The sequence below is a fragment of the Gemmatimonadaceae bacterium genome, assembly GCA_036504815.1.
Lineage (GTDB): Bacteria > Gemmatimonadota > Gemmatimonadetes > Gemmatimonadales > Gemmatimonadaceae > PNKL01.
The window spans coordinates 575,882-633,242 of sequence record DASXUN010000021.1 but is presented as its reverse complement, the minus strand read 5'-3'; the positions used below and the strand labels follow the sequence as shown (position 1 = coordinate 633,242).

The window sequence follows — 57,361 nt, the reverse complement described above, 5'->3', positions numbered from 1 at the left end:
TCCGCGTCCTGCTGGCGAACCTGGACGGTGTCGTCCGGCCCCTGCGGAATCGCCGCCCAACGGTCCCTTCCACGGCTTCCCGCCCCGGGACTCGCCCCGCGAATCGCCCCGCGACTCGCCGCGCGACTCGCCGCGCTGCTCGCCACCGCGGAAACCGCCCGGGCGACTGCCATCACCGCGTCCGCGTTCACCGCCCCCGCGCGACCCGCCACGCCCCCGCCCGGCACGATCTGACCTCCCGCTGCGGTCCGCCTGGCGACCGGCGTTCCGTGATCGCTCGTCGTCGGTAAATGGATCGTCCAGCCGTTCCTGCAGCTCATCGAGCGTCGCCGCCTTCACCGCCCCGCGCGCGCCGCGTATCACGGTGAAACGCACCGGGCGATCGAGCGCCGGCAGTTCCTCCGCCACCAGGTTGCGCGCGACCTTCTCCGGCAGGCGCAGCCGCGCCACGCCCAGCACGCCATCCGCCGTCTCCTCGACCTCATAGTCGATCGGCACCGCGCGGTCGCGAACCTCCACCGCGCCCGGCAGCCGCTTCAGGCGCTCACGCTCGGCGTGCGGCACGAAATCATCAGGGTCGAGCAGCGCGCGCGCCGCGCGCCACTCCGGCACATCGCGAACACCGGCGATGGCGCGCTCATACCAGGCGGTGAGTTCGGCGAGCCCCAACTTGGGCGTCCGGCCGCCGCTGCGCCGATAGGCCTCGCGCACTTCCTCGATCCCCTGCCGGTTCTTCTGCACCGACGCATGGTGCGCCTCGCCGCGCGCCATCGCCTCGGCCAGCACGCGGCGCGACTCCACTTCGAGCCCCGGCGGAAACGCCTGCACGGGCTCGCGCTCGCGCGACAGCTCGAACCCGAAGAATGTCACCCGCCGTTCGAGCGCAAGCGGCGATTGCTTGTGCCGGCTGTCAAAGGTCAGCGCCGGCGCGTGAGCCGTCGCGTGGCGCCGCACGAGATCCTTGGAGAGCTGCGTCCCTTCCACCGCGGCGCGCGGCACGCCCCAGCGGTCCGCGAAATAGCGCAGCGTCCCGGCAATGGCTCCCCACGTCCCGCACACGCTCGTCTTCGAGACGCGCGCTTCGTCACCCCACGCGGTCTGTTCGTCGATCACCAGGTCGAACGGCATCACCTCGGCCAGCAGTGCGCGGAATCTGCGGTCGATCTCCGGCGAGACCGGCGGCATCTTCGTCGGCAGGGAAAGTCCCGTCGCGCGATAGATGCTTGCCATCGCCAACGCCGCGTCCTCGAGCGCCTTCACCAGCACGCCCCGCCGCTCGGCCCACGTGCTCACGCTCTCGTCGAAGAGCTGCCGCGGCAGTCCATACACCTCGCCCAGGAAGCCGCACCGCGTGAACGCCTCGGCGTACACGTTGTACGACGTCAGGTGATCGCTGCCGGCGACGATGAGCCCCGACAAGTCGCGATCCTCGCGCGTCATCCGGTGCAGGCTCTCGATGCTCGCCATCACCGCGACGTACGGCAGCAGGTCGTCGTCGCAGTGCACGAGCAGCTCGGCCCACGGACGGTCCACCGGCATCGCCTCGACCTTCGCGCCGTACGTCGTGAGCTTGCCGTTCTCGACGATCCCTCGCTCCTCGAGGAACTCGAGCGCGCACCGGTAGCTCACGCGATCGAGCGGCACCGGCAGTTCCAATTCGTCGGCGCGCACGCCGAGGGCGGCGCAGGTGAGCGCCACCCGCTCGCTGTCGCCGGCCAGCTGGAACTCCGGAGCCGTCGGCTGCAGCGCCTCGAACTGGATGTCGCGGTCGCTGAGGATGAAGACGCGCCCGCCCTTCACGCGGCCGTGGACGCGCCCGGCCATCTGCAGGATCTCGTTGGCGCCGAGGTGCAGGCGGGTGAGCACGTTCTTGCCGCGCTCCACGAGATTCGTGAAGCGCGTGTCGTCAATGATCACCGTGTCGAGCCCCTGCACGTTGAGGGCGCTCTGCCCGGCCGCGGTCATCGCCAGCAGGAATGGCTTGGGTTCCTGCCCCTCGAGGAACGGGCGAATCACGCGAATGGGTTCGCCGCCGTGGTAGAACGCGACGTTCATCCGGGGGAAGCGGCCCTGCACCATCGCCGCCGCCTGCTCCACGCCGGCGCGCGTCGGCAGGAAGACGCCGACGCCGCGCCGTTCCTTGAAGACCCGATTCAGGAACCGGTCGTCGAGGAAGTCGAGCGGCGCCTGGCGAATCACCTCGACGTCGGCCGCCTTGGACGGGTCGAAGGCGCTGCTCTCGATGACTTCGTCCGCGACCAGATAGCGTGCGTAGAACGCCGGATCCACCGTTGCCGACAGCCAGATGAAGCGGCATCCGACGCGCTTGCCAAGGGCGAGGCAGAGTTCGAGTTCCGCCGACGTCTGGTGGATTTCGTCCACCACCAACGTGTCCTGCGGCCGGATGTCGCCGTCCTGGAACCACCGACGGGCAATGCCAGTGGTGACGATGATGACATTCCAGGTGGGCGTCTCGGGGGTCGCCTCGCGCTCGCGGTTGATGACGCCCACCCGCAGGTCGTCGGTGGCAAGCATCACCTGCGCGATGGGCTTGATGCTGAGGGTCTTGCCGGTGCCGGTTCCCGCGACAATGCCGAAGCCCGGACGTTGTCCCGCCCGCACGCCTTCTCGCGTCAGGCGATCGGCCAGCGCCCGCAGGCGTTCACCGTGGCTCTTCCAGAGGACGGTCTCGATGTCGAGCGTGAATCCCAGCTCGATCGTCTCGCACGCCGCGCGGGTCGGTGCGATGACAATGATGCGTCCGCCGGTCCCGCTGCGAACGAAGGTGTCGCGATCGCGCGGGAGATACGGGTCCGTGACGGGGCGCAGGGGCTGGTTTACTGCGGCATCTCCGGTTTGCGTCGCACGGGCTTTGCCGTGGTGTCCGACGTGCGCGCGCGCGGTCCCTCGCGCGCACGGGGCTCGTCGCGCACGCTGTCGTCGCGGTTGCCGCGCGCCCGGGTGTCGGGGGCGAGCTGCCGGACGGGCACCTTGCCCGACCGCCGGGCGAACGGTTCCATCTCCATGGGCTCGCTGCGCCGCGGCGGACCGAAGACCACGGCGGCATTGGACGGCCGGTTCCGGATGGCGTTCGCACAGTCGGTGGGCGCCGGCTGTTGCGACGCCGGGACGCCGTCAATCCACAGGCGGCAGAGGCCGGCCGGAGGCGTGAACGATCCCGGCACGCGTGGCGGCGAGGGCCGCTCGCGTGCCTCCTGCGCCGCCACGGCGGACGACAGGAGCAGAGCCGGGATGATCCAGATGAAACCCTTCAGAACTGCCTCCCCAGACGGGCGTTGTCTCGCCCAGTGGACGATCGAGCGCCTCGCGGCGCCACCTTCGTCAATTCGTACCCGGCGCTCGTGGTGCGGATCCACGGACGTCCTGTCCTACACCGCTAATCCCCGAACGAAATCCCGATCCGCCGCGCCGTGCGCACCACGTCGTGCGTGGGATCCACGCGCTTGTGCGACGTGATGGCGTCGACAATGGGGATCGGCACGATGTGCGGCGTCTGCAATGCCACCATGTGCCCCCACTTGCCGTTCGCCACGGCCTCGGTGGCCGCCCCGCCAAAACGGGTCGCCAGCAGGCGGTCGTATCCGGTAGGCATGCCGCCCCGTTGCAGGTGTCCGAGCACCAGCGAACGGCACTCCTTGCCGGTGCGGGCCTGGATCGCATTGGCGATCCGTTCCGCCACGCCTCCCACCCGCTTGGCCTGTCCCGGGAGCGACTCGCCGAGGCTCCCCTGCTCGCCCTCGAATTGCACGCCTTCCGCGACGACGACGATCGCGAACTTCTTGCCCTGCGCGTCCCGCGTCATGATGTGCGCACAGACCTTGTCGAGATCCCACGCAATCTCGGGAATGAGGATCACGTGCGCCTGGCCGGAGACGCCCGAATGCAGCGCAATGAAGCCGCAGTCGCGCCCCATCACCTCGAGCACGAGCACGCGATCGTGGCTGGACGCCGTGGTATGCAGCTTGTCGATGGCTTCCATCGCGGTCGTCACGGCCGTGTCGAAGCCGAAGGTCGTGATGGTCCCGCTCACGTCGTTGTCGATGGTCTTCGGCACGCCGACAATGCGCACGCCCTTCTCGAACAGCTTCTGGGCGATGGCCAGCGAACCGTCCCCGCCGATGGTGATGAACGCCTCGATGCCGAGATTGCGCGCGTTGTCGATCAGTTCGTCGGAGCGGTCCACCTCGAGGTACGTGCCGTCGGGCTGGCGCACGGGATAACTGAACGGATTGCCGTGATTCGTGGTCCGCAGGATCGTGCCGCCGAGGTGGGCGATGCCGCGCACGGTGTCGGCGGTGAGCGGAATCACCTCATCCTCGCCGAGCAGTCCCATGTAGCCGCGCTTGATGCCAAGCACGTGCCAGCCGCGATCGAGGGCGGACATGACGGCGGCGCGGATCACCGCATTCAGGCCGGGGGCGTCGCCGCCGCCGGTGGAAATGGCGATTCTCATGTGGTCACTGAGTGAGCGCGAAGAAGGCCCAGCACCTCGCCCGGCTGCGCATGCCGGCCAAGGACAGACTTCTCAAACACGGCCGTGCCGTCGACGGATACCTCGAACCGTCCGCCGCTGCTGGGCTGCAGCGAGACGTCGGCGTCCGGAAACTGTTCGCGAATCGCGGCCGCCAGACTGACGGCCCGGGGTTCGTAGTTTCAAACGACGCAGAACTCGATGTTGACGTGCATCGTTCCTCCTGTGGCGCTGAAATCTAGGGGGGCGCGGCGGGGCGCGCGAAGCCGCCCGAAGCTGCGCGGCTGCCGCACGGCTGCCGCATGGCTGGCCCGACTAGGGTGTCGGCACGCCGTTCACGGCGGCCAGCCGCCTGATCAGCGTGTCCTGTTTCGCCGTGACCGTCACCAGCGAGTCGACCGTGGTGGACATGACCGACATCTGGTCCTGCATCGCCACGATGGCATCGGACATCTGCTGCAGATGTTCCGCCACGGCGGCGTCGGCTTCTGGCGAGCGGCAGCCGGCGGCCAGGGCCAGGACGGCCAGCGCCGCGCAGCGGCGCAGTGCGGCAGGAAGCATGGGGAGTCTCCGGTGTGACACGTGGATGCGATGCGTGGCGCGCAATATCGGGCGGTGCGTGGCGCTCGATTGGTGACGCCCGCCGGCGCGTTGGCTCCAAAATGTGCTCGGGGCGCGCGCCGCGCACGTGCGGCGGCGGTCCCTTCGGAGAATCTCAATGCGCCGCGCCCACACCCTCCCGGAACTCGCCCTCACGCTGGCCTTGCTCGCGATCATCGCGGCGACCGCCGTCCCCCGGGTCTTCGACCTTGCTGCCCGCTGGCGGGTGCGGGCCGCCGTCGGCGACGTCGTGAACGCGCTCGTGCTGGCGCGTGAGGCGGCGCTCGCCCGTGGCACCGTGGCATCGTTCGTGATCAACGCGGCGCGCGGCGAAGTCGTCGTCACCTGTGCCGGCGACACCATCGTGCACCGGGCCGTGGGCGCGGTGCACGGCGTCACGTTCGCCGCGAGCGGCGACTCCGTCCGCTACGCCCCCGACGGTCTCGCCACCGGGGTCTCCAACACCACCGTGCTCGTGGCGCTCGGAGCGCACGTCGATTCGGTGGTCGTGTCGAGGCTGGGGCGGATCAGGTGGACGGAGTAGGAGAGAGACAACAGAGAGACAACAGACAAACAACAGAAAGACAACAGAGGCCCGGCGTCTCCTCGACACCCCGACCTCTGTTGTCTCTCTGTTGTCTGTCTGTTGTTTGTCTGTTGTCTCTCTTCGGAACCTTTAGGTTCCGAAATCGTACCCCGGCACCGACCGCCGCGGGATTTCCTGGTTGATCGTGCGCTCGATGGTCTTCACCATCGCAATCTCGTCGGCGCACATGAACGTGTACGCATCACCGGTCTGCGCCGCGCGCCCGGTGCGCCCGATGCGGTGCACGTAGTCTTCGGCCTGTTGCGGCACGTCGTAGTTGATCACGTGCGAGATGCCCGAGATGTCGAGGCCGCGCTGCGCGATGTCGGTGGCCACCAGCACGCGCGTCTTCCCTTCCTTGAAGCGCAGCAGAGCCGACTCGCGCTGCGACTGCGACTTGTCGGCGTGCAGCGCGTCGGCCTCGATCCCCGCTCCTTCCAGGTGCCGCACGACGCGGTCGGCGCCCTGCTTGGTGCGCGTGAACACGAGGACGGAATCCATCTCGGACTGCTTGAGCAGTTCCGCCAGCAGCTCCGCCTTGCGCTGCTTCGGCACGGGGTAGACGTAGTGCTGCACCGTCGTCGCCGCGCTCGAGCGGCGCCCGACCTGCACGACCACCGGCTTGCGCAGATACTTGCGCGCCAGGGCCTCCACCTCGGGCGGCATCGTCGCGCTGAAGAGCAGCGTCTGCCGGTACGGATGAATGGTCGCGACGATGCGCTGGATCTGCGGCGCAAACCCCATGTCGAGCATGCGGTCGGCCTCGTCGAGCACCAGCACCTCGAGGTCGTCGAAGCTGACGTTCTGCTTCTCCAGGTGGTCGATGAGCCGCCCGGGCGTCGCCACGACCACATCCACTCCGCCGCGCAGCGCCGTGACCTGGATTTCGTACCCGACGCCGCCATACACCGACACGACCTCGAGCCCCGCATACTTGCCGTACTTGCGGAACGACTCTTCCACCTGCTGGCACAGCTCGCGCGTCGGCGTCAGGATGAGCGCGCGCGTCCGGTGCGGACCGTCGAGCAGGCGCTCGATGATCGGGATCGAGAAGCCGGCGGTCTTCCCGGTGCCGGTCTGCGCGAGTCCCATCAGGTCGCGTCCCTTGATCGCCAGCGGGATGGCCTGCCGCTGGATCGGCGTGGGGTGCGTGTACCCCGCGTCGACGATCGCGCGCAGGACCGTTGCGTGCAGCCCGAGATCGGCGAAGCTGCCGCCCTCATCGGCGATCGCCGCCGCTTCGGCCTGGGCGAGCGTGAGATGCTCGACGGCCGGCGGCTGCTTCGCCAGCTGCTTCGCGGGCTGCTTCACCGGCTGCTTCGCGGGCTGCTTCGGCTTCACGGCGGCGCGAACACCGGCCGCAACTCGCCCCGTCGCGCGCACGCCGGCCGGGCGCGCAGGCGTCTTCTTCTTCGGCTTGTCTGTGGTCACTCCCGCAAGCTAATCGGCGCCCGCGGCACCCGCCACGCGCGCGCCCCCAGCAAACGCCGTCAGCAGGCGGGCTACTTCGTCACTCGCCTCCACCTGCGGCAGGTGCCCGATGCGCGGCAGCATCACCAGGCGCCCCCCGGGAATGAGCGCGACGCGGCGCGCCACGTCGCACGGACGCACGACCGCATCGTGCGTGCCGAAGACCACCAGCGTGCCCACGGGGAGCCGCGCCACCTGCGCGTCGGTGTGCAGGCGGAAATCGAATTCCTTGACCGTGCGCAGCAACGCGCCGTAGATGTCGCGCTGGACGTACGGCGCGAGCAGCTCTTCCTCATCACGCGGGGTCCATGATCCGTCGGGCCCATAGACGTCGCCGAGAATCAGGTGCGCCGCGCGGCGCGACGCGAACGGACGTGCCAGCGGCGCCAGCACGTCCGGCACGCGCCGGAGCCAGCGCACGCGGTCGGGAACCTGGCCAAACCCGGCCGGCGACAGCAGGGCCAGCTGCGTCACGCGCGAGGGCTGCTGCCAGGCCATCTCCGCCACGATGCCGCCGCCCATCGAGTGACCGATCAGCTGCAGGCGCTCGATGCCGAGCGCATCCACGAGCCGCCACAGTCGGCGGGCGTACGCCGGCCGCGTGTACTCGCCGCGCGCGAAGGTCTGTTGGCTGAAGCCGTGTCCCGGCAGGTCCGGCGCGAGCGCGTGGTATCCGGCCGCGGCAAGCGCCGGAAGCGTGAAACGCCACTGATACGACGACGCGCCGAAGCCGTGCACGAGCAGCACCGGCGCCGCCGGCGCCTCGCCGCTTTCCACGAGCCGGAGCGTCGACCCGTCGGCGAGCGTGACCATGCGCGCGCGGCATCCGGCGTACCCTTCCGGAAAACACGAGGGCCGGGTCACCTGCACCGGCCCCCGAAGCGCATCATCCCGCGCCATCGCGTCACACGAGTTCGATTGGGCGCCCCGACAGACGGGCGATCAGGCCGATGCGGAACGTGACATCGGTCCAGCGCTCCTCACCGGCCGCCTGCGCGCCGAGCGGGAAGAACGGCCAGACGAACGGATTGGTCGTCTTGGGCGTCGCCATGCCCTTGTGCGGATGCCAGACCCCATCTCGGCCACAGTCATCCACGAACCGCTCGAACATCTTCGACCAGTTCTCGTTGCGGCGCAGGAAATTCAGCCGCGCCATCGTCTCGAGCCAGGCCAGCGCCATCGGGATGTCGGCGTCCACCGCGTTGCGATGCGGCAGCAGGTCGCCCAGCACGAAGAGCGGCACGGACAGCTGCTTGCGCCCAACCACCTGGATGCCTTCCTGCCGCGGCAGCGGCCGCGTCAGGTACTCATACAGCGTCTCCATCGCGGTGTAGTACTCGCTGCGGAAGAGCGGCATGTGCGCGAGCATCTGCAGCGCGTACAGCGACGGCGGCGACGCCTCGGCGGCCAGCACCTGCTGGTTGCCGACGCGGATCCACGGCTTCTGGGCGAGCGGCGAATCCAGGTAGTCGATGATGCGATCGAGCGTGCGTCGCGCGATGCCGCGCACCCGCGGGTCCGACTCGAACCCCGCCTGCGCCAGCGTGGCGCCCGCAGCCTCTCGCAGGAGCTGGCGATAATGCCCCGCCACCTCCGGCTCCAGCGACTTGCCCGACTTCGGCTGGAATTCGTACAGCTGCGCCTCGTCTTCGTCCTCGGCAAGCAACCGGAAGAGCGCGCGGCGCGCCTGATTCACCGCCGGTGAATCCTTGTCCCACCCGCTCTCCAGCAGCCGCCGGACCGCATTGATGCTGCCAAGGCCGTCGATTCCGCCCTTGGACGGCAGGGCGAGCATCGCGCTGTTCCACGTGCCGTCGTACGACTGGCGGATGGCAATCTCGACCGCCGGACGATGGAAGTACGGCGTATTGGCGTAGGACGCGGGCAATGCCTCGCCGATCTTTGCCACTTCGACCACCGCGCGATACTGGATCGGCAGGGCGGCGTTCTCCAACAACCAGCCAAGCGGAAAGACCACCGGGGCGGGCGGTGGCGGCGGCGGTGGGAAGAGAGGAACGGTTGGGACGACCGGTGCAGTCACCGCCAAACTCCGTGCTAACTTGTTGGCACCATTGGACATAAGCGCAGCTTACAGTCATGTCCGGCCAAAGATTGCGTAACTATACGCCTTTTGACTCAAAACGCTAGACCATTAGACGCACTCGGCGACTTGAATGCGCGCCGTCTTTGGGGAGAATTCCGTGGATGCGTGGAGAGTTCCTCGACCTGGCCGGCTATCGCCTGTACTACTTCGCGGCCGGATCGCGTGGAGCTGGGGAGCCAGTGCTCTTCCTCCACGGCTTTCCGACGTCGTCCTACCTCTGGAACGGCGTGGTCCGCTGCATGCCGCCGGGACATCGACTCATTGTCCTCGACCAGCTGGGCTATGGACGAAGTGACCGGCCGGGCACCGCGGCGGTTTCGGTGTCGGCGCATGGTCAGCGAGCGTTGGCGGTCCTCGATGCGCTGAATGTCCCACAGGCCTGCCTGGTGGGACACGACCTCGGCGGTGCGGTGGCGCAATGGATCGCGCTACACGCGCCCGAACGGGTTACGCGGCTCGCGCTCATCAGCAGCGTCGGACTCGACGGCTGGCCCTGCCGGCGCACCCGCATCGCCCGATCGCTGTCGGCGGTGGCGCGTTACCTCCCGGCGCCGCTCCTCGCCGGCGAAGCGTATGCATCGCTGCTTCGTGGATTCGCCGACCGCGACGAGGGACGTCATGCGCTCGATCACTTCCTGCGCCCCTTCACCCAATCCGCCGGTCGCGACGCGCTGCTCGCACACCTCGACGCACAGCGCCCCGACGAAACGAGGGCGCTCGACCTCCGCGCCCTGCGCATCCCGACCGCCATCGTGCATGGCGCGCGCGACCCGTTCATTCCCGCCGCGCTCGGCCGCCGTCTCGAGGCAGTGATCCCCGGCGCCTCGTTGGACGAGATTCCCGAGGGCTCCCACTTCCTTCCGCTCGACATCCCCGACCGCGTCGCGGCGGCGATCAGCGTCCTGCTCACACGCTAGTCAGCGGTGGTTCGTCCACATCAGGATGACGAGGCAGGCCTGCGGATCATCGTACTGCGCGGGGATCGCGCCGCGCCCCCGGTAGATCTCCAGTCCCCACACCTGATCGGGGAGGTATTCCGCCAGCGTGGCGAATCGACCCGTGTAACTGGTCTCCATCTTGATGCCGTCGACGAAGAGGATCTGCTTCGACGGTCCGGCGACGGCGCTGCACCGGCTCACGTGCAGCTGGTCGTACCCGAACCCCTCCGTGGCCGTGATGCCGGGGACGCGTGCCAGCAGGTGCACGAGCCGGCTCGTGTGGGAGTCCTCGATCTCGATGCGATCGAAGAAGGTCCCGAATCCCAGGCGGCGACGGTCGAGGAACGCATCGAGCCAGCTTGGCCGGAAGTTGCGCAGCGCCTTCGCGGAGTCGAGCACCACGACTTCAGGGAGCGACTGGACGGTGCGATCCATCGTGATCGTCCCGTCCCACACATCCCCCGCCGTCACCGCCAGCCGGAAACGGAGCGGGACGAAGCCGATCTTGCGCACGAACACGTCATGTACGCCGGGCGATACCGGATCGAACTCGAAGCGCCCCTTGCGGTCGGTGACCTCCTTCCGCGTGTCACCAAGCACGATTTCGACGTCCGCGAGTCCCTTCTTGTCCGGTCCGACGATGCGGCCGGCGACGATAGCGGGCGGTGCCGTGACCTCGACCCGTGCCGGCACTTGCTGCGCGCCGAGCGGATGCAGGCCGGCGAGCGCCAGATGCATCGCAACCGCGAGGATCGGTCCGCCCATTCGCGCAGGGATTCCCATCTGGCACACTCCTCGACGTCACGTCCGACCCATCCGGCTCCACCCTGCACCATTGACTGCTAGCGGCGATTCGTCCAGAGCAGGACGACCAGGCAGGCCTGTGGATCGTCGTATCCCGCCGGCATCGTGTTGCGCCCCTTGTAGATCTCCACCGCCCACAGGCGCTCGGGCGGATAATCGCGGAAGGTCACGAACCGGCCGGTGGTGGACGTCTCGGTCTTGAAGCCATCGACGTAGACGATGCCCTTGCTGTTCGTGCCAAAGCCGTTGCCGCAGCGGTTCACGTTCAGTTCATCCCAACCCATCGCCGAGCGTGCGAGCACGCCGGGTGCGGTGGCGACCAGCCGCCCCGTGTTCAGGGCTTTCGCCTGCTCGATATCGATCCGGTCGAGGAACGTCCCGAGACCGGCGCGGCGTCGCTCGAGGAAGCCGTCAATCCAGCGCGGCCGGTAATTCTTGAGCGCGGCGGTATCGAGCACCACCACTTCGGGGAGCGACTGCACGGCGCGGCGCATCGTGATGGTGCCATCCCACACGTCGCCGCGTGCAACCGACACCCGGAACCGCACCGGACTGTAGCCGATCTTGCGCACGAGCACGTCATGCATCCCGGCAGGCGCCGGATCGAACGTAAATCGTCCCTTGCGATCGGTGCTCGCGCGGAGGGCATCGCCCAGCAGCACCTCGACGTCTTCCAGCGCTTTCTTGTCGTCGCCGAAGATCCGACCGGAGACGATGGCCGGGGGCGCGACCACATCGGGCTGGGCCGAGGGCTCCTGGGCGGCCAGCGGACCCGTCGCGAGCGTGGCGGCAACGAGCGCTGACGCGAGGGCGCGACGCATGGCGTTGGCAGGCAGCATATGGGTGGTCCTGGGAGTTCCAGCCCTTCTACCGCCGGTCGAGTGCCTCGGTTCCGGCGCAGGTCCTGGCGTTATCGGATCTTCTGCACTTCCTCCGCCACTTCCAGCGCACGTTCGATCTCCGCAACCACCGCGCGGGCGTCCTGTGTCTGGAACGTGGCGTCGGCCATCTGCGACTGCAGTCCGCTCGAACGCAGCTTGAGGAGGTCGAGCTTCATCGTGCCCAGCACCAACGAGGCATTGTCGAGCTGCGCCGCAACGGCCTCGCGGCGCGCGGCCAGGTCGGCAAGCGTCTGCCGCTGGCGCTCGAGCAGGACGATGCGCCGCTCGCGATCGGGTGCCGTCTCCGGCAGGGCGCGCGCATCGCTGAGCCGCTGGTCGAGCTTGGCGATCGCGTCGCGGGAGGCATCCTGGTCCAGCTGATGCAGCGCGTTCGCCAGCGAGACGATGCGCTCCTCGAGCCCCTTTACCGACGGGACGATGTCGGGCAGGAGCTGCTTGTCTTCCTTGGGCAGCTTGTCCAGCACGCTGAGAATCGTGAGGCGCGCCTCGACGGCGTCGCGAATGGCGGCGCCGTGACGCCCCTCCAGCACGTCACGCGGCACGGTGGCGAGCACCGGGTCGGTGCCCGGCGCCGGCAGGGCATGCACGCCGACCCCGGGGAGCCCGAGCGCCGCGTACGTTGCCGCCGTCTCCGCTCCGCGCGATCCGCGCTTGAAGAGCCGGCGCAGCGGAATGCCGTCGGCCCACAGGCCGGCAATCGACCGGAAGGAGTCGGCCACGAAGAAGAAGGCCGGGAACAGGAACCACGGCACGCCGCCGGTGGCGGCGTTGATCACGAACAGCAGGCCGGTGAGCGCGGTGTAGTTCACCAGTTTGCGGCGGACGCGGCGAACGCGCTGGCCTTCGCTCTGCGGCGCCGGATGCAGCGCCTGTTGCAGCTGCTGATTGGCGGCGCTCAGGGCATCCTGGCGCAGCCCGGCGCGCGCGGCGCGCAGTTGCTCGCGCCAGGCGTGCTGCTGTTCGCGCCAGCGGTGAATCTCCGAGTCATGTGCCGCGCCGGCGCCCCCGGCCTTGAAGACACCGAAGGCCTTCAGCGGATCGGGAGGCGCCTTGGGCGACGGCACGGGCAGCAGGGCCTGACCTGGAGCCGGCGCCCCCCACGCGTTGGCCTCCGGCGCCGGCGGCGGTGCGGCTGGCGCTGGTGCGTCGGCCGCGGTTCGCGCCGCCGCCGCCGTGCCGGTCAGCGTCACCGGCGCATTCGGCGCCAGCGCATCGCGGAACGAAGCCGCATCGGGCCAGCGATCGGCCGGCGCCTTGCACAACGCGCGCTCAATCGCCGCCGCGAGGTTCGCCGGCAGGTCGGGGCGCAAGTCGAGCAGCGGACGCGGCGGCTCGCTCAGGTGCTTCATCAGCATCGAGGGCGTGTTGGCGGCCGAAAACGGCAGTTCCCCCGCCAGCATCTGGTAACCGACGATGCCCAGCGAGTAGATGTCGGCCCGCCCATCCACCTCGCGCTCACCCATCGCCTGCTCGGGACTCATGTACGCCGGCGTCCCGACGGCAATTCCGGTGGCGGTGAGCCGCACCTCGCCCTGCGCGGCGCGGGCGATGCCGAAGTCCGTCACCACCGCCTTTCCCGTCTCGGTCTCGACGAGGATGTTGTCGGGCTTGATGTCCCGGTGCACCACGCCGCGCGAGTGCGCGAACTGCAGCGCATCGGCGACTTCGCGCAGGATGCGGCGCACGAAGGGAATGGGCGGGCGCGGCTCCTCGAAGAGCAGCTTCGAGAGCGGCGCGCCCTCGACGAGCCCCATGGCGAAGTAGACGAGCCCCGACGCCTCGTCCACCGAGTAGATGGGGACGATGTTGGGATGGCCCAGCTGCGCGGCCATCTGCGCCTCGCGCAGGAACCGGCGCCGCACCTCCTCGCGGAACGCCAGTTCCGGCGGCAGCACCTTGAGCGCGACGCGCCGGCGCAGCCGGGTGTCGGTGGCCCGGTAGACGACCGCCATGCCGCCGCGGCCGATTTCGGCCTCGACTTCATACAGGGAACCGACCGCGGCGTGGACGCGCTCGCGGAGGGCGTCGGTCATGGGCGTCCCGTCGCGCCGGTGCGCGGACGCAGGCGCGACATCTCGTCGGCGACGTAGACGGCGCTGTCCACTTCGCGGGCGAGTTGCATCGCCTGCTCGGCGATGGTGGTGACGTGCTGGTACGTTTGTGCGCCCGTCTTCAGGCGCAGCACGTCGAAGCGCATGTTCTTCAGCGCCAGCGAGCAGCTGTCGAGTCGCGCGCCCAGTGTCTCCCGGCGCCGGTCCACGTCGGCCACCGTGCGGCGCTGCCGCTTGAGCATCGCCAGCCGGCGCACCCGCTCCTCGCTCGCCGCGACGTCCAGGGGATTGGCCGCGGCCTCGAGCGCGGTGATCTCGCGCTCGATCGCCGCCGCCGACGTCCCCTTGGCGGAGCGCTCGAGATCGGCCATCTGGGCGGCGAGCGCCAGGACGGTGTCGGCGAGCGTGCTGGCGCTGGTGACCACGTCGGGAATGCGCCCGCGGTCGGCGCGCGACATGCTCTCGACGAGGCGGATGATCTCGTCGCGGTCCATCAGCGCGTCGCGCGCCGCCGCCGCATGCGGCCCGCTGCCGAGGGCGGCCGCGTCGCTCGCCGAGAGCGTCGCCGGCGCCGCCGGCGACCGCAGCAGGTCGGGCCGCGCGGCGCGCAGCCGGTGACGGGTGCGCACCCGCTCCCGGGTCTTGCGATCGAAGAGCGACCGCACGTCCTCGCCCCACTCGGCAAAGACATCGCCGACCATGCGCTCGCGCGGCTGGCGGAAGACGTCGTGCCAGTCGTACCCGTCGCTCCAGAGCTTCGCGTACTTGTACGCGATGCTGATGCTCCAGAAAGCGGTGACGAACAGCAGGTTCGGCCCGCCCAGCAGGTTGACGGCGACGAAGGCGCCGTTGACCCAGATGTACGGCGCGATGCGTCGCCGGAACTCCACCACCATCGGCGCGTTCCAGCGCGCGAGTTCGTCGGGCGTCGGCAGGCGCTCGCCATCCGGGAGCGACGTCAGCGGCTGCGGCGTGAAGGCGGCGGAGGTGCCCGAGGCACGGGTCGCGCTGGTTCCGGTGTAGGGCGACGGAGTCTGCGGATAGGCGCTCCCGGTGATGGCCGGCAGGGCGGGCATCTGTCCGCTCTCGAGCGCCGACTTCAGCTCCGCCGCCGACTGGAACCGGTTGGCCGGGTCCTTCTCGAGCAGCAGCATCACGGCGCGCGCGAGGTCGGTCGGCACGCTGGCGCGCTGGTCGATGGGCACCGGCCGCTCCGACAGGTGCTTGACGAGCAGCGCGGGCGTGCTGGTGGCGTTGAACGGCAGGTCGCCGCACAGCATCTGGTACGCGACGACGCCGAGCGAGTAGAGATCACTGCGCCCGTCCACGTCGCGGTCGCCCGCCGACTGCTCGGGACTCATGAACGCCGGCGTGCCGATGGCGATGCCGGTAGCCGTCAGCCGCGCCTCGCCGCCTTCGCTGATGGCGCGCGCGATGCCGAAATCGGTGACCATCGGCCGCTGCGACTGTGCGTCGAGCAGGATGTTGTCGGGCTTGATGTCGCGATGGACGACCTTGTTGGCGTGCGCGTACGCCAGCGCGTCGGCGACGTCGCGGAGAATGCGCCGGACCTCATCAGGCGGCATCGGCCCGCGATCGTGGATGCGCTTCGCGAGGTTGTCGCCGTCGATGAACCCCATCACGAAGAAGACGAGACCGCCCTTCTCGTCGACGGAGTAGATGGGGACGATGTTGGGGTGGCTGAGCTGCGCCGCGGTCTCGGCCTCGCGCAGGAAGCGCGAGCGGATCTCCGAGCGGAAGGCCAGTTCCGGCGGAAGCAGCTTGACCGCAACGGCCCGCTTGAGGCGCCGGTCACGGGCCTTGAAGACGATCCCCATTCCGCCGCGTCCGATCTCCCGGTCCAGCTCGTACGCGCTGTCCAGTACGCTCGCGATATGCGAGCGCAGTTCGGCTTCCGACTTGGAAAGGAGGGAGTCTTCCACGGGGGTGGGGAAAGGTAAGAAACGCGCTGCCAACGCGCGAGACTGCGCAGTGCGAGTGACCGTGGTCAACCGCAACTTCGCCGCCGTGCGTCAGACGCGATTTGTCAGTCTCCCTACGTCACCGAGGCAGGGGAAAGTTGCAGGTCCCGCCGTTATGTCGTATCTCAGCATCAGGGGTATGAAAGCGACCTCCTCCTCGCCCCGCGGCGCAGGTTTGCGGTGCGTGGTACGCCAGTTGCTGTAGGCAGGGATGGATTGCATGGTCTCAGCCCCCCGTTCGGGTGCCTCGGCACCCAGGATTCGTAATGAGCACTCGACAGACACTCCCCGTCCTTCCGTTGCGCGGGACGGTCATCTTCCCGGGCCTGACCGCCCCGATCGCGGCCGGGCGGCCGGGCACGCTCCGCGCCATTGAAGCGGCGCTCAAGGGCGATCGGCTGGTCTTTGCCGTCGCGCAGAAGGACAACACCGACGAGCCGAACCCCGAGATCCTCTACTCGATGGGTGTCGTCGCGCGCATCGGGCAGATCCAGCGCGGGCTGGGCGGCGTCCAGCTCCTGCTGCAGGGCGAACTGCGCGCCACGTCGCTGCAGTACACGATGGCCGAGGGCTACCTGACGGCGGTCGTCACGCACGTCGAGGAGCAGGCACCGCTGGACGAGAAGGATCCGGCCTTCGAGGCGCTGTACAAGGAGATTCGCGAGCGCGCCGGCGAGCTGGGCGAGCGCCGCGGACTTCCCGAAGAGGTGGTGCATCAGGTGCTCGACTCGGTCACCGAACCCGGGCGGTTTGCCGACCTGGTCGCCGGCTACCTCGAACTGACCGTCGCCGAGAAGCAGGGCCTGCTCGAGAACCTGTCGGTCGAAGACCGGCTGCGCCGCGTCCTCGTGCACGTCCAGCGCCACATCTCGCTGCTCGAGGCGCAGGAGGACATCAAGAGCCAGGTCCAGGAGGAGCTGGGCGAGCGGCAGCGCGAGATGTTCCTGCGCGAGCAGATGCGCGCGATCCAGAAGGAACTCGGCGACGACGACAGCTCCAAGGAAATCGAGGAGCTGCGCGGCAAGCTGGCGAAGCTCGAACTTCCCAAGGAGGCGCGCACCGAGGTGGAGCGCGAACTCGGGCGGCTCGAACGCGCCGGCCGCGAGTCCATGGAGGCGCAGGTCATCCGCACCTACCTCGAGTGGATCGCCGAACTGCCGTGGAGCACGCGCTCGGATGACCAGCTCGACCTGAATCGCGCCATCACCGTGCTCGATGAGGATCACTACGGCCTGAAGGACGTGAAGGACCGCGTGATCGAGTTCCTCGCCGTGCGCCAGCTGCGCGCGCAGCAGATGAGCGATGAGATGGACAAGACGGGCGAGTTCCCGATCGCGAAGCTCAAGGAGCGGAAGGAGGACGCCACGCCGTCGCTCGGCCGCACCACTGGCGAGGTGGAACGCACGATCACGGACAAGCGCGAGGCGAAGGCGCGCGCGATGGCGAAGGGCCCGATTCTGCTCTTCAGCGGACCGCCCGGCGTGGGCAAGACGTCGATTGCCAAGTCCATCGCCCGGGCACTCGGGCGCGAGTACGTGCGCGTCTCGCTGGGCGGCGCGCGTGATGAGGCCGACATTCGCGGCCATCGCCGCACCTACGTGGGCGCCATGCCGGGGCGCATCATCCAGGGAATGAAGCAGGCCGGGACCAAGAACCCCGTCTTCCTGCTCGACGAAGTGGACAAGCTCGGCGTCTCGTTCCAGGGCGATCCGTCGGCCGCGCTGCTCGAGGTGCTCGATCCCGCGCAGAACGACACGTTCACTGACCACTACCTCGGCGTGCCGTTCGACCTGAGCGAGGTGCTGTTCATCGCCACGGCGAACTTCGTGCAGAACATCCCGGGCCCGTTGCGCGACCGCATGGAGGAAGTCGAGTTCTCGGGCTACACGGAGCGCGAGAAGGCGGAGATCGCCAAGGCGTATCTCATTCCGCGCCAGCTCGACGAGAATGGCCTCGCGGTGAAAAAGGTGAAGCTCCAGGACGAGGCCATCATGCAGCTGATCACCAACTACACGCGGGAGAGCGGCGTGCGCCAGCTCGAACGCGAGATCGGCAAGGTGGCGCGCAAGGTGGCGCGGCGCATCGCGACGGGTGCGGAGCACACGATGATCGAGGGCGACGGCGTGATCACCGCCGCCGAGGTGCGCGAGCTCCTCGGCCGCCCGCGGGTGCGCCCCGAGAAGGCGGCCGCCCAGCACGAGGTGGGCGTCGCCACCGGCATGTACTACACGCCGATGGGCGGCGACATCATGTTCGTCGAGGCCTCCACGCGGCCGCTGACGACCTCGACGGGCGCCGGCAATGCCGCGGAGGGAGGGTCCGGCGTGCCGGTGTCACTGATCCTCACCGGCCAGCTGGGCGACGTGATGAAGGAATCGGCGCGGGCCGCCTTCTCCTTCGTGACGAAAAACGCGGAGCAGCTGGGCATTCCGCGCGCGCGCCTCGGCGCGCTCGAGACGCACATCCATGTGCCGCAGGGGGCGATTCCGAAGGACGGCCCCTCGGCCGGCGTATCCATCGCGACGGCGCTGGCCAGTGAATTGAGCGGCCGTCCCGTGCGCCGCGATCTCGCGATGACCGGCGAGATCACGCTGCGCGGCCGCGTGCTCCCCATCGGCGGCGTGAAGGAGAAGGTGCTGGGCGCCCTGCGCGCCGGCATCACGCACATCATCCTGCCCAGGGACAACGAGGCGGACATGGAGGACGTGCCCGAGGAGGCACGGGCCTCGCTGACCTTCCACTTCGTGGAGACGCTGCAGGATGTGCTGCAGCTCGCACTCGTCAAGGAGACGGAGACCGCGAACAAGGAAGGCGAGCTCGTGGGCGTGTGAGCGGAACGAGGAGGGGGTAGAGGCTCCGCGAGGAGGTATGGGATGTGGAACGAGGAGGGAGTTCGCTGGCGCACCAGCGGTCTCCCTCCTCGTTCCACATCTCAACCCTCGTCCCTTCGCCTCTACCCCCTCCTCGTTCCGTGCCTACGGCTTCCTGATCGTATCAATCTTCCCCGTCTTCTCATTGACCTTGAAGCGCGGACGGATCGCCTGGTCGTAGTCGCCGGTCTCAATCTTTGGCGCGACGGCTTTGGCCGGCGGTTTTGCCGAAGTGCTGGCACCCGGGGCCTTGGCACCGGTATCGGCGACTGCAGGCTTCACGCTGTCCGCGACCGCCGGTGTGACTGCCGTCGAGTCCGTGGCCGGTGTCGCCGCCGACTCCTGTTTCCCGCCGCAGGCCGCGAGCGCCAGCAGCGACGCAGTGGCCATCACGAAGCGCTTGTTCATCGCTGGATCTCCCGCCGAATGGCCTGAATGCGCCCGCCGCCAACCGTGAAGCGCGGCTGCAGCACGTGCTCGATGGCTCCCTCGCGCGCCTGGGCCTCCATCGCCGAGCGCATCCGCGCGATGCTCATGAGACTGGGGACGGTGTACGGGTCGGCGGCCAGCAGGTTCACGGTGTACCCGAGATCCTGGAACTGCGCGATGCTCATCGTGCTCCACGGCATGTTCGGTGTGCCCTCCGCGTAGCCCGTCATCAGTTCCTGATCGAACGCGGCGGTGCCGCCGACGGGAGCCTTGTTCGTCCCGGTGCACGTCGTGGTGAACACCTCGCGCCAGTGACCGTCGGCCGTGCCCGGCGTGCCGCATTGCTCCACGGCAACGCCTGTACCGCTGGCGCAGTGATTGGCCGATGCACCGAGCGCGAGGCATTGCGCCAGCGCCGCCGCGCCCATGAACCGCGGATTGGTGCTCCCCGTCGGAATGGTGTCGGTATAGACCGCGCCCTGCAGGAGGCTCTTGTCGGTCCAGATCGTGCCGAAGCCCACCACGTGGTTCATCTCGTGCAGCACGATCGCCTCGAAGCGACCGGTGTTGATGTAGTTCTGGATGTCAGCTTCATCGAACTTCATGACGCCGACGGCCGGCAGCAGGGACTGGTTGCGCACGTAACACGGGCCGGCCTGCGCCAGGATCTTGCCGGCGCCGTCAATCGGCCCGACCGACGCGTAGATGATGACACCCGTGGTGTTCTCATTGAGCGTTCCGGTCAACCCGCTGACCCCGCAGTCCGCGAGTCCGGCGCCAACAAGGCTGACCGGCGAAATCTGCGTGATGATCGCGGCTTTGATGCGGTTCGCAGAATTCGTGAACGCGGTCTGCGCCTCGGTGGACATCGTCGGGCCAAAGTACCGCAGGTCCACGACGAAAGTCGTCTGAATGCTCGCCGTGAAGGCCGCCGAGAAGCTGCCGGCTGTCGCCGTCGCTGACTGCGTCCCTCCCCGGATGCCCAGCCGCCAGGTCGCGCCGGTAGCGACGCCGGCCGAGTTCGTCGTGAGCGTGGCCGGCGAGACCGAACCTCCCCCCGCGGTGACGGCGAATGTCACGGACTGATTGGGAATGCCATTGCCGTACTGGTCCTGCACGGCTGCGGCGAGCGGTGTGGCGAGGACATCGCCTGCCTTCGCCGTCTGCGAGTTGCCTGCCTGTACGACAACCTTGGCGACGCTTCCCGGCGTTCCCGTCACATTGATGGTCAACGGCGCCACGCCGGCGACGGTCACCGTCAGCGTGTTCGTGCCGGCCGTGGTCCCGAGCGTCCACGTGCCAACCGACGTGGGACCGGCCGATGTCTTGGTCGGCGGACTGACGAGCGTGCCGCCGCCACCCGTCACCGCCACCGTGACGGCGACATTACCCAGCGCATTTCCCGAGGCGTCGGTGACGGTGAAAGTCGGCGCCGTCGTCAGCGCCGTGCCAACCGTCGCGCTCGCCCCCGCACCGGAGGTTACCTGCACCGCCGCGGGTTTGGGCGGCGACGTGCCGTCGCCACCCGAGCAGGCTCCGGCCACGACCGTGGCAACTAGGGACCAGCGGCGCAATGCCGCGCGCGGTGCAAGGATACTGGTCATAAGAGGTCGGGTGTTTTGAGGAAGTGGATCAAGCGGCAAGGGCTGCACCGCCAAGGCGGCCCAGCGTGGCTGCGAATATGAGTTCGTCGTCGGGGAAAACGCGATTACCGGTGTGCGCAACGACCAGGACACCAGTTGTCTGCTCGTCCTTCGTTAGCGGCGAGAAGAGGACGGCCCCCGACGCCCCGCAAGCATCGAGCGCGGGGAGATCGCCCCAGGCGCGGTCGCGTTCAGGACGCGATTCAGCCATCGTCGCCTTGCCCGTGCGCAGCAGTTCCGTCACGGGGCGCTCCAGGTCGGGGCCGACACCGTCCAGCGTCGATGGCGACGCGGCGAGCACACGCAACGCGCCGTCGTCGGAAGGCGCGATGAGGGCGACGAGCACCGTATTCAGCGGTTCCGCCGCCATGACGAGCGCCTTCGCGCGTACGCCACGATCCGCCGCGCCCGACAGATCGGCGACCAGCCGGTGCAGCGCTTGCAGCTGCCGCGTGGCGCTGGCGCGCGCGCGGTCCGCCTCGGTAAGCACGCCCGCTCCGGTGACATGCTCGTGCACGATGCGCGACGTCAGCCGCGAGGCGATATGCGCGCGCACCGGCTGGAGCGCGACGCCCGCCAGCAGAAACGCCAGCACCATCCCGACAAGAATCACGCGTTGGGCGGTCGCGCTGTGCGCGTTCTGCAGGCGCGTCCGCTCGCCAAGGACGCGCAGTTCATCCTCGCGGATCTCGTTGACGATCTTCATCAGCGAGTCCGCGGCATTCGCCGACCGCTCGCCAGTCAGGACGCGGCGCGCCGAGTCCGCGCCGACGTGGTCCCGGATGAGCACGGTCGACCGAAACGTCTCGAAGTTCTGCGCGGCTCCCTCGGCGAGGGCGTGCACGCGGGCGAACTGCCGAGGATTGTCTTCCGTGCCGCGATGCAGGGCATCCAGCGCATCCTCCACCCGCGCCTGCGCCGCTTGGAGCAACGCGCGCGTCACGCTGTCGGGACGCACCACATACGCCTTGGCCAGATGCTCGCCCTCTTGTCGGCTCACGACCACGTGAAATGCCGCGGCCATGTTGGTGTTCGCGCGCTCCACCGCGCGGTCGGCCGCCACCAGGCGCGATGCATAGTAGTACGACGCGGCGCCGAACCCGCCGAGGACGACGAGGGCGGCTCCGATGGAAATCGAGAGTTTCTGGACCGGGGTCAGCTGCATGCGGATGCCCGTGCTCAGGGAATGGGACCCCAGCCAAAGAGTCGACGCGCATCTACGCGGAGCGCCCCCGGCTCGGTCCCCGGCAGAAAGTACTCCAAATAGCGTCGCTCCGGTGGGGTGCTCGCTTCCGCGAGCGTCCCGTTGGCCCGGTCGAGTTCGGCCGTGACCAGTCCGGGCGGCGGCGTCCACGGGGCGCCGCGGCCGTAGCCGGAACGGGCCAGCATCTGCCCAAAGATCGGCGCGGCGAGCGTGCCGCCCGCGGCACCGCCCATGATCGGACGCGGTCGGTCGAATCCCAGCCAGACGCCGGCCACCAGATCGGTCGTGGCGCCAACGAACCAGACATCGGTGTTGTCGTCGGTGGTCCCCGTCTTTCCGGCGACCGGCACGGCGTAGGGCACGTAGCGCCGCACCGCGGTGGCTGTGCCGCGGTCCACGACGTCACGCATCATCTCGCGGACGATGAAGGCGACATCCGCGGGCATCGCCGGCGGCAGCGGACGCACCCCCTGACTGTAGACCACGCGGCCGGCCCCGTCCTCGACGCGCACGACGAACCGCGGCTCCACCGGCACGCCGAGGTTCGGGAAGGCCGTGAAGGCCGCCACGAGATCGAGCGGCTGCACCGCGGACGCACCAATGGCGCTCGAGGGCCACGGCGCGATGTACGAGCGAATCCCCATGCGACGGGCCAGCGCAACGACGGAATCGCCGGTGACCCGCTGCCAGAGCTGAACCGCCACGGGATTGCGCGAGCGGGTCAGCGCCTCACGCAGCGTCAGGTTGCCGAGGAACTCGCCATCGGCGTTGCCGGGACGGTAGATGACACCCCGATCCACGACGAGTTCGAGTGAGGTGTCGGGAACGATCGCGTTGGCAGGGATGGAATCGAGAATGGCGCGCGCATACACGAACGGCTTGAAGGCTGAACCTGGCTGGCGTACGCCATTGACCGCGCGGTTGAACGGCGCCTCGGCGTAGTTGCGCCCGCCAACGAGCGCCCGCACGTCGCCGGTGGCCGGATCCATCGCCACCACCATCCCCTGCAGGTAGTCCGTGCTCCCCTTGGGATGCCTGGCGTAGGTCGGATTGCGGTAGCCCGGGCGCGCTTCGACCGCTGCGGTGCCCTCGACGAGTGCCACCCACGCCGCATTCTGCAGCGAGGGATCGAGCGTGGTCATCACCCGATAGCCGCCCTGCGCCACCGGGATGCCGGCGCGCTCCATCTGCGTGCGCACGACTTCCACGAACCAGGGGGCGCTGTTGGCCAGGCCGCTGTTGGCCACCGTGGTGATCGGCTGTGCCTTCGCCGCCGCCGCCTGCTCGCGGGAGATGAACTTCTGGACGACCATGAGGTCGAGAATGGCATTGCGGCGGTTCCTGTTGCGCTCGGGATGGCGGGCCGGGTCGTAGATCGCCGGTCCCTTGGGGAGCGCCGCAAGCGAGGCCGCTTCGGCGAGCGTGACGTGCGCCGCGCTCTTGCCGAAGTAGTGGCGCGCCGCCGACTCCACGCCATACCAGCTGCGACCGAAGTGAATGGCGTTGAGATACGCCTCGAGGATCTGGTCCTTGCTGTAGTGCCGCTCCATCTCGCGCGCCGCGCGCTGCTCGCGCAGCTTGCGTGGCACGCCGGCAAAGCCCCGTTCGCTGCGGTCGATGAGGTCCGGATGCACGTTGCCGACCAGCTGCTGCGTGATGGTTGACGCCCCGCGCGAACCGCCGAGCAGGTTGTCCTTCATCGCGCCGGCGATGCCCACAAGGTCCACCCCGTCGTGCTGGTAGAACCGCTGGTCTTCGACGGCGATGAAGGCCTGCGGGAGATAGCGCGGCAGGGTGCGAATGGCGACCGACGTGCGCCAGGCACGGCCGATCTCGCCGATCAGCGCTCCGTCACGCGCGAACACCATCGACGACTGCGGGAGCGCCGGAATCTGCCATGCCTCGCCCGTGGAGGGCTTTTGAGCAGGCGGCTGCTGGGCCCCCACCACGGTGGCCGCAAGGACGGAGAGAAGGACGAGGCGAAGGGACACGCATGAGTCTTACACCGAACCAGGGGAAACGGAACGGGCCGAGGGAGACCCGTTCCGTTCGTATTGCCCAGCCACGGTGGGCATGCGACCTTTCAAGAGATGTCCCTCCTCCGTCTCGCCATCGCGCAGTTCCGCCCCCGCAAGGGCGACGTCGCCGCCAACCTTGCCCGGGCCGGCGAGGTGCTGGCACAGGCGGCCGCGCTGGAGCCGCCGCCGCACATGGTGCAGTTCCCGGAGGCCATCCTCTCCGGCTACTTCGTGGAAGGCGGCATCCGCGAGAATGCGCTGACGCCGGACGAGGTGGTGCGTGCCCTGGATGGCTACTGGCGGGCGGCGGCGCGCCCGGGCTCGACCATCGACGTGATGGTTGGCTTCTACGAACAGCACGACGGCACGCTCTACAACAGCGCGCTGTATGCCCGCCTCGGCGGCGCCGACCCCGTGCTGCTGCATGTGCATCGCAAGAATTTCCTCCCCACCTACTCGCTCTTCGACGAAGAGCGGTTCATGGAGCGCGGGTATGACATCCGCGCCTTCGACACGGCGTGGGGACGCGCCGCGATGCTGGTGTGCGAGGACGCCTGGCATTCGATGACGGGCACCATTGCGGCGCTCGACGGCGCGCAGGTGATCTTCGTGAGCTCGGCGGCGGTCGCGCGCGGCACGCATCCACGCGGCGACGGGGTGGATGGCCCGGGGACGATTGCCCGCTGGGAGCGGCTCATCAAGGACATCGCCGAGGAGCAGGGCGTCTTCTGCACCCTCGCCAACCTCGTCGGCAGCGAGGGCGGCAAGATGTTCCAGGGCGGGTCGCTCGTGGCCGGCCCGCGCGGCGACATCCGCGCCCGGGCGCCGGTCTGGGACGAAGCGCTGCTCGTCACCGAGCTCGACCTCGGCGACATCGCCCGCTGCCGGGCTGACGCCCCGATGCTCAGCGACCTCAAGGTGGCCATCCCGTATCTCTCGGCCGAGATGAAGCGCGCGGTCTATGCGCCGCGGCTCTCACCCAAGCCCCGCACGGTGCCGCGCACCGCGCCGCCACGCGCGGAAGAAACGCGGTCGACCGCGGGAACGTCGGGCGGCACGCTTCCGGTCGTCGTTCCCGTGGATGGCGGCCGCGCCGCCCCGCCTCCGCTCGACATCGACGCCCCGCTCGTCGAACGCTGGCTCGTGCAGTTCCTGCGCGATGAACTGGGACGGCGCGGATTCGGCAAGGTGATCGTCGGCATCTCGGGCGGCGTCGATTCGGCGGTGGTCGCGACGCTCGCCGCGCGCGCGCTCGGCCCGTCCAACGTTCTCGGCCTGCGTCTTCCGTATCGTCTGTCGAGCGCCGAGTCGCTGGCGCACGCCGATCTCGTCATCACGCAGCTCGGCATCGAGAGCCGGACCATCGACATCTCGGCGGCGGTGGATGGCTACCTGGCCAGCGAACCCGACGCCGACGCCGGACGCCGTGGCAACGTGATGGCGCGCATGCGGATGATCGCGCTCTTCGACCTCAGCGCGCGGCATTCCGCCCTGCCGCTCGGCACCGGCAACAAGAGTGAACGGTTGCTCGGGTATTTCACCTGGCATGCCGATGATTCGCCGCCCGTGAATCCGCTGGGCGACCTGTACAAGACGCAGGTCTGGGCGCTTGCGCGCCATCTCGGCGTGCCGGCCGCCATCGTCGACAAGCCGGCGACCGCCGACCTCGTTGCGGGACAGACCGACGAGGGCGACTTCGGCATCACGTACGCCCGGGCCGACGGCATCCTGAACTGGCTCCTGCACGGCTGGACGCCCACTGAGGTCGCCACGCGCGGGTATGGCGAGGCCGACGTCGAGCGCGTGCGCCGCCGGCTCGACGGCACCCACTGGAAACGACGCCTCCCGACGGTGGCAATGCTGAGCGGCGCCGCGATTGGCGAGAGTTACCTGCGGCCGGTCGATTACTGACGGCGCACCCACGCCAGCGCCGTCGCCGCGAGAACGAGCCCGGCGCCCAGTAGCGCCGCGCGCACCCGGTTGGCATCGCCGCCAAGGAAGACCCACTGGAGCGCGACGGCGAGCGCGACCACCGGAATGGTCCACGCGCCGCGGCGCGTCCGCTCGCGATCGGCGGGCGTCTTCGTCAGGAATGCGACGGCCAGCCCGCCGAAGAGCGTGCCAAGCGTCACCCAATTCAGCCAGGTCCACGCAGGATGCACGATGTTCGCCGCCGTGAATAGCAGTACCATCACCGCCGTGGCATGCTCGATTCTCTGGCTCGCTGACATTGGGGCTCCATGTCGGGGTTTCGAAAAGCGCGATCGGCGCCGTGCGGAGGCGCCACGGCGCCGGCTCGCGCGAGACATTGATCAATACTCATCCACCGTCGGCGGCTTGCCAGCGGCGGCGACACACTTGTCGAGGTCCGCCTGCTTGCTCTCGTAATTCGCGTACGCGGCGAGGTAGGCCGAGGCGGCCGCCATGACCGCCAGCGGATTTCCGGTCAGGCTCACGGCGAGCACCGCTGCCCCCGCGACGGTGTATTGCCAGGTCGCGATATCGGCGGCCTTCACCTGCGCATCGCAGACACCCGACTCTTCCATCAGCGCGCGAGTGCGCCCGGCCGTCGCTGGCATTGACGCACGGACCGCGTCCAGACGCACCTTCTCGCGCGCGGCGGCGCGTTCGGCGGGCGAGATGTCACGCGAACTGAAGGTGCGAATGCGTCCGTCGGCGCCGCGCACCGTCACCCGCTGCACCACGTCATCCCAGCCGGCCGCGGCCGACCAGTCGTTGTCTACCCGGATCAGGACCGCCCCGTCACGCCGGACGAGCGTGGCGCGCGGGCGGCCGTTGCGGCCGATCAAGGATTCGACCTGCATCATCCGGCCGTCGGCGCCGCGCATCGAGCGCCGGCGAACCGATTCACCCGGCAGGAGGGCGGGAAGCCCGGCGTCGAGCATGGGCACATCAGCGGCGCGCGGCGCGAACGGATTGGGAAGCTGTGGAATCGGCACGTGCCGGATGGGCGCCGAGGGCACATCGGAACACGCGCCGGCGAGGATGAGAAGCAGCGCGCCGAAGGCGGCACGGTTCCAGCCGCGAAAGGTGTGGGTGGTCATTGTCGCATCTCCCTGCATTCGTGGTTCTTTCACGAACCAGGCGATCGCGGGGCCAAGGATGGCGTCGCTATGGCCCTGTCGCGTGGCTCACGCCGGCACAGTGGCATGCGCGCCGCGTCGGTGTGTCGCCAAATCCGCGCGATAGCGTACAATTCCTTGCATGACCGCCGCCACCGCCGCCGCTGACTACGAACGCATCGCGCGCGCCATCAGCTATCTGGACGCGCACTGGCGCGACCAACCCTCGCTGGCGGACGTCGCGCGACACATCGGTCTCAGCGAGTCGCACTTTCAGCGGCTCTTCACGCGCTGGGTGGGGATCAGCCCCAAGCGGTTCCTCCAGCAGGCCACGGCGCAATTCGCGCGTTCGCTGCTGCGTGAGCATCGCGCCGCGCTCCCCACCACCCTCGACGCCGGGCTGTCGAATCCGTCGCGCCTGCACGAGTTGATCGTGCACGCCGAGGCGATGACCCCCGGCCAGTTGAAGCGCGGCGGCCAGGGCGTTGAGATCGCGTGGGGCTTCCACCCGTCGCCGCTGGGCACGGCGCTCGTGGCGGTCACCCCGCTCGGCATCTGCTCGCTGCAGTTCGCCGATACCAAGCCGGCTCGCTTCGCCGCGGTCGCCCGGCTCCGTGCGGAGTGGCCAGCGGCGACGCTCGTGGAGTCGACGGCGCGCACGCGCCGCGCCGCGCGGCAGGCGCTCGGCGCGCTCGGCACGCCCAATGGACCGCTCGCGCTGCATGTGCGCGGGACGAACTTCCAGCTCAAGGTGTGGACCGCGCTGCTGAACATCGCGCCGGGTACGGTGACGACCTACGAGGAGATCGCCGGGGTCATCGGACAGCCGCGGGCAGTGCGGGCCGTCGGGAGCGCGGTGGGACGGAACCCGGTGAGCGTGCTCATCCCGTGCCATCGGGTGATCCGCAAGAGCGGCGGACTGGGCGGGTATGCGTGGGGGCTGGAGCGGAAGGAAATTCTACTGCGGGTGGAAGATGGCAGAGGGCGGACGGCGGATGGCGGATAGACGAACCCGCTGAAGAGCGAAGGCGGCGCGGAGGCGCCCAAAGGTCCTCACGCACCGCCTGATTCCGCCATCCGCCTTCCGCCTTCAATCTGCTGCCACGCCGAACTCCGCCCCTCGCTACGCCGCCTTCGCAAACGCCAGACTCACCGCCCGCCGGGCGCCGCGCTTGACGCTGCGATGCGCCGCGCGCGCGTAGCGCATGAAGTTCTGTCCGGCCCAGGGATAGCGCGTGAAGAACTCGATGGGGAGCATCGATCCCTTCAGCTGGTTGCACTGGATGCACGCCGCCACGAGGTTGCCCGGGTGGTGATTCCCGCCGCGCGAGAGCGGGATCACATGGTCGAGGGTCGCCGCCTCGAGCCCTAGCCGCGCCGCACAGTAGACACAGCGACGGCCACAGTCACGAAAGGTGGCGCGCTTGACATGCCGCTTCTGATGGGGGACGCCGTGGTCGTGACGGCGGGCCAGGCCACGGGGCGAACGAGCCAGTGCGAACCGGTACAAGCTCCGATGAGACATTGCACCTCGCCGGAAAAGACGACGCCCCACTCCGGGACACTGGTCCCGAGCGGGGCGTGGCTGATGGGGAGGAGGCTCCAGCCCGCGTCCTGGGTCGGTGGACGCGGCGATCGTCGCTGGATGGGGTGTCCGTTCAAAACGGCCATCTGCCTCCATGGACGTGGGTTCCCGGTCAGGAACCCGCTTTCGTCATATGGACGAGCAGAGATTTGCTTCGTAACACGAATTGGCGCAAGTCGCTCAGCGTTCCGGCAGACCCTTCAGGAACTCGGCCAGATAGCCGCCCCAGATCGCCGGCACCGAATGCGTCCCGTGCCCGCGCGTCTGCGGGGTGATCGGCAGCAGGATGAACCGCCCTTTCGCCACCTGGGGCATCAGGCGCTCCACGATCCCCAGCTCGGGCGGGTTCACCTGGTCATCGGCGGAGTTGATGGCGAGCACCGGCGCGGTGATGCGCGTCAGGTGCGGCGACGGATCGTAGTCGCGCGACGCGTCGAACTGGTACAGCATGTCGTTCGCATCCGTCGTCCGCATGCGCGCATCGAGATAGGCCGTGATGATCGAGTCGGCGGCGGCGCGCGTGGGGGCCTGCGCGTGCTGGACGAGTGGCGCGCTCCCCATCATGAAGAGCAGCTGCTGCGCCGCGCGCAGTCCCTTGGGTTGCTCGGTGTACTCCCCGTCCTTGTAGCCCGGGTCGTTGCGGATGTCGTCCATCATCATCTTCCGTATCATCCGGTTGCGCCCCACGATGGCGGCGGGGGCGCAGGCGAGCGGGACGAGACCGTCGGTGAAGTCGGGGTATGTGTACCCCCACACCCACGCGTGCATGCACCCCATGCTCGTTCCCATCACGAAGCGCAGGTGATTCACGCCGAGCCCCTGCGTGAGCAGCAGGTGCTGGGCGCGCACCATGTCGTCGTACGTGTAGTGCGGGAACTTCGCATGCCGGCCGTCGCTCGGCTTGCTCGACCCGCCATGCCCGATTCCGTCGGGCAGGACGATGTAGTAGCGCGCCGTGTCGAGCAGCTGGCCCGGCCCGAACAGCACGCCGGCGTACGTCGGCGACAGGAACGAACGCCCGGACCCGCCGGTGCCGTGCAGGATCATCACCGCGTTGCGCACCACGCCGGCGCCATCGCGCCGCGGCGTGCCGAACGTCGTGTAATGCAGGCGCAGTTCGGGGAGCACCTCCCCCGTGGTGAACTGGAAGTTCCTGGCCACGTAGTCGCCCTGCTTCCCCTGGGCGAGCGCCGCCGTGGCGCTGAAGGCGAGGACGAGCAGCGGATGAATGGTGCGCATTGAACGCTCCGGTTACGGCGCCAGCAGGCGCTCGAGGAACGGCGCCATGCCGTGAAAGTGATCGATGTGGTCGGGACCGGTGTTGCCGGCAAATCCCATGACGTCCAAACGTCCCTTCGTGGTGCGGCTGAGCAGCTGCATGCCCATCGGCCCCCACTCCAGCACCGGGTTGCGCCGCAGTTGCAGCGCGTCGAGCAGCCAGTCGGTGCACTCGGTGGTGCTGGCGAAGGTGCCAGGAAAGATCTCGCTGTGCGTGACGATGAACCGCTTGCGGCCGTCGGCGGCGAGTCGCGCGAACTCGGCGAACGGCACGAGTTCCGTGGTGTCGATCGCGCCGCCGTCGGCCAGCGGCTTGCGGTCGGGGATATACCCCGTGTGGAGACCGTCGAGCAGCAGCGCCCCGTCCACCCGCGGCAGGTTCGCGGGCCGGCGCACGATCTCGCGAATGGCGCCGTATCCGGCGCTGAAGCCGCTCAGGTAGAGGCCGCTGATGCGCGGCGCGCTCGTCACCTGCGCGATGCGCGCGACGATGGTGTCGAGCATCCGGCCGTAGAGCAGCGTGTCGCGCGCGAAGGGGCGCGCATAGACGGCGGAGCCCGCACCGAGGTAGACGGCGGCGACGACGACCGGCCGCGACATCGTCGCGACGACGCGCTTGGGCACCCAGGTGGCGCCCATGAAGTGGATGAGCAACGGCGCCGAGTCGGCGGTGAGGGCGCCCTGCGGGATGAAGATCTCGATGGGGCGCGGCAGCAGGCTGTCGATGGTCAGGTTCACGCCGGCATCGGCGGTCCGCGGCTGCAGCAGCCGTTCGTGGCGGCGCGTGCGTTCCTGCATGGGCGACGGATTCTGCGGAGCCGGAGCCGGGACCGGCGACGGCTGGACCGCTGCCGGCGTGGACGCCGGGGACACACTCACAGGCACGGGAGGGCCAGCCGGCGCAGGCCGGGGCGCGGGCGCACCGCCCGGGCGGGCGCCGCTGCAGGCGGCGGCGAGCGCGAGCGTCAATATAGTAGCAAAGTGATACTTATTCATCATCCCCCTCGGCCAGCGCGCGGGGATACACCTTCATTCGGTCCCACCGGCGCAGCACGACCTCGCCCGCCGGCGCGCCGCGCCGCTTGCTCACGTCGGCCGCCCAGCAGACGTGCACCTCCACCTTGCCGCGCGCCTCCCGCGCCTTGCTGTAGAACGCGGCATACTCGGCGGCGCGCTCGACGACGGACTTCGGGATGTCCGGCAGCCGGTCCGGATTGCGCACCACGACGTGGCTGCCCGGGACGCTGGCGACGTGCAGCCAGAGGTCGTGCGGCGTGGCCACCTTCAGCGTGAGGTAGTCGTTGTCCTTCGCCGCCTTTCCGACGAGGACCTCGAAGCCCTCGACCTCGACGGTGCGGTACGCGCGTCCCTTGCTCGGCATCCCTGTACGCTACTGCCGCGCGCCTACCGGCGCGATGGATACGGCGCGTGCCGACGGGTGTGGTCGAGGTTGGTGATGTGCAGGTTCACGCCGCGGCCGATGCGGAAGCCGTACACGCCCTCCACGCTCATCGCGCCGCGCGGCCAGGCGCCAAGCCGGACACCGTCGACGTAGAAGTGCACCGAGTCGGGCTCGGCCAGCACGCGCAGCGTGGTCCGCACGCTCCCGTTGGCGGCCAGTGGCTTGAGCGCCTCGCTCGCGGCCCACTCGCTGACCATCGTGCGCTGGTCATCCCGCACGGTGACGACGGCGAATCGCCCGTCGCGTCGCACGAGGAATGAAGTCACGCTGGCCCCCGTCGCCTCCTCGTGCCCGCCGATGAAGACGCCGAACGGTTCGTTGGTCGAGGACGGGAAGGCGATCAGCTCGGCTTCGACCGCAAATCGGCCGCCAGCGACGTTGGCCGGATCGAACAGAAACCCGCCCGGTCCCATGGTCACGTGCCACCCGGGCGCCATGTCAACGAACAACCATCCCGAATCGCCGGGCGGCGTCCTGGTTCCGTTGACGAGCGGCGACGACGCATCGAGCCGCCACTGCCAGTTGGCGGGGGCCGGGGCGGACTGGGCGCTCAGGGGCGCGGCACCCAGCAGAAGCGCAAGCAGCAAACGGCGCATAGGGGGACTCGGGGGGCTTGAGGTCACGCAGATATTCGTCGAAAGCGCCAATCAGTCAAGGCAGTGGCTCCCCCTCCCTTCCACACGGGACTATTTTTCGGGATCCCCGTGGCGCATATGCCATCGCAGGCCCCCGAACGCCCCAATCCATGGCTGCTTCTCCCAAGACGGACCGCCGCGCGGCGCACGGCCTGACGCGCGACCAGTTGCTGGCCGCCTATCGGACGATGCTCCTGTCGCGTCGCCTCGACGACAAGGAGATCCAGCTCAAGCGGCAGAACAAGATCTTCTTCCAGATCTCGGGAGCGGGCCACGAAGCCGTGCTGACCGCTGCCGGCTTCGCGTTCAAGACGGGCTACGACTGGTTCTACACGTACTACCGCGACCGCGCGCTCTGCCTGCAGCTGGGAATGACGGCAGCCGAAATGCTGTACAGCGCCGTGGGGGCCGCGGCCGATCCCAATTCGGGCGGCCGCCAGATGCCGTCGCACTGGGGGCTCAAGCGGGCCAACATCGTCACCTCCGCGTCGCCGACCGGTACGCAGTTCCTGCAGGGCGTGGGCGCGGCCGAAGGGTCGCTGCGCGCCAAACTGACGGGGCTCACCGACGGCTTCGCCGGTGATGAGGTTGTCTTCATCTCGACGGGCGACGGCACCACGTCGCAGGGCGAATTCTGGGAGTCGCTCAACACGGCGGCCAACCTGCAGCTCCCGGTCGTGTACCTCGTCGAGGACAACGGCTACGCCATCTCCGTCCCGGTGGAAGTGAACACCGCCGGCGGCTCGATCTCCAAGCTCGTCGCCTCCTTCCCGGGGCTGTACATCCAGGAAGTGGACGGCTGCGACTTCGTCGCGTCGCTCGAGGTGATGAAGAAGGCCGTCGCCTACGCTCGCGCCCGCAAGGGGCCGGCCCTGGTGCACGCGCACGTCATCCGCCCGTACTCGCACTCGCTGTCGGACGACGAGATCCTCTACAAGCCAACGCACGAACGCGAAGCCGAGGCGGCGCGCGATCCGATCCTGACGTTCCCGAAGTGGTTGGTGGCCGAGGGGCATGCAACCGAGGCCGAGATCGCGGTGGTGCAGGAGTCGGTGGAGGCCGAGGTGCTCGCGGCCACCGACGACGCCCTGTTGCAGCCGCAGCCGGCGCCGGAGACGGCGTTGTGGGCGCTCTATTCGCCCGACGTCGACCCGACGAGCGCCGCCTTCGACACCGAGGATGCGCCGCAGTTCGCCGGCGAGCCGACGACGATGGTGGACCTCATCAACTCGGCCATGAAGGAGGAGATGCGGCGCGATCCTCGCATCCTCGTCTTCGGCGAGGACGTGGCCGACGTCTCGCGCGAGCAGTACCTGGGCAAGGTGAAGGGGAAGGGCGGCGTCTTCAAGGCGACGCACGGGCTGCAGACCGAGTTCGGCGGCGCGCGGGTGTACAACTCGCCGCTCGCCGAAGCCAACATCATCGGCCGCGCCATCGGCTTGGCGCACCGCGGCTTCAAGCCGGTGGTCGAGATCCAGTTCTTCGACTACATCTGGACTGCATACATGCAGCTGCGCGACGAACTGGCGACCATGCGGTGGCGGTCGAGCAACGCGTTCAAGTCGCCGATCGTCGTGCGCACGACGTACGGCGGCTACATCCGCGGCGCCATTTACCATTCGCAGACGGGCGCGTCGCTCTTCACGCACTGCCCGGGCCTGCGCGTCGTCTGTCCGAGCACGGCTCTCGACGCCAACGGCCTGCTGCGCACCGCGATCCGCTGCGATGACCCGGTGATCTTCCTCGAGCACAAGCACCTGTACCGCCAGACGTACAACAAGGGGCGGAATCCGGGTCCGGGTTACATGATCCCCTTCGGCAAGGCCAAGACCCTGCGCGAGGGGACGGACGTCACCGTCGTGACGTACGGCGCCACCGTGCAGCGCGCGCTGGCCGCGGCCAATCAGGCGGCCGATGCGGGTGGGCCGAGCGTGGAGGTGATCGACCTCCGCACGCTGCAGCCGTGGGACCAGGAGACGGCCTACGCGTCGGTGCGAAAGACGGGGCGCGTGATCGTCGCGTACGAGGATTCTATCTCGTGGGGCTACGGCGCCGAGATCGCCGCGCGCATCGCTGACGAATGCTTTGCCTGGCTCGATGCGCCCGTCAAGCGCGTGGCATCGCAGGACGTGTGGGTGGGGTATGCGCCTTCCCTTGAGGACGCGATACTGCCGCAGACGGCCACGTTCCTCGAAGCGTATCAGGAGATTGTGCGCTACTAGAGGGATGGCGGATGGCAGAAGGCGGATGGCAGATGAGGGCCGGGAGAGGAACTCTCTCCCGGCCCTCAATCGTTAGTGAGATGAACATCCGCCATCCGCCTTCTGCCATCCGCCTTCCGCCTTCTGCCATCCACCATCTCCATGATTGCCGCACTCTCACTCTGCCTCGCCCTCGCCTCCGACAGCGTACGATTCCCCGTCGTCACGTCGGAGAATCTCGAGCGGAAGACCTTCACCCTTCCCCGTGATTTTGCCGGCGAGCGCAACGTCGTGTTCATCGCGTTCCAGCGGCAGCAGCAACAGGACGTGGACACGTGGGTGCCGTTCGTGAAGCCGCTCGTCGCGCGGACGCCGGGGACCGAGTACTACGAGATTCCCACCATCAGGCGCATGATCACCCCGATGCGCTGGATGATCGACGGCGGCATGCGTCGCGGCATTGACGACCTTGGCGCCCGCGAGCGGACCATCACGCTCTACCTCGACAAGGACCCGTTCAAGCGCGCGCTGGGCATCGCGAGTGAGCGGGAGATCCACGTACTGGTGGTGGACCGCGGGGGACACGTGCTCTGGCGAACGACGGGGGCGTTCAGCGACAAGAAGGGCCAGGAACTCGCCCACGCGCTGTCGATGCCGTAGGCGCCACGCGAACCCTCCCGGTCCGCCGGTGTGACGATTCGGCGGCCACTTGATTCGCTCGTGCGGTCGGCGCATCCTGAGGAGTTCGTCACACCCACGCTGCCTCCCCGGGGGAAATCGTGCGCCGTCGCACCATCATGCGTTTCGCCGTCACGTGGACGGCGCTCACCGCCGCCTGCTCCGGCAACGCCGCACCGACCAGCCGTCCCCGGTTCGACGCCGCGCTCATCACCCGCGAGCAGATCCTCCAGGGACAGTTCACCAACGCGTACGACGCGGTGAAGACGCTGCGCGGGACGTGGCTCAACACGGTGCGCCCCGAAAGCGTCCGGTATCCCTCGGTCATTCAGGTCTATCTCGACGGCGTGCGCCTCGGCGACGTCTCCTCCCTTTCGACCGTGCAGACGCTGCCGATCCAGTACATCCGGTATTACAACGGGCCGGATGCCACGTCGCGGTGGGGAATGGACCACGGCGCGGGCGCGATCTACGTCAGCACCAAGGTCGGCACGCAGGGGTCGGCAATTCCGCCGGCATAACACTCGCCAGACGCGCGGCAGGTCTACACGCGCGGCGACCCGGTGCCGATGAAGATCACCCCGCGTCCATGCCCGGTGCCCCAGCGCGTCGTGGCATCGGTGCCGTTGATGTACCGGATGTACTGGATGGCCGGCGTGGAGACGGTCTTGAGCATCTCAGCACCGCCGAGGTGCACGCCGTCGAGGTAGACCTGCACCTCCACGCGCGTCCGCAGGCTCGCGGCCCCTCGCGCGTTCAGCCAGTTGCTGCGCAAATCCTTGACGACGTCGTACGCCGACGAGTACCGCGGGTCCTCGATCTGCTCGCGGGTGATCGACTGCTGGTCGGACCGCGCCGGTGGCGCGCCCGGCGGGCTCGCCCGGCATCCGGCATTGAGCGCGACGGCGAGCACGACGACGGCATACGACAGTGCGGAACGGCGCATACGTCCTCCCGCGACCCTCAGTGACCTCGCGACTACTTCGTCTCCAGCGCCTCGTAGACGAGCTTTCCGTTCACGATCGTGCGCACGATCTTCGCGTCGCGGATCGTCTCGGGAGCGACCTTCGTGAGATCGCGATCGATCATCGTGAGGTCGGCCAGCATCCCCTTCTTCAGCACGCCGCGATTGCCCTCGGCGTACCCGGCGTACGCCGCGCCACTGGTGTATGCGCGCAGCGCATCCTCCACCGTGATCTTCTGCTCGGGGACCCAGCCGCCCGGGCGCTTCTCGTCGAGCGTGCGGCGCGTGACGGCCGCGTAGATCCCCATCAGCGGCGTCGGAGGCGCCACGAACCAGTCGGAGCCGAAGGCCAGTTTCGCCTTGGCATCGAGCAGCGACTTGAACGCGTACGTTCCCTTGGCGCGCTCGGGGCCGATGACCTTGTCCACCCAGCGCCCGTCGTCGATGGCGTGATACGGCTGCATCGACGGGATCACGCCGAGGGCGCCGAACCGCGGGATGTCGGCCGGCGCGATGTGCTGCGAATGCTCGATGCGGAAGCGCCGGTCACGAGCGCCGTTCTCCCGGGCCACGCGTTCGAAGATGTCGAGCTGGACGCGGATGGCCCGGTCACCGATGGCGTGCACGAGCACCTGCAGCCCGGCCTTGTCCGCCCCGGACGTCCAGGCGTACAGGTCGGCTTCGCTGTTCACCATCAGGCCGCGATCGTTGGGGGCGTCGGAGAATGGTTCGAGCATCGCCGCCGTGTGCGAGCCGATGGACCCGTCCACGAATCCCTTGAGTCCGCCGATGCGCACCCAGTCGTCGCCGTGTCCGCGCGCCTTCACGGTGTCGGCGAGCCGCTTCCACGTCGCCAGCGACACCGAGGCGTAGATGCGCGTGCTCAGCGTTCCCGCCGCGTGCGCGCGCTCGAACGTCGCCAGATCGCCCCAGCCGCCCATGTGGTGCACCGCCACGACGCCCTGTTCGTTCACGTGCTGCATCGCCGCGCGCAGGGCGCGATCCATCATCTCCGGGCTGGCGGGCGGGACGGCGCGATCGACCACGCCCATCGCGTTGTCCTTGAAGATCCCCGTCGGTTCGCCCGACGCGTCGCGCACGATCGTCCCGCCGCTCACGTCCTTCACGTCCCGCGTCACCCCGGCGGCGTTGAGCGCCGCCGAGTTGGCGAGGCTCATGTGCCCGTCGAGCCGGTTGATCCAGACGGGATTGTTGGGCGTGACCGCGTCGATCCACTGCCGGGTGGGGAGTTCGCCGCCCCAGTTCTCGTGGTCCCAGTCGCCGTTGAGGATCCAGGCGCCGGCCGGAAGCGTCTTGGCGAAGTCGCCGATGCGCTGAACGAACTCGGCCTTCGTCTTCGCATCGCGCAGCTTCACCGACTGCAGGGCAAAGCCGCCCTCGAGGAAGTGCACGTGCGCGTCGATGAAGCCGGGGACGACCATTGCCCCGCGGGCATCGATGAGGCGCGTGCCGGCGCCGGCGAGTTTCCGCACCTCGGCGCTCGATCCCACGGCCGCGATGTGGGCGCCGTCCACGGCGACGGCATCGGCCCATGGGCGGCGCGAGTCGCCCGTCCAGACGCGGGCGTTGACGATGGCAAGGCTGATCACGGCGGTCTGGGCGAGAGGATGCATGGCGCCCCCGTCAGCGCCGCTCGAGTGCGTCGCGCACGTCGAGCAGGATCTCGAAGTAGAGCTGCTCGCGGCGGTACGAGAAGTCGAGCGCCTTCATCCCGGCCTCGTCCTCGGTAGCCTTGGCGCGCTCGAAGGCCTCGCGGTACATGTCGTCGAGATTGGCGAGGATGCGTTCGCGGGAGCGGGACATACGGAGATTCTCCAAGGCCACGGGGGTCAGCCGTGGCGGATCGGTGGTCAGGGCGGGCACGGGGGACGATGACCCCTCGAGGAGGAGCCGCCGGGCAACGCCAAGAAGCTGGCTGCGGGCATCGAAGGGTTTGGGCATGAACTACGTGGAGTATCGCACGGCCGCGCCGCCCGGGGAAAGGGGCTGGCGGTCCGGGTTCAGAGCGCCGTGCGCTGCGCGAGGAGCCGTGCCACCGCGGCATCTTCCTCGACGAACGGCAACAGCGCGGCCACCACGTTCTGCTCGGTCTCCCCTTCCACCGCCATCAGCGCCGGCGGCGAGCGATGGGCGTCGATCGACCGCGGGCCGGAATTCCGCCGGTCCACCTCGATGACCGCGCGGACGGGGACACCTTCCTGCGGAGTCAGCCGCCGGATGCGCACCGTCGCACCTTCAGGCATCGTGCGTTCATACAGCACGTCGGACACAGACTTCCTCTACGGGATGCGTTGCCTATATCTGGCGGTGCCTCGCGCTGACCGCAAGCGGTCACCGTGCGGCGGGCGGCAGCAGCCGGTGGAAGACGGCCTCCTCCACCGGGCGCCCGTCGCGGAGATGCTCGACGACAATCCGCTCGAGCAGCTCCGGGGTGACGCCGCCGTACCAGATCCCGTCGGGGTAGACCGCGACGATCGGGCCGCCGGCGCAGACGCCCAGACAGGGCGCCTCGCTGCGCTTTACGCGCCGCGGGCCGAAGAGGAGTCCTTCGCGCTGCAGCAGGCTGGCCAGTCGCGCGTAAATGGCGCGTCCCCGCCGGTCCGATGAGCAGTAGCCGCCCGTGCATACGAGCACGTGGCGGGCGTACGGCTCCATGAGGGGTGGCTGGTGATCGTGCATGGCGCGGGGCAGGAGGTTCCCACCAATCTATCCGCCCCGCGCGTTGGCGCCGCTTGCCCGATGCGATGGCACCGCTCATCCTCCTCAGATGAGAAGAACCCACCTCCGTTGGATCGTCGCCGGCGCACTCACCGTCGTGAGTGCCGCCGGGGCGCAGCAACCCGCTGCGGTCCCTCAGGCGCCCACGGCGCCCCAGGCGCTGCCGGCGCTGACCGACTCGCTCCCCGTCGACCCGGCCGTCGTTCGCGGCACGCTCCCCAACGGCCTGAAGTACTTCGTGCGCCGCAACGAGAAGCCGGCCAAGCGCGCCGAACTTCGTCTGGTCGTCCGCGCGGGGTCGATCCTCGAGGACGACGACCAGCGCGGGATCGCCCACTACGTGGAGCACATGGCCTTCAACGGCACGTGGCGCTTCCCCAAGCAGGACATCATCTCGTTTCTCGAGCGCAGCGGGATGCGCTTCGGCGCCGACCTCAACGCGTACACGAGCTTCGACGAGACCGTGTACATGCTCCAGATCCCCACCGACACCGCCGCCCTGCTGAACACGGCGTTCGACGTGCTCCAGGATTGGGCGTCGGCGGTCACGTTCGACAGCACGGAGTTCGTACGGGAGCGCGGTGTTCTCATCGAGGAGTGGCGACTGGGACGGAGCGCGAGCCAGCGCATCTCGGACCGGCAGTTCGCCGAGCAATTCCGCGGCTCGCGCTACGCGGACCGCCAGCCGATCGGCACCAGGGAGAGCCTCGACAGCGCCACGGTCGCCGCAACCCGCCGCTTCTACACCGACTGGTACCGCCCCGACCTGATGGCGGTGATCGCCGTCGGTGACTTCGACGTCGCCGCGGTCGAGCGCGCCATCCGCATCCGCTTTGGCGCGCTGCGCAATCCGGCGACGCCGCGCCCGCGCCCGATCTTTAATGGCCCCAGCCACACCGACACGCGGGTGGTGATCTCCTCCGACAAGGAGTTTCCGCAGAGCATCGTGCAGGTGGACTGGCTGCTGCCGCCGCGGCCGCGCGGCACGGTCGGCGCCTGGCGCGCGAATGTCGTCTCGCGCATCTACAACTCGCTCCTCGGCCAGCGCTTCGGCGAACTCTCCCAGCGCGAGAGCACGCCGTTCGCCTTTGCCTTTGCGGGGATCGGTTCGCTGATCCCCACCGCCGACGCGTTCACTGCCGCGGCGATCGTCAAGGAAAGCCGGTTCACCGACGCACTCGCCGCCACGCTCGGCGAAATCGAGCGCGCCAAGCGCTTCGGCTTCACGGCCACCGAACTGGATCGGCAAAAGGTCAGCCTGCTGCGCTCGTTTGAGCGGAGCGTGTCGGAAGCATCCAAAACCGACTCGCGCGTCTATGCCGACCAGTTGGTGACCCTCCAGCTACGCCAAGGGACGATCGCGAACGCCGAGCAGGTGCTACAGCTGGCGATGGCGCTCCTCCCCGGCATCACCCTCGACGAGGTGAATCGCGCCCCGGCCAACTGGATGCCCGATGGGAATCGCACCATTGCCGTCGGAGCGCCGGCACGTCCGGATGTCGTACTCCCGACGGACTCCGCCCTGAGGGCCGTCTTCACCGAGGTACAGCGGCAGGCGCTCACCGCCTATGTGGATTCGGCCGCCAATCAACCGCTCGTCGCCAAGCCACCCGCGCCGGGCAAGGTGGTGAAGACCAGCACCATCGCCGATCTCGGGATCACCGAGTGGACGCTGTCGAACGGCATCCGCGTCCTCCTCAAACCGACCGACTTCAAGAACGATCAGGTGCTGATGAGCGGGCGCCGCCCCGGCGGCTACTCCGTGCTCTCGGACGCCGACCAGAAGGTCGCAACGCTCGCGGACTTCGTGCTCGGCGGGGCCGGCGACTTCAGCGACAACCAGTTGCGCCGGATGCTCACGGGCAAGGTGGCCTCGGCCGGCGTCTCGGTCAGCGAGACCGGCGAATCGGCCTACGGCTCGGCGTCGCCTCGCGACCTGCCGACGATGTTCGAGCTCTTCTGGCTGCAGGCGACGGCGCCGCGCCTCGACACCGCGCTGTTCAGTGCGGGGCGCGCGATGATGAAGGCTGAGATGAAGAACAGCCGCAATACGCCGGAGCAGGCCTTCGGCGACACGGTGGACCTCGTGATGGCCAACTACCATCCGCGGGTGCGGCTGTTCCAGCCCGAGTTGCTCGATTCGCTCGACGTGCCGCGCGCGTACACGCTGTACAAGCAGCGCTTCGCCTCGTTCAACGGCTTCACCTTCTACTTCGTCGGCAACTTCACGCTCGACGGCATCCGGCCGCTGGTCGAGCGCTACCTCGGCGCCCTCCCGACAGGAGGTCCGGCTGAGAATTTCGTGGACCGCGGCATCCGCCCGCCCTCGGGGGTGGTCACGCGTGAGGTACGCAAGGGGACGGCGCCCAAGGCGTACTCACGGATCACCTTCCACGGCCCGTTCGACTACTCGTGGGAGAACCGGCTGCAGCTCGACGCTCTGCAGCAGCTCCTCGACATGCGCCTGCGCGACGCGCTGCGCGAAGACAAGAGCGGGACGTACGGCGTGGGTGTCAGTGCGTCGGGGAGCTGGATTCCGTACAAGCGCTATGAGGTCACGCTCAGCTTCGGCTCGGCGCCGGAGCGCGTGGACGAACTGGCCGCCGCCGCGTTTGCCGTCATCGATTCGGTGAAGCGCGCCGGGCCCACCGCCGACGAGATGGCGAAGATCCGCGAGACACTGCTACGGGCTCACGAAACCGGCCTGCGCGAGAACGCCGCGTGGATCCGCTGGATGAGCGATCACGACGAGGATGACCGCGACCAGCACGCCACGGTGCAGTACCCGTCGTTGGTGCAGCGGCTGACGGGCGAGCAGCTGCGCGACGCCGCCCGGCGGTATCTCGACATGACGCAGTACGCGCGGTTTACGCTGCTGCCGGACCGTAACGCACCGTAGACCTGCTTTGTGACGCGCAGTGCCTTCAGCGCGGCGCATGGCGGCTACAGCACGGGTGCTGAGGCGCTTCAACTACCGCCGGGCTCCACGCCTCGAACCGTGTGCCGGTCGTGCCGCACGCCGCGCTGTTCGACTGACGCGCACCCGCGGCAACGCAGCCGACGTCCGTGCTCTCCACGCACCCCCGTGTCGCACCGCGCGACGCAACACGACCGGTGCAGCCCATTTCCTCGGTCTCCTCGTCGAGGAACGGGCGGTCGCCTCGTCTGATGCCTCGTTGATGCCTATTTGACGCCGCTCTGACGCCTGCAACAGAAGATCGAGCACGGTGCGTCCGCTACCGCTCGGTATCGAGGACTTTCTGCACGGGAGGTTTTCGTATGACGACGCTTCGCGCGCAATTCCGCAGACTGCTTAGTCTCGGCGTAATCGCAGCGCTCTATTTCACCTCAACTGCGTTCTCCGAACAACCCGCTGAGGCTGCGCCGGACCAGTGTGGCTTCTGCTGGTCCCAGATGGGCTGCCCGCTTGACCTTACCATCTTCGACGCTAGCTGCCAGCAAGTGTGCGGCTGGTGGACATACGCGGGTGGGTGTACTGACGATCCGCACGGAACGCCGTGCGGTAGCTGGCCCCGTATAGTCTGCTACGAGCCAATGAAGTAGCCGCCAGCGTCCCGCGAGCGGACCGTGGGACCTTCCGCAAGTTGACAATCAATCGGGTTGCCAATGACCAGGTACCTTTCACGCGGTTCGTCTCGGGGGGAGCTTCTGGCCAATCTGGCGGTTCTCGCTTGTGCCGTACTCGTCATCGCGACAGTCGTGCGCCGCGAGTTCTTTGCACCTGCGCGACAAGTCGAACGCGCTCAGGCAACCTATGTCGAGCCACGTCGTGTTCCCGAATGGCAAGAAGTCATGCGCGTCGCTCGCGAAGCGCCCGATACGAATGCGCTTGTCATTGTCGCATCGTTCGTCGACGTCGAGTGCCCTTACTGCAAGCACCTCGCTCAAACACTGGCAGAATGGAAAGAGCGAGTCGGTGACGACGCGTCCATTCTCACGCTTCATTTCCCCCTCTCGCAACATCGCTTCGCTCGTCCCGCGGCTCGTGCGCTGGAATGTGCCCGCCTACAAGGACGCTTCTCTCCGATGCTTCGGTACCTATTCGCACAACAGGATTCTCTCGGGTTATTCGCGTGGACTGAAGCAGCACGCAAAGCCGGGGTGGTCGATACCGTGGCGTTTGCGACGTGCAATAGAGCAACGAATCCCATTCCCGGCGTTGAAGAAGGTATCGCGCTCGGACGAAGATTGGGCATCAAAGACCCCGACCGTCTTGGTGAATGAGTACCTATACTCGCAACCGCCAAGTCTCGAAGAACTAGACCAGATGCTCGTGAAGGAGAAGGCTCGACGCCGTGCAGTCCGATAGCATCGTGGTGGTCGGCCGAACTCCATGAGGAACTTGCTCGACGACGGCAAATGGCATATCTCCATCTAACGACTGCACCGCACGTTCGCTCGTCGGAACTGCTGACGTCCCCCTGCGAAGCGGCACGGGCGCCTCGATCTCTCGATGCATTTTCTCTTCTCACGTGTGCACGCCGGAAATGCGCCCACGGATCGAAACTCAGCAGCATTATCAACGTCTCGCTCTACGATGTATCAGGGTGAGTGCGCAATCATGAGGGCTATCATCCCATGCCTCTGCAGAAGTTGCTCCCTTGGATTTCGGCGCTACTCTCAGCAGGCAGCCTCGTACTTTCTGCGCAAGGTACCACCGTTACGGTCCACGTTCGCGACTCGAACGGCACCCCTATTGCCCACGCGGTGGTGGCAGTGGGGGGAGGCCAGCCCCGCGTGACAGATGACAGCGGGCGCGTGTCCCTGGGTGCGATCCGGGATTCGATCACGCTCTCTGTGCGGCGCATGGGGTACAAGCCGTTCTTCGGACGTGTCGGTCTAGCGTCTGGTCAGGTAGCCGTCTCAATGCATCCATTGGTGCAGACTCTCTCCCCCGTCGAGATCACTGGGCAAGGATGGCCGTCGCCGCTGGAGAAGACGGGGTTCTACGACCGCATCATCCGAGTACAGCGTGGCGCCTTCAGCGCCGAGTTCATAACACCGGAGGAACTTGATTCCCGGCGAGGCGTGCGCACGACTGACCTCTTCTTCGGCCGACGATTCGTGAACCCGGTGCGGACGGGCACCTCGTCCTCGCAGACATACCTGCTGGGTCGGGGCGGCTGCAAAATGAGCGTCTTCATCGACGGGATCCTGCAACGACCGGAGATGCCCAGGGGAGGCGCGGGATGCGGCCGAGGATGCCGCGAAGACCCGACCAGCGAACGTGCCATCGTGGCGCTTGATGACCTGATCGATGCGAGCGTGATCGCTGCCGTGGAAATCTACCAAAGCGCTGCCAACGCACCGGCTGAGATGATTCCCCTGACAGGCGCGGCGCAGAAGGGAGCCTGCGGAATCGTTGCGATCTGGACGGGAGGCAGACGGTAGGCGGCTACGGCAGCTTGTTGTCGCCCGGCGGCGCGATGTAGCGCAAGTCTTCCACGGGTCGGCCGCCCTGCAGGTGCTCGCTGACGATGCGCGACGCATCGCCCGGTTTCACCGCGCAGTACCAGACATCCTCAGGGTAGACCACCACCATCGGGCCGTGCCCGCACTGGCCGAGGCAGCCGGAGTGGTTCACGCGCACCCGCCCCTTGATGCCGGCATCCACGACGGCGGTGCGGATAGCCTGAAAGACGTCCTTGGAATCCTGCGTCGGGCAGGTCTTTCCAGAGGTGCAGACGAAGACGTGATGCTCGTATTGGCCCATACGAGCAAGCTAGCAACGGGCTTTGGGCCTCGGTAGCTTGGGCGAATGCCAACCCCCGCCGACTTCTTTGACATCGACATCCGCGTTGGAACCGTCCTGAGCGCCGAGCCGTTCGCGCGCGCCGTGAAACCGTCCATCCGGCTGGAGATCGACTTCGGCCCCGAGCTTGGCATCAAGCGGTCGAGCGCCCAGCTCACGATGCACTACACGCCGGAGGCGCTGATCGGCCGCCAGGTGGTGGCCGTCACGAACATCGGCACGCGCAACATCGCTGGCTTCACGAGTGAAGTGCTCGTGCTCGGCGCGATGCCGCAGCCCACCGAAGTCGTCCTGCTCGCCGTGGACCATCCGGTCGCCAATGGGGTGCGGATTGGGTGAGAGTGACAGTAGACGGTGGACGGTAGACGGTAGAGATTCCCCGCTGGCCTCCACCGTCCACCGTCAACCGTCTACCGTCATGGTCCGCCTCCCACGCACTCTCTTCGTCGCCGCCCTCGCGGCGCTCACCGCGCTCCCCGCGCGCGCCCAACTCGCCATCACCCACGCCAACGTCGTGGATGTCACGAACGGGGCCATCACGGCGAATGCCACGGTCGTCGTGCAGGGGCGGCTCATCGTCTCCATCACACCCAACGGTGCGGTGCCGGCCGGCGCGACGGTGATCGACGCCGCCGGGCGGTACGTGACCCCGGGGCTGATTGACGCGCACACGCACATCGCCACGCTGGCCAATGCGCGCCGCGCGCTGGAGAGCGGGGTCACGACGGTGCGCAGCGCGAGCGTGCCGCATTACGAGGACGTCGCGCTCCGCGAACTGGTGAAGAACGGCGTGCTGGCCGGTCCCGACGTCGTCGCCGCGGGGGTGTTCGTGACCCCCGACCTTGGCGAGACCGTGCTCGCCGACCCGAAGCTTGGCGCTTATTACGCCAGCGGCGTGCGCACTCCCGAGGCGTTGCGCGGCGTCGTGCGCGTGAACCTCGAGCATCACGTGGACGTCATCAAGACGCGCGGCACCGAGCGTGCCGGCCTCCCCAACACCGACCCGCGCAAGCAGGTCTACACTGAGGCGGAAATCCGTGCCATCGTCGACGAAGCCCGCGCCGGCGGCGTGCCGGTGATGGTGCACGCCCACGGCGACGAAGGCGCCTACGCCGCAGTGGCCGCTGGGGCCAAGTCGGTGGAGCACGGCACGTTCCTGTCGGACAGCACCCTCCGCCTGATGAAGGCGAAGGGCGCATACCTCGTGCCGACGCTGAGCACGCTGTACGACCTCGGCCTCCCGGGCGGCGATTACGACGATCCGGTGCTCACCCTGCGCGCACAGTTCATGATCCCGCGGGCCAATCAGGTCATCAAGGCGGCGAAGGCGCTCGGCGTGCCGATCGCCACGGGTGTGGACACCGACTATCGCCCCGAATCGCTGAGCCGAGTCAGCCACGAGGTCCTGCGCTTCACGGAACTCGGCTTCACGCGACTGGAAGCGCTGCAGTCGGCGACGACCGTGGCCGCGGAACTGCTCGGCGTCTCCACCCGCACCGGCCGCCTGGCCCCCGGTCTCGACGCCGATCTGATCGTCGTCGAGGGCAATCCGCTCGAGGATGCGCGCGCACTGCAGGATGCGCTGGTGGTCGTAAGCAATGGGAAGGTGGCGGTGAATCGACTGCCGTTTGGCAGACGGTAGACGGGAGACGGGAGACGGGAGAGATTCCGAGCATGTGGTAGCTGGCAGGCATCCGCCATCCGCCATCCGCCCTCCGCCATCACTCGCGCCCCACTCATGACTCAAATCCGCGCCGACAACGGCGTCCAACTCAACTGGGCCGGCGACCACCGCTTCGACGCCGGCCGTCCCGGCGGTCCGCAGATTCGCATTGACGCCTCGGCCCAGACCGGCCCTGGCCCCGTGGACACGCTGCTGATCGCCCTCGGCGCCTGCACGGGCGTGGACGTGGTGGACATCCTGGCCAAGCGCCGCACGCCCGTGGAATCGTTCGGCATCGAGGTGCAGGGAGAGCGAAAAGAAGGGGTGCCGCGGCGTGTGGTGAAGGCGCACCTCGTGTATCGCATTGACGGCGCGGGGATCGAGCGCGCGCACGCCGAGCGCGCGGTCGAACTGGCGGTCACCAAGTACTGCAGCGTCCGCGATTCCCTCGATCCCGAGGTTCCGGTCACCTGGTCGGTGATCGTCAATGGCGCCTGAACCAATTCCGCCGGCGGTGTCGTAGTAAACGACATGCCGCGTCTGCCTGTCTAATGATGGATGCCGCCGCGCGGTGCATCAGCACGGCGTGCGCGCGGCACGTAGTAGAACGTTCCCTACCCTGACCGGAGCTTCACCGCCATGCGCGCTACTCCCCTGGTCCTCGCCCTCGCGCTCACCGTGCCGTTCGCGGGGCAGGCATCGGCGCAGGTCTGGCTCAACGCCGACACGTCGAAGAAGGTCAACCAATCCAGTTTCCGCGCGCTCGAGGACTGGCCGGCGGCCAACGACGTGCGCCGGGCGTCCGGTGCTCCCGGCGCCAGGTACTGGCAGCAGCAGGTGGACTACGTCATCAAGGCGTCGCTCGACACGACCACCCATCGCTTGAACGGCAGCGAGGTGGTGACCTACCACAACAACTCGCCCGACAAGCTCACCTACCTCTGGTTCCAGCTCGACCAGAACATCGAGAAGGCCGATTCGCGCTCCAACGCGATGTCCGGCGCCATTCCCAAGGGGATGGACCCGCGCTTCCGCCGCTTCCTGATGAGCGACACCGAGTTCGGTTACACGCTCGCCCGCGTGCAGCTCGTCGATGCGCAGGGCAAGCGGAAGGACGCGCGCTACACGATGAACGGCACGCAGATGCGCGTGAACCTCGATGCGCCGCTCGGCACCGGGCAGAAGGTGCAGGTGGCCATCGACTGGTCGCACGAAGTCCCCAACGGCGGGCGCAACGGCCGCGGCCAGAAGGAGAAGCTCAAGGACGGGTGGGAGTACCTGAACGCGCAGTGGTTCCCACGCGCCGCCGTCTACGACGACGTGAACGGGTGGCAGAACAACCAGTTCCTCGGCATGGGCGAGTTCTACCTCGAGTTCGGCAACTACGATGTCAGCATCACCGTGCCGCACGACCATATCGTGCGCGCCACCGGCGTGCTGCAGAACCCGGCCGAGGTGCTCACCGCGACCCAGCGCGAGCGATTGAAGGTGGCGTTCGCCGCCGACACACCGGTCTATATCATCAGGCCCGAAGAGATCGCCACGCCGGCCGTGCGGCCAGCCGGGACCGGCAATCTCACCTGGCACTTCACGGCGCAGAACGTGCGCGACTTCGCGTGGGCGTCGTCGCGCGGCTTCGCCTGGGACGCGATGGGCTTCCGGTATGCCAAGGGCGGCAGGACCATCGAGCTGCACTCGGTCTATCCGCGCGAGGGGATGCCGGTCTGGAACAAGATCAGCACCAAGGCCATCGCGCAGACCATGGTGACCTACGGACGCATGGCGTTCGAGTATCCGTACCCGCAGGCGTCCAACGTGCACGGCGCGGTGGGCGGCATGGAATACCCGATGATCGCCTTCTGCGGCGCGCGCCCGCGCCCCGACGGCACGTATGACAAGTCGCTCGAGTATTCGCTTGCCTCGGTAACCATCCACGAGGTCGGGCACAATTGGTTCCCGATGATCGTCGCCTCCGACGAGCGGATGTGGACGTGGATGGACGAGGGACTGAACTCGTTCCTCGAGCACTACGGCTCCATCGACTTCGACAAGGACTGGCCGGCGATGCGCCTGCCGGGCAACCCGAAGAGCATCGCCAACTTCATGCGGATGTCGAATGCGGTGCCGATCATGGCCCATTCCGACGTGAACCTGCGCAACACGTTCGGCCCGAACGGCTACACCAAGCCGGCCAGTGGTCTCGTGATGCTGCGCGAGCACATCGTCGCCAAGGACGCGTTCGACGACGCGTTCCGCGGCTACAGCCAGCGCTGGATGTTCAAGCACCCGCAGCCGGCCGATTTCTTCCGCTCAATGGAAGACGGGCTCGGTGAGTCGCTCAATTGGTTCTGGCGCGGCTGGTTCTATACGGGCTACAACAACGACCAGACGGTCACCGGCGTCGAGCGGCAGAACGCCAAGGAAGTGGTCGGCGACGAATCGAAGGGGAGCGGCTACTACCGCATCACCATCGAGCAGAAGGGCGGCATCGTGATGCCGGTGGAGATGGACATCACCTACGCCGACGGCACCACGGAGCGCGTCAAGCTCCCGGCCGACATCTGGCGCGCGAACGAGAAGGTATTCACGTACGGCAAGTTCACGAGCAAGGACATCGCGCAGGTGGTGGTGGATCCGGACGAGGTCTTCGCGGACGTCAATCGCTCCAACAACACCTGGAAGAAGCCCGCGGCGGCGCCGCTGCCGTAGTCGCTTTTTCTCTTTTCACAGAAGGCGTGTGACGACCGACCCGCCCTGACGGATGCTGGAGTAAGGCATTCGTCAGGGCGGGTCGGTTGGCACACGCCGCCACCCTCAGCGCCTCAACTCGCGCAGCGCGTGCTTGAGCTCGGGGACGATGAGCCGCGTCATCGCCAGGTTCACCGCGGCGCGTGAGCCGGGCATCACGACGATGAACTTGCCGCGCGCGGCGCCGGCGAGCGCCCGGCTGAGCATCGCGGCGGCGCCGATCTGTTCCAGGTAGCTCAGCGAGCGGAACAGTTCGCCGAAGCCGGGGAGTTCGCGCTCGAGCATCGGACGCACCACGTCGATGGTGCGGTCGCGCGAGCCAAGGCCCGTGCCGCCGGTGCACAGCACGACATCCACGTCGGCCCGCTCCAGTCCCGACGCGAGGGCGGTGCGCAGCGGCGTCTCGTCATTCGTCAGCAGTTGGCGCGCGACCACCACATGCCCCGCCTCGATCAGCAGCCGTTCAATCAGCGCCCCCGACTCGTCGGTGGCCGCCGTGCGCGAATCACTGATCGTGAAGACCAGGCAGCGGGCACCGTCCCGCTGCGCTGCCTCGGTCCGATGGGCCGCCGTGCTCGCCGAGTGGTCGTCGGCTGGGGTCATGACTGCGTTCCTCGTTCCCGCAACAGCGCATCGATGCGTTCCCGCAGCGTATCGGGGGCGCGCTCCCTCACGTGGGCGCGCCCGATCCGCAGCAGGAGCGTCCGCGCTCCGTCGTGCCGTTCGCGGCACGATGTGCACGCGTGCAGATGGCCACGAATGACCGCGGCGCGCTCGGCGTCGAGCGCTCCATCAATGTACTCCCACAGCAGGTTCGCTGCGTCGCGGCAGCGAATCGAGGCGGCCGCCGGCCGCATGGTGAAGCGCACGCGCTGGCGTTTGGGGAAGTGCGTCATGGCACGAATCCGACGTCGGGTTCTACGGCCGGTCGGGCGTCAACCCGGTGCGACCATCCGGGGCGGAACACGTGCCCTATGCCTAAAGCGCTCCCGCATCGCATCCGTTCCCTGCACCACACTCCGCACCCCAAACCCCGCACCACACCCTGCTCCCTGCACCCTGCACCCATCAGTACGCCCGCTCCGCCGCTTCCAGCTCCGCCAGCAGCTTGGCATAACTTTCGTGCCGCGCCGCCGAGATCGTCCCCGCCGCCACGCCCGCGCGCACCGCGCACGCCGGCTCGGCCAGATGCCGGCAATCCTGGAATCGGCACTCGCCGAGCGCCGGGCGGAACTCCGGGAAACAGTGATCGAGCGATTCGGCGGGAAGGCCCCACATCCCGACCTCGCGCAGCCCCGGCGTGTCGACGACATAACCGCCGCCCGGCAGCGGAACCAGCACCGCCCCCACGGTCGTGTGCCGCCCCTTGTTCACCGATTCCGAGATCTCGCCGACGCGCAGGTTGAGCCCCGGGTAGAGCGCGTTGATGAGTGACGACTTGCCCACGCCACTCGGCCCGGTGAGCGCCGTGACGCGGTTCACCAGCACGGCGCGCAGTTCATCAAGTCCCACCTTCTGCTTCACGCTCGTCCGGTGCACCGGATAGCCCGCCCGCACGTATTCGGCGGCCAGCGCGTCCACCGGGGCAAGGTCGTCGGCCAGGTCCACCTTGTTCAGCACCAGGCGCGCCGCCAGGTCGTTGCCCTCGGCGATCACCAGGAACCGGTCGATCATGCGGACGTGCGGTTCGGGTTTGGCAATCGAGAAGACGATGACCACCTGGTCCACGTTCGCGACGACCACGCGCTCGCCGCGCGCGCCGCCGGGAGCGCGCCGCGCCAGCTGTGTGCGGCGCGGATGGGTGCCGATGATGCTCCACGAGCCCCCGCGCACATCCTCGGCGATGTCCACGTCATCGCCCACGGCCAGCTTGTCGAATTTGCCGCCCTGCTTGAGGCGTCCCCGCAGCGAGACGTCGTGCTCGGAGCCGTCCTGGGCACGCACGTGCCAGACGCCGCCCGTGCCGCTCAGGACGACGCCGCGCCGGGTGATCGCACCGGTCACGCGTCGTCCTCGCGCATCACGTCAAACCAGCGGCGGCTGCGATCGCCATCGCGCGCCGCCACGAGCGCATCCAGCAGGCGCTGGCATTCCGTGAGCGGCAGGGCGGCCGCCGCTCGCAGGGCCGCCTCCGGCGTGTCGGCGTAGGTGAGGAAATCGGTCTCCAGATGTCCCTCGACGCCCTGCTCGCCGATGCGCCGCCACTGCAGGAAGACGAGGAACGCGCCGTGCGGGCGCGCCGGATCACCCGTTTCATCGGTGAGGAGTTCGAGCGAATACGAGAGGCCGTCCTTCCCCTCCAGCGCGGCGGCCCGGCCATGCACCGCCGCAAAGCCACCGACGGTGTTCTCGTCGCCGCGCGAATAGTCCGGGGGAAGGAAGCGGCCGTGACTCACCGTGACTTGAAGGTCTCCTTCAGCACGTTGCCCGTGATGAACCACAGGTTGGCCGGGCGCTCCGCCATCCGGCGCATCAGGTAGGGATACCACTGGGTGCCAAACGGAACGTACAGGCGCAGGCGCCAGCCGTCCTTGACCAGCTGCTCCTGCAGGTCGCGGCGCACGCCGTACAGCATCTGGTACTCGAACCGGTCCGGATTGATCCCCTTGCCCTTGGCCCAGGCGTTGAGCTCGGTGATGATCGCCGGGTCGTGCGTGGCGATGCCGGGATAGTTGCCGTGCTCGATCAGCGACTTGGCGCACTCCACGTAGTTCCGGTCCACGTCCTTCTTGTCGGGGAAGGCCACGCTCGCCGGCTCCAGGTACGCGCCCTTGCAGATGCGCACGCGGCACTGCTTCTCGTTGGCCCACGCCACGTCCTGCGCCGTGCGTCGCAGCATGGTCTGCAGCACGATTCCCACGTGTTCGCGGAAGTCGGGGTAGAGCCGCTGCGAGAAGAAGTCGAGCGTGCGCTGGGTGTAGTCGCTCCCTTCCATGTCGAGGCGCACGAAGGTGCCATACTGCCTCGCGCGCGACAGGATGGACCGCGTGATCTCCTCGCAGATCGCGTCGCTGATGTCCTGTCCCAGCGACGTCAGCTTGACGGAGACGTTGGCGTTCAGGCCGCGCCGGTTGATCTCGTCAAGCAATTCGAGGTAACGGCGTCCCGTCTCGCGCGCTTCCGCCTCGCTGGTCACGCTTTCGCCCAGCTGGTCGAGCGAGGCGGTCACGCCCTGCGTGTTGAGCACGGCGACGGCGTCGCACGCCGCGCCAATATCCTCGCCCGCGATGAAGCGTGAGGCGACCTTCTTGGCGAAGCCGTTGTTGCGGACGAAACGGAAGATGGACTTCTGGCGTGAGAGCCAGATCAGGCTCGAGCGTAGCATGAGGCGATCTTATGGAAGCAGGCGGTCCGGCACGGCCGGCGCCTTCGTGAGTCGGCAGACCGGAACACCGCCCCCCTGGGCGGCGGGCCGGGCGACGGCGGCATCGAAGAGATTCCACGTTCCGAAGCCATCGTCGCTGTTGGGATCCAGCAGCAACTGCGCCAGCACGCCCAGCGGTTGGCGCGATGGGACCAGCAGGGTGCCAGCCGGCACGGCGGGCGTACTTGGCACCCACCGCCCCTCGAAGCGCGTCTCCCGGTGCCCCTGGAAGGGGCGCGTCGAGGACACGATCGAGTCGGCGGCAAAACACTCCACACCCGCGATCTGTGCCGGCGCGGTCGTGCGGGTCACGCGCACGCCGTGCAGGCGCAGCAGCGCGCCAATGGTATCGGCGGCGGTGGAGGTCACCATCCACCCCCACGGCATCGGCGCGGTGCGCGTGACGTCGAACCGGTCGCGCACCGGCATCACGCTGGTGACAAACTTGCCCGTCCGCCGATAGCCGCGGCGCACGCCGGGTTCCGTGGGCGGCGCGTCGGACTTCTCGATCAGCTCCTCGATCACCGGCTGCATCGAGGGCTGCTTCGTGAGTTCCGCGCGCACCGGCACCGCCGCCACCTTTCCGGCGCTCAGCGCGACGTCGGAGGCCCGCGCCAGTGCGAGCACGGCGCGCGACTTCTCGGCGGTCAGCGAGAGCAGTTCCGTGACGAAGGCATACGTGGACTTCACGCGCCGCTCGAACGGATCGTGCGAGTAGGCTTCGCTGAGCACCGCCAGGCGGCCGCGCAGTGCGTAGTAGTTCACGCCATAGCGCGCGCGATGGTCATACGTGGACCACGCCTTCGCCTCGCCCGGCGCGGCCGGCCCCTCGTCGCCCGTGAAGTTGCCGTAATCGAAGATCTCGTAGTGGTGCCGGGCCCGCACGCGCTTGCGCAGTGTGGGGAGCATCGAGTCGCGCACGAACGCGCCGCCGAACGTCCCCCCGCGGATGCCGGCAGCCGGATGCAGCGACGGCGCGTAGGTCAGCGCATAACCGTGGTACGACCCGTCCGTGGTATGCAGGTCCACGAACAGGTCGGGATCCCACGCATTGAACATCCGCAGCGAGGCGCGCGTCTCCGGCGCCTCGGCCTTCACGTAGTCGCGGTTCAGGTCGAGCATCTTCGCGTTCGGGCGCTGCCCCACCAGTTCCGGCCCGTTCTGCGCCCCGCGCTGCCGCGCCGTCGGCCCGAACACTTCATTGCCGTCGGCATTGTAGATCGGCACCGCAATGAGCACGATGGAATCGAGCACGTTCTTCTTCGGCGACAAGACCAGGTCGCGCACGAGCGCCTGCAGCGCTTCCTTCCCCTCGACCTCGCCGGCGTGGATGTTGCCCTGCACATAAACGATCGGCCGGAGAAGCCGCTTGGCTTCGGCCGGCGAGTGCACCAGCGGACGCGACGCGATGATGAACGGCAGCTCACGCCCCTGCGTCGTCTGCCCGATGCTGCCCACCACGATCGGGGCGCCCTTCGCCTGCAGCGAGTCGATGAACGCAACGACATCCGCGTAGGTGGAGGTCTCTTTGTAGCTGGTGCGTTCGGGGCGGGACGATTGCGATGGCAGAGGGCGGATGGCGGATGGCAGAAGGACAGCGAGCAGGGCGAGATGCCTCAAGCTCGTCAGCGATCTGCGCCCCGCGTCGAAACGCGCCGAGCGTGCATCCGCCATCCGCCATCCGCCATCCGCCATCTCGCGCCTCATACCGGCTTCCCCGTCGTCGGATAGAACGTCGCCCCGCGCGCCGCCATCTCGCGCAGCAGCTGCGCCGGTTCGAACCGCCCCGGGTGCTTCGCGTTCAGCGCCTCGAGCCGTCGCACCAGCTCGGCGGCGCCGATCGTGTCGACCACCCGCAGCGGCCCGCCGCGGAAAGGCGGGAAGCCGATGCCGAACACCGCGCCGATGTCGCCATCGCGGGGCGCGCGCAGGATGCCCTCCTCCACGCAGCGCACCGCCTCATTCACCATGGCGAGCGCGAGGCGCTCCTGAATGTCCGGCGCGTTGCCCGCCGTGCGCGTTGCCCCCGTGGGCATCAGTTCATACACCGAGGCATCCACGCCGCCCTTCTTCCCCTTCTCGTCATAGAGGTAGAAGCCCTTCTTCCCCTTGCGGCCGAGGCGGCCCGCGGCGAGCACCTTCCCCAGCGTCGTCGACGGCTGCAGCCGGTCGCCGAAGGCCGCCGCCATGATGGCGCCGCTCTTGCCCGCGATGTCGAGTCCCACTTCGTCGAGCAGCGTCACGGGCCCGACGGGGAACCCGTAGTCCAGCATCGCCTGGTCGATGGCCTCGATGCGCGCGCCTTCATCGAGCAGCTTCCCCGCCTCGTTGATGTACGGCGCGAGGATGCGGTTCACGTAGAAGCCCGGGGCGTCGTTCACCACGATCACCGTCTTCCCCAGCCGGCGGCCGAAGGCCACCGTCGTCGCCACCACATCGGGCGCCGTCTGCGGCGTCACGATCACCTCGAGCAGCGGCATCTTGTGCACGGGCGAGAAGAAGTGCATCCCCACCACCCGCGACGCGTCACGCGACGCGGCCGCCACCTGGTGGATCGGAATCGTGCTCGTGTTCGTGGCGAAGATCGTGCCGGCGGGCAGGACGGCCTCGGCTTCCTTCAGCACCGCATGCTTGACCGCGAGGTCCTCGAAGACGGCTTCAATTAGTAGCGGAACGTTACCAAATCCCGTGTAGTCCACCGTGCCGCTGACCAGCGACAGCTGGTCCTCGAACTGCTGGCGCGTCACCTGCTTCTTGCGCAGCCGGTCGTGCAGCACGTCGCGCACCGCCGCGAGTCCCTTGGCCACGGCGGCGTGCTTGGTGTCCTTGAACCGCACCGGCACGCCCTGCATCGCGCTCACGGCGGCGATCCCCGCCCCCATGAAGCCGGTCCCGAGGATGCCGATCTTCCCGATCGTCGCCGGCGGCGGCGCCTCGCCGCTCACCCCGGAGTCCTTCTTGAGCGACGTCGTCGCGTAGAACAGGAAAATCAGCTGGCGGCTCACCGGCGTGAACGCCATCTCGCCGAAGAGCCGCGCTTCGGTGGCGAAGCCGTCGGCGACCGAACCGTGAAATCCCGCCGCCACCGCCTCGAGCGCCGCAAGCAGCGCCGGATAGTGGCCGCGCGACTTCTTCATCGTCATCTCGCGCGCCTGCCGGAAGACCACCGCGCGACCGACGGGATTGCTCTCGAGCAGCGCCCCCTTGGCGTCGGTCTTGTGGTCGCGCCGGCGCGCGATCTTGCCCGTTCCCAAGTCCTTCGCGCGCCGGATCGCCACCTCGCGCAGGATGTTGGGATGCACCATCTCGTCGGCCAGTCCCGTCTGCAGCGCCTTCCTGGCGCGCACGTTCTTGCCGGTGAGGATCATGTCGAGCGCCACCTGCAGGCCGACCGTGCGCGGGAGCCGCTGCGTCCCGCCCGCCCCCGGAATCAGCCCCAGCTGCACTTCCGGGAGCGCGAGAATCGTCTTCGGCGAGTCGCCCACGATGCGATACGCGCAGGCGAGCGACGCCTCGAGGCCGCCGCCGAGGCAGGCGCCGTTGATCGCCGCCACCCACGGCACGCGGCCGTGTTCCAGCCGGTCCATCAGCCGGTGCCCCTCGGCGCTCTGCGCCGCGGCATCGACCGCCGACGTGAACTCCAGGAACTGGTCGATGTCGGCGCCGGCAATGAACGTGTCCGGCTTGCCGCTGATCAGCACCGCGCCCACCACGGTGGGATCGCGCTCCAGCTGGTCGAAGACGGCGACGAAATCGGCGATCACCGCCTTGGAGAACTTGTTGACCGGTTCGCCCGGCAGGTCAAACGTGACGACGGCCACGCCGTCGCGCATCGTGACGGAAAGTGCGCTCATACCACCGCCATCCGTGTCCAGTGCCCGTGCACCCAGGTCGCGTCAGTCACGTTCGATCACCATGCTGAAGCCCATGCCCCCGGCGGCGCAGACGGTCATCAGGCCGAACTGTCCGCCGCGGCGCCGCAACTCGTGCGCCAGCGTGGTGGTGATGCGCGCGCCCGTCGCGCCGAACGGATGGCCGATGGCAATCGATCCGCCCATCACGTTGAGCCTGTTCCGGTCCACCGCGCCCAGCGGCGCCGACAGGCCGGCCCGCTCGGCCCAGTGCCGCGACTCGAAGCCGCGGAGGTTGCTGAGCACCTGGGCCGCGAACGCCTCGTGCATTTCCACCAGGTCCATGTCGCCAAGCGTCAGTCCCGCGCGCCGCAGCGCGAGCGGCGCCGCCAGCACTGGCGCCTGCAGCAGTTGCTCGCCCGGATCGAGCGCGGCGTACGCGTACGACTTGATGTAGCCGAGGGGCGTGTATCCCAGCGCCTTCGCCTTTGCCTCGCTCATCAGCAGCACCGCGCCACCGCCGTCGGTGAGCGGCGAGGCGTTGCCCGCCGTGACCGTCCCGTACCGCTTGTCGAAGACCGGCCGGAGCGCCGCCAGCTGTTCGAGCGACGTGTCGCTGCGGATGCCATTGTCCTCGGTCATCACCTGCTCGTACTTCGGCGGAATGAAAACGGGCGCCAGCTCTGCGGTCAGGCGCCCGTCTTGCGTTCCCTTCGCGGCGTTCAGGTGCGACGCCAGCGCCAGCGCATCCTGCTCCTCGCGCGTCACGCCGTTGAGCTTCGCCATCTTCTCGGCCGACTGTCCCATCGTCTCGCCGGTCGTCGGTTCCGCGATGGCGGGGGTGATCGGGATGAAGTCCTTCGGCCGGATCTTCGCCAGCGCCTGCACACGTCCGCCGAGCGACTTCGCCTTGCTGGCCGCAACGAGCGCGTCGCTGAAGCCGCGCGAATGGAGGATCGGCACGTTGCTCAGCGACTCCGCGCCGCCGGCGATCGCCACGTCGGCGTGGCCGAGCGCGATCTGGTCGGCCGCATCGGTGATCGCCTGGTTGGCCGATGCGCACGCCCGGCTGACGCTGAACGCCTGCACCGACTTGGGGAGGATCGGCATCAGCGCCACTTCCCGCGCGATGTTCGGGGCGAGGACGGACGGAATGACCGTGCCAAAGATGAGCACGTCCACGCTCGCCGGGTCGAGGCTTGTCCGCTGAATCAGCTCGCCAACCGCGATCTTGCTGAGGTCGA

52 protein-coding genes (2 of these 52 cut by a window edge) are annotated in these 57,361 nt (G+C 68.4%); 15 read left to right on the top strand and 37 right to left on the bottom strand.

Annotated elements, in window-relative coordinates:
* From VGJ96_12400 to VGJ96_12380, 5 genes are all read right to left on the bottom strand, one after another.
* Positions 1-2,622, bottom strand: partial view of a DEAD/DEAH box helicase gene (locus tag VGJ96_12400; GenBank protein HEY3287910.1) — the 5' portion only. It extends 18 nt beyond the left edge of the window; 2,622 of the gene's 2,640 nt are visible here — the first part of the coding sequence; the start codon lies at positions 2,620-2,622; the stop codon falls past the left edge of the window.
* 215 nt (positions 2,623-2,837) lie between these two features.
* Positions 2,838-3,185 (bottom strand): hypothetical protein, encoded by a 348-nt coding sequence (locus tag VGJ96_12395; protein HEY3287909.1) that lies wholly within the window; start codon positions 3,183-3,185, stop codon positions 2,838-2,840.
* A 212-nt stretch (positions 3,186-3,397) separates the two neighbouring features.
* Positions 3,398-4,474 carry an ATP-dependent 6-phosphofructokinase gene (locus tag VGJ96_12390; protein HEY3287908.1) on the bottom strand — a complete coding sequence of 359 codons (1,077 nt, stop codon included), beginning with the start codon at positions 4,472-4,474 and terminating at the stop codon, positions 3,398-3,400.
* Entirely contained in the window at positions 4,471-4,707 is a 237-nt protein-coding gene (locus VGJ96_12385; protein ID HEY3287907.1) for a SelT/SelW/SelH family (seleno)protein, read from the bottom strand. The genes VGJ96_12390 and VGJ96_12385 overlap by 4 nt, the downstream gene beginning before the upstream one ends.
* 100 nt (positions 4,708-4,807) lie before the next feature.
* On the bottom strand, positions 4,808-5,053 hold the full coding sequence (locus VGJ96_12380; protein ID HEY3287906.1) for a hypothetical protein: 246 nt from the start codon (positions 5,051-5,053) through the stop codon (positions 4,808-4,810).
* 157 nt (positions 5,054-5,210) lie between these two features.
* On the opposite strand from VGJ96_12380, the gene VGJ96_12375 reads away from it, so the two are divergent.
* Positions 5,211-5,636, top strand: coding sequence for a GspH/FimT family pseudopilin (locus tag VGJ96_12375; protein HEY3287905.1), 426 nt, complete (start codon positions 5,211-5,213; stop codon positions 5,634-5,636).
* Positions 5,637-5,768: 132 nt separating this feature from the next.
* Here VGJ96_12375 and VGJ96_12370 read toward each other — a convergent pair whose 3' ends face one another.
* The 3 genes from VGJ96_12370 to VGJ96_12360 form a co-directional block, all read right to left on the bottom strand.
* Complete coding sequence (locus tag VGJ96_12370; GenBank protein ID HEY3287904.1) at positions 5,769-7,109, bottom strand: DEAD/DEAH box helicase; 1,341 nt, start codon at positions 7,107-7,109, stop codon at positions 5,769-5,771.
* A 9-nt stretch (positions 7,110-7,118) separates the two neighbouring features.
* Positions 7,119-7,961, bottom strand: coding sequence for an alpha/beta fold hydrolase (locus tag VGJ96_12365; GenBank protein ID HEY3287903.1), 843 nt, complete (start codon positions 7,959-7,961; stop codon positions 7,119-7,121).
* Between the two features lie 91 nt (positions 7,962-8,052).
* Positions 8,053-9,126, bottom strand: a complete 1,074-nt coding sequence (locus VGJ96_12360; protein ID HEY3287902.1) for a hypothetical protein — start codon at positions 9,124-9,126, stop codon at positions 8,053-8,055.
* 227 nt (positions 9,127-9,353) lie between these two features.
* Here VGJ96_12360 and VGJ96_12355 point away from each other — a divergent pair, with 227 nt between their 5' ends.
* Positions 9,354-10,169: an alpha/beta hydrolase gene (locus tag VGJ96_12355; GenBank protein HEY3287901.1), complete on the top strand. Its 816-nt coding sequence runs from the start codon at positions 9,354-9,356 to the stop codon at positions 10,167-10,169.
* Here VGJ96_12355 and VGJ96_12350 read toward each other — a convergent pair whose 3' ends face one another.
* From VGJ96_12350 to VGJ96_12335, 4 genes are all read right to left on the bottom strand, one after another.
* Complete coding sequence (locus VGJ96_12350) at positions 10,170-10,955, bottom strand: TonB-dependent receptor (protein HEY3287900.1); 786 nt, start codon at positions 10,953-10,955, stop codon at positions 10,170-10,172.
* A gap of 77 nt (positions 10,956-11,032) precedes the next feature.
* Entirely contained in the window at positions 11,033-11,833 is an 801-nt protein-coding gene (locus tag VGJ96_12345) for a carboxypeptidase-like regulatory domain-containing protein (protein HEY3287899.1), read from the bottom strand.
* Positions 11,834-11,904: 71 nt separating this feature from the next.
* Positions 11,905-13,929, bottom strand: coding sequence for a protein kinase (locus VGJ96_12340; GenBank protein ID HEY3287898.1), 2,025 nt, complete (start codon positions 13,927-13,929; stop codon positions 11,905-11,907).
* Positions 13,926-15,890: a protein kinase gene (locus tag VGJ96_12335; protein HEY3287897.1), complete on the bottom strand. Its 1,965-nt coding sequence runs from the start codon at positions 15,888-15,890 to the stop codon at positions 13,926-13,928. The genes VGJ96_12340 and VGJ96_12335 overlap by 4 nt, the downstream gene beginning before the upstream one ends.
* A gap of 305 nt (positions 15,891-16,195) precedes the next feature.
* On the opposite strand from VGJ96_12335, the gene lon reads away from it, so the two are divergent.
* On the top strand, positions 16,196-18,760 hold the full coding sequence (lon, locus tag VGJ96_12330) for an endopeptidase La (GenBank protein HEY3287896.1): 2,565 nt from the start codon (positions 16,196-16,198) through the stop codon (positions 18,758-18,760).
* A gap of 144 nt (positions 18,761-18,904) precedes the next feature.
* Here the strand turns inward: lon and VGJ96_12325 are convergent, their stop codons facing one another.
* From VGJ96_12325 to VGJ96_12310, 4 genes are read right to left on the bottom strand one after another with little or no spacing between them, the layout of a single operon-like run.
* A complete protein-coding gene (locus VGJ96_12325; GenBank protein ID HEY3287895.1) occupies positions 18,905-19,207 on the bottom strand; it encodes a hypothetical protein in 303 nt (100 codons plus the stop codon).
* Positions 19,204-20,832, bottom strand: a complete 1,629-nt coding sequence (locus VGJ96_12320) for a leishmanolysin-related zinc metalloendopeptidase (protein ID HEY3287894.1) — start codon at positions 20,830-20,832, stop codon at positions 19,204-19,206. The genes VGJ96_12325 and VGJ96_12320 overlap by 4 nt, the downstream gene beginning before the upstream one ends.
* Positions 20,833-20,860: 28 nt before the next feature.
* Positions 20,861-22,036: a CHASE3 domain-containing protein gene (locus VGJ96_12315; GenBank protein ID HEY3287893.1), complete on the bottom strand. Its 1,176-nt coding sequence runs from the start codon at positions 22,034-22,036 to the stop codon at positions 20,861-20,863.
* A 14-nt stretch (positions 22,037-22,050) separates the two neighbouring features.
* Positions 22,051-24,066, bottom strand: coding sequence for a PBP1A family penicillin-binding protein (locus VGJ96_12310; protein HEY3287892.1), 2,016 nt, complete (start codon positions 24,064-24,066; stop codon positions 22,051-22,053).
* Between the two features lie 99 nt (positions 24,067-24,165).
* Between VGJ96_12310 and VGJ96_12305 the strand changes: the two genes are divergently transcribed.
* Positions 24,166-26,004, top strand: a complete 1,839-nt coding sequence (locus VGJ96_12305; protein HEY3287891.1) for an NAD+ synthase — start codon at positions 24,166-24,168, stop codon at positions 26,002-26,004.
* Here VGJ96_12305 and VGJ96_12300 read toward each other — a convergent pair.
* Both VGJ96_12300 and VGJ96_12295 read right to left on the bottom strand, forming a co-directional pair.
* Complete coding sequence (locus VGJ96_12300) at positions 25,998-26,324, bottom strand: hypothetical protein (GenBank protein ID HEY3287890.1); 327 nt, start codon at positions 26,322-26,324, stop codon at positions 25,998-26,000. The two genes, VGJ96_12305 and VGJ96_12300, sit on opposite strands and share 7 nt — an antisense overlap.
* Positions 26,325-26,405: 81 nt before the next feature.
* Positions 26,406-27,158 (bottom strand): hypothetical protein, encoded by a 753-nt coding sequence (locus VGJ96_12295; protein HEY3287889.1) that lies wholly within the window; start codon positions 27,156-27,158, stop codon positions 26,406-26,408.
* A 160-nt stretch (positions 27,159-27,318) separates the two neighbouring features.
* On the opposite strand from VGJ96_12295, the gene VGJ96_12290 reads away from it, so the two are divergent.
* Positions 27,319-28,182, top strand: a complete 864-nt coding sequence (locus VGJ96_12290; protein HEY3287888.1) for a methylated-DNA--[protein]-cysteine S-methyltransferase — start codon at positions 27,319-27,321, stop codon at positions 28,180-28,182.
* A gap of 117 nt (positions 28,183-28,299) precedes the next feature.
* Here VGJ96_12290 and VGJ96_12285 read toward each other — a convergent pair whose 3' ends face one another.
* The 5 genes from VGJ96_12285 to VGJ96_12265 form a co-directional block, all read right to left on the bottom strand.
* On the bottom strand, positions 28,300-28,701 hold the full coding sequence (locus VGJ96_12285) for an HNH endonuclease (GenBank protein HEY3287887.1): 402 nt from the start codon (positions 28,699-28,701) through the stop codon (positions 28,300-28,302).
* 240 nt (positions 28,702-28,941) lie between these two features.
* Positions 28,942-30,000: an alpha/beta fold hydrolase gene (locus VGJ96_12280; protein HEY3287886.1), complete on the bottom strand. Its 1,059-nt coding sequence runs from the start codon at positions 29,998-30,000 to the stop codon at positions 28,942-28,944.
* A gap of 12 nt (positions 30,001-30,012) precedes the next feature.
* Positions 30,013-30,918 (bottom strand): hypothetical protein, encoded by a 906-nt coding sequence (locus VGJ96_12275; protein ID HEY3287885.1) that lies wholly within the window; start codon positions 30,916-30,918, stop codon positions 30,013-30,015.
* 109 nt (positions 30,919-31,027) lie between these two features.
* The gene (locus VGJ96_12270; protein HEY3287884.1) at positions 31,028-31,420 is read right to left on the bottom strand and encodes an NFACT RNA binding domain-containing protein; all 393 of its coding nucleotides are present in this window, start codon (positions 31,418-31,420) and stop codon (positions 31,028-31,030) included.
* 23 nt (positions 31,421-31,443) lie between these two features.
* Positions 31,444-32,097: a hypothetical protein gene (locus VGJ96_12265; GenBank protein HEY3287883.1), complete on the bottom strand. Its 654-nt coding sequence runs from the start codon at positions 32,095-32,097 to the stop codon at positions 31,444-31,446.
* Positions 32,098-32,246: 149 nt separating this feature from the next.
* Here VGJ96_12265 and VGJ96_12260 point away from each other — a divergent pair, with 149 nt between their 5' ends.
* The 3 genes from VGJ96_12260 to VGJ96_12250 all read left to right on the top strand — a co-directional run bounded on the left by VGJ96_12260 (position 32,247) and on the right by VGJ96_12250 (position 35,536).
* Positions 32,247-34,358, top strand: a complete 2,112-nt coding sequence (locus VGJ96_12260; protein ID HEY3287882.1) for a dehydrogenase E1 component subunit alpha/beta — start codon at positions 32,247-32,249, stop codon at positions 34,356-34,358.
* Between the two features lie 141 nt (positions 34,359-34,499).
* The gene (locus VGJ96_12255) at positions 34,500-34,997 is read left to right on the top strand and encodes a hypothetical protein (GenBank protein HEY3287881.1); all 498 of its coding nucleotides are present in this window, start codon (positions 34,500-34,502) and stop codon (positions 34,995-34,997) included.
* 119 nt (positions 34,998-35,116) lie between these two features.
* Positions 35,117-35,536, top strand: coding sequence for a hypothetical protein (locus tag VGJ96_12250; GenBank protein HEY3287880.1), 420 nt, complete (start codon positions 35,117-35,119; stop codon positions 35,534-35,536).
* A gap of 23 nt (positions 35,537-35,559) precedes the next feature.
* Here VGJ96_12250 and VGJ96_12245 read toward each other — a convergent pair whose 3' ends face one another.
* From VGJ96_12245 to VGJ96_12225, 5 genes are all read right to left on the bottom strand, one after another.
* A complete protein-coding gene (locus VGJ96_12245) occupies positions 35,560-35,961 on the bottom strand; it encodes a hypothetical protein (GenBank protein ID HEY3287879.1) in 402 nt (133 codons plus the stop codon).
* A 32-nt stretch (positions 35,962-35,993) separates the two neighbouring features.
* Positions 35,994-37,613, bottom strand: a complete 1,620-nt coding sequence (locus VGJ96_12240; protein ID HEY3287878.1) for an amidohydrolase — start codon at positions 37,611-37,613, stop codon at positions 35,994-35,996.
* Between the two features lie 10 nt (positions 37,614-37,623).
* Complete coding sequence (locus VGJ96_12235) at positions 37,624-37,803, bottom strand: hypothetical protein (GenBank protein ID HEY3287877.1); 180 nt, start codon at positions 37,801-37,803, stop codon at positions 37,624-37,626.
* Between the two features lie 197 nt (positions 37,804-38,000).
* Positions 38,001-38,270, bottom strand: a complete 270-nt coding sequence (locus tag VGJ96_12230) for a hypothetical protein (GenBank protein ID HEY3287876.1) — start codon at positions 38,268-38,270, stop codon at positions 38,001-38,003.
* 61 nt (positions 38,271-38,331) lie between these two features.
* Positions 38,332-38,655: a (2Fe-2S) ferredoxin domain-containing protein gene (locus tag VGJ96_12225; protein ID HEY3287875.1), complete on the bottom strand. Its 324-nt coding sequence runs from the start codon at positions 38,653-38,655 to the stop codon at positions 38,332-38,334.
* A 112-nt stretch (positions 38,656-38,767) separates the two neighbouring features.
* Between VGJ96_12225 and VGJ96_12220 the strand changes: the two genes are divergently transcribed.
* The 3 genes from VGJ96_12220 to VGJ96_12210 all read left to right on the top strand — a co-directional run bounded on the left by VGJ96_12220 (position 38,768) and on the right by VGJ96_12210 (position 44,130).
* Positions 38,768-41,617 (top strand): insulinase family protein, encoded by a 2,850-nt coding sequence (locus VGJ96_12220; protein ID HEY3287874.1) that lies wholly within the window; start codon positions 38,768-38,770, stop codon positions 41,615-41,617.
* Positions 41,618-42,345: 728 nt separating this feature from the next.
* The gene (locus tag VGJ96_12215; protein HEY3287873.1) at positions 42,346-42,963 is read left to right on the top strand and encodes a DsbA family protein; all 618 of its coding nucleotides are present in this window, start codon (positions 42,346-42,348) and stop codon (positions 42,961-42,963) included.
* A gap of 513 nt (positions 42,964-43,476) precedes the next feature.
* Positions 43,477-44,130, top strand: coding sequence for a hypothetical protein (locus VGJ96_12210; GenBank protein ID HEY3287872.1), 654 nt, complete (start codon positions 43,477-43,479; stop codon positions 44,128-44,130).
* Between the two features lie 4 nt (positions 44,131-44,134).
* Here the strand turns inward: VGJ96_12210 and VGJ96_12205 are convergent, their stop codons facing one another.
* The gene (locus tag VGJ96_12205; GenBank protein HEY3287871.1) at positions 44,135-44,452 is read right to left on the bottom strand and encodes a (2Fe-2S) ferredoxin domain-containing protein; all 318 of its coding nucleotides are present in this window, start codon (positions 44,450-44,452) and stop codon (positions 44,135-44,137) included.
* Between the two features lie 45 nt (positions 44,453-44,497).
* Here VGJ96_12205 and VGJ96_12200 point away from each other — a divergent pair, with 45 nt between their 5' ends.
* The 4 genes from VGJ96_12200 to VGJ96_12185 all read left to right on the top strand — a co-directional run bounded on the left by VGJ96_12200 (position 44,498) and on the right by VGJ96_12185 (position 48,863).
* Complete coding sequence (locus VGJ96_12200; protein ID HEY3287870.1) at positions 44,498-44,830, top strand: tRNA-binding protein; 333 nt, start codon at positions 44,498-44,500, stop codon at positions 44,828-44,830.
* A 79-nt stretch (positions 44,831-44,909) separates the two neighbouring features.
* Positions 44,910-46,133, top strand: coding sequence for an amidohydrolase family protein (locus VGJ96_12195; protein HEY3287869.1), 1,224 nt, complete (start codon positions 44,910-44,912; stop codon positions 46,131-46,133).
* A gap of 96 nt (positions 46,134-46,229) precedes the next feature.
* Complete coding sequence (locus tag VGJ96_12190; GenBank protein ID HEY3287868.1) at positions 46,230-46,652, top strand: OsmC family protein; 423 nt, start codon at positions 46,230-46,232, stop codon at positions 46,650-46,652.
* Between the two features lie 141 nt (positions 46,653-46,793).
* Positions 46,794-48,863, top strand: coding sequence for a M1 family metallopeptidase (locus VGJ96_12185; protein HEY3287867.1), 2,070 nt, complete (start codon positions 46,794-46,796; stop codon positions 48,861-48,863).
* A 105-nt stretch (positions 48,864-48,968) separates the two neighbouring features.
* Here VGJ96_12185 and VGJ96_12180 read toward each other — a convergent pair whose 3' ends face one another.
* The 8 genes from VGJ96_12180 to fadI all read right to left on the bottom strand — a co-directional run.
* Positions 48,969-49,505 carry a MogA/MoaB family molybdenum cofactor biosynthesis protein gene (locus tag VGJ96_12180; protein ID HEY3287866.1) on the bottom strand — a complete coding sequence of 179 codons (537 nt, stop codon included), beginning with the start codon at positions 49,503-49,505 and terminating at the stop codon, positions 48,969-48,971.
* Complete coding sequence (locus tag VGJ96_12175; GenBank protein HEY3287865.1) at positions 49,502-49,798, bottom strand: zf-HC2 domain-containing protein; 297 nt, start codon at positions 49,796-49,798, stop codon at positions 49,502-49,504. The genes VGJ96_12180 and VGJ96_12175 overlap by 4 nt, the downstream gene beginning before the upstream one ends.
* A 172-nt stretch (positions 49,799-49,970) precedes the next feature.
* On the bottom strand, positions 49,971-50,906 hold the full coding sequence (gene rsgA / locus VGJ96_12170) for a ribosome small subunit-dependent GTPase A (GenBank protein HEY3287864.1): 936 nt from the start codon (positions 50,904-50,906) through the stop codon (positions 49,971-49,973).
* Positions 50,903-51,298, bottom strand: a complete 396-nt coding sequence (locus VGJ96_12165; GenBank protein HEY3287863.1) for a hypothetical protein — start codon at positions 51,296-51,298, stop codon at positions 50,903-50,905. Before VGJ96_12165 ends, rsgA begins: the two co-directional genes overlap by 4 nt.
* Positions 51,295-52,227: a proline dehydrogenase family protein gene (locus VGJ96_12160; GenBank protein ID HEY3287862.1), complete on the bottom strand. Its 933-nt coding sequence runs from the start codon at positions 52,225-52,227 to the stop codon at positions 51,295-51,297. The genes VGJ96_12165 and VGJ96_12160 overlap by 4 nt, the downstream gene beginning before the upstream one ends.
* Positions 52,228-52,236: 9 nt before the next feature.
* Positions 52,237-53,973, bottom strand: coding sequence for a M14 family metallopeptidase (locus VGJ96_12155; GenBank protein HEY3287861.1), 1,737 nt, complete (start codon positions 53,971-53,973; stop codon positions 52,237-52,239).
* Complete coding sequence (gene fadJ / locus VGJ96_12150) at positions 53,970-56,120, bottom strand: fatty acid oxidation complex subunit alpha FadJ (protein HEY3287860.1); 2,151 nt, start codon at positions 56,118-56,120, stop codon at positions 53,970-53,972. Before fadJ ends, VGJ96_12155 begins: the two co-directional genes overlap by 4 nt.
* Positions 56,121-56,162: 42 nt before the next feature.
* Positions 56,163-57,361 carry the 3' portion of an acetyl-CoA C-acyltransferase FadI gene (fadI, locus tag VGJ96_12145; protein ID HEY3287859.1) on the bottom strand. It continues 97 nt past the right edge of the window, so 1,199 of the gene's 1,296 nt are visible here — the last part of the coding sequence; its start codon lies off the right edge, out of view; it ends in the stop codon at positions 56,163-56,165.

Bases quoted from the DNA above. Each gene is read 5' to 3' on its own strand.
- VGJ96_12300 (HEY3287890.1), bottom strand. From the start codon at position 26,324: ATGTCAGCGAGCCAGAGAATCGAGCATGCCACGGCGGTGATGGTACTG.
- VGJ96_12195 (HEY3287869.1), top strand. From the start codon at position 44,910: ATGGTCCGCCTCCCACGCACTCTCTTCGTCGCCGCCCTCGCGGCGCTC.
- VGJ96_12155 (HEY3287861.1), bottom strand. From the start codon at position 53,973: ATGAGGCGCGAGATGGCGGATGGCGGATGGCGGATGGCGGATGCACGC.
- VGJ96_12270 (HEY3287884.1), bottom strand. From the start codon at position 31,420: ATGCCGAGCAAGGGACGCGCGTACCGCACCGTCGAGGTCGAGGGCTTC.
- lon (HEY3287896.1), top strand. From the start codon at position 16,196: ATGAGCACTCGACAGACACTCCCCGTCCTTCCGTTGCGCGGGACGGTC.
- VGJ96_12350 (HEY3287900.1), bottom strand. From the start codon at position 10,955: ATGGGCGGACCGATCCTCGCGGTTGCGATGCATCTGGCGCTCGCCGGC.
- VGJ96_12265 (HEY3287883.1), bottom strand. From the start codon at position 32,097: ATGCGCCGTTTGCTGCTTGCGCTTCTGCTGGGTGCCGCGCCCCTGAGC.
- VGJ96_12185 (HEY3287867.1), top strand. From the start codon at position 46,794: ATGCGCGCTACTCCCCTGGTCCTCGCCCTCGCGCTCACCGTGCCGTTC.
- VGJ96_12315 (HEY3287893.1), bottom strand. From the start codon at position 22,036: ATGCAGCTGACCCCGGTCCAGAAACTCTCGATTTCCATCGGAGCCGCC.
- VGJ96_12320 (HEY3287894.1), bottom strand. From the start codon at position 20,832: ATGACCAGTATCCTTGCACCGCGCGCGGCATTGCGCCGCTGGTCCCTA.
- VGJ96_12205 (HEY3287871.1), bottom strand. From the start codon at position 44,452: ATGGGCCAATACGAGCATCACGTCTTCGTCTGCACCTCTGGAAAGACC.
- VGJ96_12235 (HEY3287877.1), bottom strand. From the start codon at position 37,803: ATGTCCCGCTCCCGCGAACGCATCCTCGCCAATCTCGACGACATGTAC.
- VGJ96_12220 (HEY3287874.1), top strand. From the start codon at position 38,768: ATGAGAAGAACCCACCTCCGTTGGATCGTCGCCGGCGCACTCACCGTC.
- VGJ96_12340 (HEY3287898.1), bottom strand. From the start codon at position 13,929: ATGACCGACGCCCTCCGCGAGCGCGTCCACGCCGCGGTCGGTTCCCTG.
- VGJ96_12325 (HEY3287895.1), bottom strand. From the start codon at position 19,207: ATGAACAAGCGCTTCGTGATGGCCACTGCGTCGCTGCTGGCGCTCGCG.
- VGJ96_12295 (HEY3287889.1), bottom strand. From the start codon at position 27,158: ATGACCACCCACACCTTTCGCGGCTGGAACCGTGCCGCCTTCGGCGCG.
- VGJ96_12215 (HEY3287873.1), top strand. From the start codon at position 42,346: ATGACCAGGTACCTTTCACGCGGTTCGTCTCGGGGGGAGCTTCTGGCC.
- VGJ96_12160 (HEY3287862.1), bottom strand. From the start codon at position 52,227: ATGCTACGCTCGAGCCTGATCTGGCTCTCACGCCAGAAGTCCATCTTC.
- VGJ96_12260 (HEY3287882.1), top strand. From the start codon at position 32,247: ATGGCTGCTTCTCCCAAGACGGACCGCCGCGCGGCGCACGGCCTGACG.
- fadJ (HEY3287860.1), bottom strand. From the start codon at position 56,120: ATGAGCGCACTTTCCGTCACGATGCGCGACGGCGTGGCCGTCGTCACG.
- VGJ96_12390 (HEY3287908.1), bottom strand. From the start codon at position 4,474: ATGAGAATCGCCATTTCCACCGGCGGCGGCGACGCCCCCGGCCTGAAT.
- VGJ96_12175 (HEY3287865.1), bottom strand. From the start codon at position 49,798: ATGACGCACTTCCCCAAACGCCAGCGCGTGCGCTTCACCATGCGGCCG.
- VGJ96_12355 (HEY3287901.1), top strand. From the start codon at position 9,354: ATGCGTGGAGAGTTCCTCGACCTGGCCGGCTATCGCCTGTACTACTTC.
- VGJ96_12240 (HEY3287878.1), bottom strand. From the start codon at position 37,613: ATGCATCCTCTCGCCCAGACCGCCGTGATCAGCCTTGCCATCGTCAAC.
- VGJ96_12280 (HEY3287886.1), bottom strand. From the start codon at position 30,000: ATGCGCACCATTCATCCGCTGCTCGTCCTCGCCTTCAGCGCCACGGCG.
- VGJ96_12190 (HEY3287868.1), top strand. From the start codon at position 46,230: ATGACTCAAATCCGCGCCGACAACGGCGTCCAACTCAACTGGGCCGGC.
- VGJ96_12375 (HEY3287905.1), top strand. From the start codon at position 5,211: ATGCGCCGCGCCCACACCCTCCCGGAACTCGCCCTCACGCTGGCCTTG.
- VGJ96_12225 (HEY3287875.1), bottom strand. From the start codon at position 38,655: ATGGAGCCGTACGCCCGCCACGTGCTCGTATGCACGGGCGGCTACTGC.
- VGJ96_12200 (HEY3287870.1), top strand. From the start codon at position 44,498: ATGCCAACCCCCGCCGACTTCTTTGACATCGACATCCGCGTTGGAACC.
- VGJ96_12290 (HEY3287888.1), top strand. From the start codon at position 27,319: ATGACCGCCGCCACCGCCGCCGCTGACTACGAACGCATCGCGCGCGCC.
- VGJ96_12380 (HEY3287906.1), bottom strand. From the start codon at position 5,053: ATGCTTCCTGCCGCACTGCGCCGCTGCGCGGCGCTGGCCGTCCTGGCC.
- VGJ96_12245 (HEY3287879.1), bottom strand. From the start codon at position 35,961: ATGCGCCGTTCCGCACTGTCGTATGCCGTCGTCGTGCTCGCCGTCGCG.
- VGJ96_12285 (HEY3287887.1), bottom strand. From the start codon at position 28,701: ATGTCTCATCGGAGCTTGTACCGGTTCGCACTGGCTCGTTCGCCCCGT.
- VGJ96_12180 (HEY3287866.1), bottom strand. From the start codon at position 49,505: ATGACCCCAGCCGACGACCACTCGGCGAGCACGGCGGCCCATCGGACC.
- VGJ96_12255 (HEY3287881.1), top strand. From the start codon at position 34,500: ATGATTGCCGCACTCTCACTCTGCCTCGCCCTCGCCTCCGACAGCGTA.
- VGJ96_12345 (HEY3287899.1), bottom strand. From the start codon at position 11,833: ATGCTGCCTGCCAACGCCATGCGTCGCGCCCTCGCGTCAGCGCTCGTT.
- VGJ96_12305 (HEY3287891.1), top strand. From the start codon at position 24,166: ATGTCCCTCCTCCGTCTCGCCATCGCGCAGTTCCGCCCCCGCAAGGGC.
- VGJ96_12365 (HEY3287903.1), bottom strand. From the start codon at position 7,961: ATGGTCACGCTCGCCGACGGGTCGACGCTCCGGCTCGTGGAAAGCGGC.